Origin of the sequence: Paenibacillus xylanilyticus, from assembly GCF_009664365.1 — a bacterium.
GTDB lineage: Bacteria > Bacillota > Bacilli > Paenibacillales > Paenibacillaceae > Paenibacillus > Paenibacillus xylanilyticus_A.
Genome location: NZ_CP044310.1, coordinates 15,001 through 72,671, shown reverse-complemented (window position 1 = coordinate 72,671; position 57,671 = coordinate 15,001). Strand labels below are relative to the sequence as shown.

Genomic DNA, 57,671 nt, shown 5'->3' with positions numbered 1-57,671 from the left:
TTCCTTAAGCAATTCTTCTGCTTTTTTGACAGCACCGTTCATTCCCTCGGATCCTGGCGTGAGCACCAGCTCAGAACCATAGGCACGAAGCAAGTTACGACGCTCCAAGCTCATCGTTTCAGGCATAACAATGACAGACTTGTAGCCTTTGGCTGCAGCTACCATTGCAAGACCGATTCCTGTGTTACCGCTAGTTGCTTCAATGATGGTATCACCTGGTTTCAGCTTGCCTTCTTTTTCCGCTTCTTCTACGATGCTGATCGCAATACGGTCCTTAACGCTCGAACCTGGATTCTGATACTCAAGTTTCACGAATACTTCAGCACTGCCTTCAGGTACGATACGGTTGAGACGAACAAGCGGAGTACCTCCGATGAGTTCTGTTACGTTATTAACAACTTTAGCCATATGAATGCCCTCCTTAGTGGGATGAATAATACTTAAGTCCTGTTGCTTATATTGCGCGGCCGGAGCAGCCTCTTGATGTTATAGAAGAACTGCGGAAATCCTTTACTCCATCTGGCCCAAATGCATATCCATGGAATGGATCTGAGGTTTCCGAAGGTTTCTTAGGGTTAAACATTGCTTTTAATCCGAGTAAACGAGTAGGTATTTATTATTTTTATCTTATCAACGTTGCACGCCATTGTCAATATGAGTACTCAAAAAAATACTCTGTCCTGGGCCCTAAGCCTGTAGACAGAGTATTTTTATCACGGTGTAGCATTCCAAACAACCCATCCATTAATCAGTAAAAATCAGGAAGCAGGAATTTCGGCGATAATCACGGCTTCATATTTGTTGCGCAGCCTCTCTTCCACCTGGGGAAGTGGATCAGCCTGGCTCAGAGCCAGCTGCATCCGGATATCTTCGCGCACCTCTTCTGCGGATTGAACCTGGGCATCCTGCTTATCGTTTAATTTGATAATGGCATATCCATCTTCGACCTGTACTGGCCCAGCAATATCACCAACATCCAATTGTTCAGCCAGATCCATTACGTCTTCCGGCTGAAACGGATCATTCTGTTCAATCCAGCCAAGCCGCCCTCCAGCGTCACGGGTGAAGCTGTCTGTTGATTCAGCTTTTGCCATATCTTCGAAGTCTGCACCCTGCTCCAAATCATCCAGTAACGAATCGGCTTGCTCTTCATTTTCCACCATAATCATGGACAGATCGTATTTCTCGGGAGAGATGAAGTCCTCGCGATGCTCGTCCCAATAATGCTCAATGTCTGCATCCTTGACCTGAATGCCGCTCGTTGCGATTTTCTCCAACAAAAGTCGATAACCAGCTTCCAGCTCAAGCTCTTGTCTCGTCAGGCCAAGCTGGGACTTCATCTCGTCAAAGTATGCCTGCTCCGAATCATAGCCATCCATCGCAACAGACAGTTCCTTCGCTATTTCCTCCGGGGTGACTGTCAGATCCCGATCAACTGCCTCCGCATAAACCGCTTTGCGGTTCAGCATCTGAAGCAGCATATCGCTCCCATAACGCCGTTTCAGCGCATCGGTCCATTCCTTGTCCGTAATGACCTCTCCGTTGATTGTGGCAATGGCGCTTCCTTCCTCCTGACCTGTTTCATGAGATGCATCAGCATCATCCCGACCAGGCCTGATACCCTGAACCACCATTACCGTCCCCATCACCAGCATGCCGAGCGTCAGGACAATTACAGCCGTCCACAGCCCCTTTTCCTGTCTCGTCATTCCGCGTCCCGTCCCCGCTTATATCAGTTCTTGGCTTGCTCTAGAATGGTCTCGAGTTGTTCTTTATTGAAATCATAAGCTTCATTGCAGAACTGGCACACCACTTCTGCTTTGCCTTCTTCTTCGATTAGCTGTTCCATTTCGTGCTGACCCAGACTGATCAATGTTTTTTCGACCCTTTCCCGGGAACATTCACAGCGGAAATGAATGTCCATTCCATCCATAACCTGTACATCCGGCAGTACACGCTTCAGCAATTCTTCCAGTTCAAGCCCTTGCTCAAGCAGCGTTGTTACCGCAGGCAACGTGCTGATCGCATTTTCAATTACGGTGATTTCATCGTCGGTCAGCCCTGGCAGCAGCTGTATAATGAATCCGCCGGATACAATGACCGAATTGTCGGTATCTACAAGTACACCAACGCCTACAGCAGAAGGTGTCTGCTCTGATTTGGCAAAATAGTATGTGAAGTCTTCGCCCAGCTCTCCCGAAACAATTGGTACACTGCCACGATAAGGTTCCTTCAGGCCAAGGTCCTTCGTTACATTCACGAAGCCTTCTGTGCCCACAACTCCTCTAACATCAAGCTTACCCATACTGTTGCTTGGTAAATGCACATGCGGATTCGTCACATAGCCACGAACTTCCCCTTTGGCATTCGCATCGGCAACAATCTGTCCAATGGGACCGTCTCCCTTGACCTGAATGGTCAGCTTCTCTTCACCTTTAAGCATTGCACCCATGATGGCTGCAGTGGTTACCGTACGCCCCATGGCAGCTGTAGCCGTGGGAAACGTATCATGTCTTCTGCGCAATTCCTCAACCAACTCTGTTGTTTGGACAGCAAAGGCTCTAACCCGTCCTTCCATTGCTGTACCGCGAATCAAGCGGTCCTGTTTGTTGTTTTCCAAGTCATTCAGCCTCCTTTGGCGTATACTATAGTATCTCTGATACACGATAAATAAATTGAATGTGATATTGTTCAACTTATAAATCCGTTCAATTTACAGAAAAAACGGCACAATACGTAAGACTGTAAAATCAGCCCGCTGCATGCCGTCTCTTTCCTTACCTTTCCCGGTTCCGCTCATAAATGATACGCAGCCCTTCCAGCGTAAGCAGCGGATCAACTTCCTCGATGCTGCGTGTTTCCTCTGCAATCAGTGGTGCAAGCCCCCCGGTTGCAATAACTTTGGGCTGCACACCCATCTCTGTACGAATGCGATCAACAATTCCGTCGACCTGTCCAGCATAGCCGTATATGATACCAGCCTGCATGGCATGCACCGTATTGCGTCCTATAACCTTCTTGGGCTTCTCCAATTCGATGCGAGGCAGCTTGGATGCCCGCTCATAGAGAGCTTCAGTGGCAATATGAATGCCCGGTACGATGGCTCCCCCAAGGTAGTTGCCCTTCTCATCAATGCAGTCGAAGGTCGTCGCAGTACCAAAATCAACAACCACAAGTGGACCACCGTATTTCTCAACAGCTGCCACTGCATTCACAATGCGATCTGCGCCTACCTCACGCGGGTTCTCGTACCTTAGGTTTAGGCCTGTTTTGATCCCAGGCCCCACAATCATTGGCTTTTTGCCAACATATTTTTCACACATCGTTTCCATCACATGCACAAGCGGAGGAACCACCGATGAGATGATGACTCCTTCAATGTCGCGTGTTGATATATCCGACATATGAAATAGATTATAAATCAATACGCCGTATTCATCCACTGTGGACTGACGGGATGTGCTCAGACGAAAATGGTGGAGCAACGACCGGCCTTGGTACACGCCGAGTACAATATTACTGTTGCCCACGTCTACAACAAGAATCAAAGAGGTTCACCCCTCTTTCTTTTCGTTTAAATCTAGGCTGATATCAAGGCTCTCGAAAGAATAGGTTAACCTTCCAACCGAAATTACATCCACACCACTCTCGGCAATTCCACGGATGGTATCCAGAGAAACATTGCCTGATGCCTCCACCTTCACATGCGGAGCCTGTTTACGAATAATCGTAACCGCCTCACGCATCTGATCCGGATGCATATTGTCCAGCATAATGATATCCGCACCTGCCTGCAAGGCTTCATTCACCTGTGTCAGATTCTCAGTCTCCACCTCAATAGTCATCGTATGAGGAATGACAGTTCTTGCCCGCTTCACGGCTTCTGTGATGCCGCCTGCCCCTTTGATGTGGTTATCCTTAATCATAACCGCATCGTACAATCCAAACCGGTGATTCGCCCCTCCACCGATCCGTACTGCATATTTCTCAAGCATGCGGTGTCCAGGGGTTGTTTTGCGTGTATCCACCAATCGTGTAGAGAGGCCCTCTAATGCATCAACATATGAACGTGTGCGCGTTGCAATTCCCGACATGCGCTGCAGCAGGTTTAGCGCCAGACGCTCACCTGTAAGCAGACTGTGGGTGCTTCCTTCCACTTCTGCCAGCGTTATTCCCCGAGTAACCTCATCTCCATCTTGTACCATCGCTCTAAATACGAGCGATGGGTCTACTACCTGAAATACCAGTTCAGCTACCGATATGCCTGCGATGACCCCGTGGTCTTTGGCGTGAATAACTGCCTTGGATTGATGGCCTGCCGGAATTGTCACACTCGTAGTGACATCCCCTGCCCCCACATCCTCGCGAAGCCAGTTTTTGATGGATTCGATGAGTCCTTCATTATATCCGTTCAGTATCATGACATCAATTCCTCCACAATCGCTTGTTCTCTTTGCTGCAAACTATGCTTTTGCCAAGTCGCATCATCACGAAGCGGGAAATCCTCACGGTAATGTGCTCCCCGACTCTCCTGACGATGTAATGCTCCACTGGTGACCAGCCAGGCACACGTCAAAAGGTTGGCGTATTCCATCTCTTCCTTATGTGTCAGCAGATAATTGAAGATGTCCATTTCACTCTCCAGTTTATCTAAGGCCCCCTGTAAACCGGCACCGTTACGTCTCAGACCCACCTGACGGACCATCATCTTCTGCAAACGCAAACGCCGTTCCGAAATTGGCTGCTGCTCTTCCCATGTTCTATTCCCGACACTAAGCGGCGAAGGGGTTTCAATTTGTATTGAATTTAGCGGTGGCAGTGTTTGAATGCGTTCAACAATTCTGTGCCCAAATACAATGGCTTCAGACAATGAGTTACTCGCCAGACGATTGGCTCCGTGGACTCCCGTTGAGGAAACTTCACCACAAGCAAACAACCTTCCAATGCTGCTCTCCCCGTTCAGATCCGTTTTGACGCCACCCATCATATAGTGTGCTGCAGGAGCAACCGGAATCCAGTCTGTGGTCATATCCAGTCCGTACCGCATACATGTCTCATATATGGTAGGGAATCGGTGCTTGATTAACTCAGCCGATTCATGAGTAATATCCAGATACACAAATGTGCTGTTCGTCGTCTCCATCTCACTAACAATCGCTCGTGCAACAATATCGCGCGGAGCGAGTTCAAGCTGTGGATGATAACGTTCCATAAAACGCTCACCTTTGATATTTCGCAGAAACGCTCCTTCGCCCCGTACCGCTTCAGAAACCAAGAAACGAGGAGCACCCGGATAACATAGGGATGTAGGGTGGAATTGGATGAACTCCATGTCCCGAATGACTGCACCTGCACGATATGCCATGGCAACACCGTCAGCTGTGGCAACCTCCGGGTTGGTTGTATAGCGGTACAATTGCCCCGCCCCACCGGAGCAGAGCACCGTAGCATGCGCTTTTACAAACACCTTGGTACCGTCCGACTTCTGAACCAATGCCCCTACACATTCTCCATGATCCGTGATCAAATCAATGACAAAATGCTCATCCCAGACTTCAATACCTGAATGTGCACTTGCCTGAGCTGCAAGAGCCCTCACGATCTCGTATCCAGTCGCATCACCATTTGCATGCAAAATACGGCGGTGACTGTGCGCACCCTCCTGCGTCAACGCCAGCTCGCCGTTCTCCACATCAAACAATGTGCCCAGACGGATTAGTTCCTGTACTCCATCCGGGCCTTCGTTTACCAATGCTTCCACGGCCTCGCGGCGACACAGGCCCGCTCCAGCCACAAGTGTATCCTGCAGATGGTATGCAGGGGAATCATCTTCAGCGATTACCGCAGCGATGCCTCCTTGGGCATAGCGGGTATTGCTCTCCAGTAACGACTTCTTTGTAATCATCAATACCTGATTATGTTTGCTTGCCCTGATGGCTGTATATAATCCGGCAATGCCAGAACCAATAACTAGTACATCCGTCTCCACAATGGGCAGCTGGGACAGATCAAAATCCACTATATATTGCGGTATCATCCTATTCACCTGTCTCGGAGCAAGAGTAGCGCATGCTACTTCACCAGTAACATGCGCTCTAGCGATTCTCTGGCTTTGTCGGCAACGGCCGGTGGTACGTAAATTTCCGGCTTCATCGTTTCCAGGCATTTAACCAGTTTCTTCAGGTTGTTGACCTTCATGTTTGGACACACCAGGAACTTGGTGGCAAAATGAAACTGTTTATCCGGGCTATCCAGTCGCAGCTGGTATCCTGTACCATCTTCCGTTCCTACGATAAATTCCTTAGCAGAGGAATTTTTACAGTATTCAAGAATTGCTGTCGTGCTGCCTACAAAGTCCCCCATCTCCACGACTTCGGGACGACATTCCGGGTGTACGACAAACTCGGCATTTGGATATTTGGCTCTCATCTCGACGACATCTTTTACAGTGAGCATGTCGTGAGTGTTGCAATACCCTTCCCAGATGATCATTTTTTTGTCTGTGTGCTGCTGAACATAATGTCCGAGGTTTTTATCCGGCACCCAGATAATCTCATCAGAATCAACAGATTGAATAACCCGGACTGCATTGGCCGATGTACAACAGATGTCGGTCTCCGCCTTGATCTCAGCCGAGGAATTGATATACGTCACTACTTTTGCATTAGGATGCTGCGCTTTCAGTTTACGCAGGCCCTCAACATTGACCATGTCTGCCATGGGGCATCCAGCACGTTCATCCGGAATGATAACCGTCTTGTTCGGGGCCAAAATCTTAGCGCTTTCACCCATAAAATGAACCCCGCAGAATACAATGACATCCGCATCCGTTTGTGCGGCTTTCTGTGCCAATAAGAATGAATCCCCACGAAAATCGGCTACTTCCTGTACTTCGTCACGTTGGTAATAATGAGCAAGAATAATAGCATTACGTTCCTTCTTCAACTCCATCAGCCGCGCTCGCAGCTCCCGGTTCATCTCAGCCTTGCGCTCTAAAGCCAGAGCTTCCACCTGTGATCCTCTCCTTTGACGGACAGCGCTATGCGCCGTTTCCTGTGACTATCTGCGTCGTTATTTTCGCTTGAGAAACGAATCACAAGCGGTTTAACACCTAATGTACACAACGTTCACGACTCTGTCAATAAATGAAAAGGGCACAGAACAACACCCTAATCAACTGTTTCCTGCGTAGTTCGCGCTCTAGCTCGCAGTTATCATTATCTCTGCAATTTGAACAAAACGCACAAAAAAAGAGAGCCTCTCGGCTCTCTTTGATCTGTTCTCAGAACAGGTTCTGTTAGACATTAAGACGTTGGCTTCGTACCACCATCATCTGGATCATTGCTGTTGCCTTTATCCAGATTCGGAGCATCGTTAGGGATATCTCCGGCAGGTGGTTCAGGTGTTTCGTCTTTGCCTTGAATGCGAACACGCACATCACCGATGTTATCGACGATTGGTTCTCCGCCTTCACTTGGCGTACCTTCGTTATCATTATCGCTCTCCGGTTTTGGAGTCAAGGAACCTGTCTCGATCAATTGTTTGATCTGATCCATTTCCAGTGTCTCCACTTCAAGCAACGTTTGAGCGATCAAGTGCATTTCTTTGGAATGTTTTACGAGCAATTCCTTACATTTCTCGTAACATTCATTGATAAAGCGCTGCATTTCCTGATCGATCTCATAAGCGATGGAATCCGAGTAATTCTGTTCATGGCCGATATCCCGTCCAAGGAATACCTGTCCTTGTGAACTTCCGAATTGCATAGGTCCCAATTTCTCACTCATACCGTACTCCATAACCATGCTGCGAACAATACCCGTCGCTTGCTGGAAGTCACTGTATGCACCAGTACCAATTTCACCAATGAACAATTCTTCTGCCACACGACCCCCGAGGAGTCCTGTAACTTTGTCCAAGAGCTCTTGCTTGGTAACCAGCATACGGTCTTCTTTTGGCAACATGATTACATATCCACCCGCACGTCCGCGCGGAATGATGGTCACTTTATGTACCATATCGGCATGTTCCAGGAAGTATCCTACAATGGTATGGCCTGCTTCGTGATAAGCAACGATTCGTTTCTCGCGATCACTGATGACACGGCTTTTCTTCTCCGTACCTACGATGACACGGTCGATCGCCTCGTCTACCTCACGCATGGAAATATCTCTTCTGTTACGGCGTGCCGCAAGCAATGCCGCTTCATTCAGGAGATTCTCAAGATCCGCACCAGAGAAGCCTGTTGTACGCTTCGCAATAATGTCCAGTTTCACATCTTTTGTGAGTGGTTTGTTGCGGGAGTGTACTTTCAGTACCGCTTCACGACCTTTTACATCAGGGCGGTCAACCGTAATTTGACGGTCAAAACGTCCCGGACGCAGCAAGGCAGGGTCCAGAATGTCTGCACGGTTCGTTGCAGCCACGATGATAATACCCTCGTTGGCTCCGAATCCGTCCATTTCAACGAGCAACTGGTTGAGCGTTTGTTCACGTTCATCGTGACCACCGCCAAGGCCAGCACCACGCTGACGACCTACAGCATCAATCTCGTCAATAAAGATGATACATGGGGCGTTTTTCTTTGCATTTTCGAACAAGTCACGTACACGGGATGCACCGACACCGACAAACATTTCGACGAAGTCCGAACCCGAGATACTGAAGAACGGTACACCCGCTTCACCGGCAACGGCACGAGCAAGCAACGTTTTACCAGTACCCGGAGGCCCCACGAGCAATACGCCCTTAGGAATCCGTGCACCTACAGCTGCGAATTTGCGAGGATCTTTGAGGAAGTCAACGACCTCAACAAGCTCCTGCTTCTCTTCGTCCGCACCTGCGACGTCTTCAAATGTAACCCGCTTCTTCTCTTCGTTATAGAGACGGGCACGGCTTTTACCAAAGTTCATTACTTTACCGCCGCCGCCTTGCGCCTGATTAAACAGGAAGAAGAACAGCAGGAACATAATGATCAAAGGAATAAAGGATGTCAGAAGTGTCAGCCAGATGCTGTCACCTCTCATTGGCTCCTGATTTAACTTGAAATTATTAGCTTCACTTGCCGCTACAAGCTCACTAATCGCTTCATCCGTAGGAGGAATGTACGTTGAGAAATTTTCTGATTTGGCTTCGCTAGGCTTCTCTCTATATTGACCGGTCACAAGAAAAGACTGACCGTCGAATTGAACCGTCAATTCCGAGATGTTGTTCGCCTTAACCGCCGTGCGCAACTGATCATATCTAGGATTATCTGTGGCTTCGCCGCCATTGCTGACGAACTGCACTATGCCCACCACGACTAAAAAAAGAATCAAATAAAAACCAGAATTCCGGATGAACCGATTCATCCCCTACCTCCTCTCGAGACACTTTAATTATTTTAACATAGCCCGACATGGCTTCTCAACAGAAGGCACGAGCAGAACTGGGCTTGGAACTAGCAAGCTTATTAACTGCTGTATACTTCCGGTTTCAAAATCCCGATGTAAGGGAGATTTCGGTACTTCTCGGCATAATCCAAACCATATCCGACGATGAATGCGTCAGGAATGTCAAAGCCGGTGTAATGAGCTTCAAGCTCCACTTTACGGCCTGAAGGTTTGTCAAAAAGCGTAACCACGCGCACCGATTCGGCACCGCGATTTTGAAGCAGTTCAATCAAATAGCTAAGCGTAAGTCCACTATCGATAATATCCTCGACAATGAGAACCTCACGGCCTTCAACCGAGACGTCGAGATCCTTGATGATCTTAACAACGCCTGACGACTTGGTGGATGCACCATAACTTGATACTGCCATGAAATCCATTTCAACAGGTACCGTTATGTTTTTAACCAAATCAGCCATAAATATAAACGCACCCTTGAGCACACAAATGACCAAAGGATTGCGACCTGCATAATCGGCACTTAGTGTTGCGCCTAATTCCTTGACTTTACTTTGAATTTCTTCTTCACTGATCAATACTTCCTGAATGTCGTTCTGCAACTGTGCGAACCTCCTAAGTTATACTATGAAAGCCTTACCTGAACCATAACCACTACCCCTGAATCGCTGAATTGCCTACAGTCATGTACAGGATGGCGGAAGTATCCTCCTTCACCGGTGCAATATTCGACCGGCGAACACCCGGCAACCAAACAATGTTGCCTGCTCCGTCACAAACCACGGGAATACGCGGACGAACAGAGGGGGGGATTTTTTCATCGATGAAAATATTTTTCACCTTTTTGCTTCCGTTTAATCCCATGACTTTCATGGTATCTCCAGGTAACCGTGAACGCACAACCAGCGGCATGAGCAGTTGATCCGCATCAAATGCGGCCTGATCTGCCGTTTCCGGTACAAGATAGTCCTCGGGACTCATAGGAACGATCCGAAGATATCGGTCAATCTCCCTGAGTGAAAGCTCATAAGTTCCGTTCCATTGCACGAGACGATACTCGAAAGATTGATCCTGTACGTCTGTCCGTAAGCCAAAGGAAACCAGATCATACTCCCGGGTACAAGCGAGTGTCTGTCCTATATCTAGGCTCCAGGTCTTCGCATAAGGCTCTATCACCTTGCGGCGAATGGTTTCGATACGGGTAAAGTCGACAAAATCACTGTCCAAAGGCAGATAATTCAATATTAGTTTAATCAACCTTCGTTGTAAAGCGACATGTAACTTCAAAAAGGAAGGCACCTCAAAGGTTTGCCTTCCGCCGTTCACCTGCACTAGACACCTGTATGCGTCATATGCACCTTGCTCCATGAAATCGTCTTCATCGCCCACAATTTCGGCAAGCCGATTCAAAGACGGCGTGAGCTGTCCATTATATTGCCCCAAATAAGGAAGCACATCCAAGCGAATGGCATTGCGCCGATATTTACGCTGGGAATTGCTTGCATCATTAAAGTACAGAAATCCCTGAGTATTACAAGCTTCTACAAGGTCTGTCTTGTTTATACGAAGACATGGGCGAATAAGTTCCACATTTTTTTCATGGCGTTTAAACTTCATTCCGGACAGTCCCGTTAACCCGCTGCCACGTAATAAATGAAGCATAACGGTCTCGGCCTGATCATCCGCATGATGTGCCAGAGCGATGCTTGCTGCACCATATTTGTCAGCTACCTCATGCAGAAATGCATATCGCCTATCGCGTGCTGCTTCCTGTGATCCCTTTCCTGTAAGCTTCATATAGGAAGGAATATCGGCCTTCACCCATTCAAACGGAATGTTCAGCTGTGCTGCCATTCTCCCGACCATTTCGGCCTCTTCATCGGATTCTGCCCGGAACCCGTGATGCACATGAGCACAGACCAGTTCCAGCGGAACATGTCTTGTACTGATCTCATGCATAATATGCAAAAAAGCCACCGAGTCCGGTCCGCCCGATACTGCGACGATGATCCGATCCCCGGGAACCCATAACTGATGCTCTTCCGCTGCCTCCAGCACATGATTCACCAGCTCGTTCCAGCGTAAAGCCTCCATACCTGTTCCTCATTCCTTGCGTTATGTATATGCACCTGTAAAAATTAAAAACGCAGTGCATAGATGAGTACCCCAATAAGTAATATAACGGATACAGCAAATGCATTTTTAAGCCAGCGTGGTGTAGAGCTCGATGAACGCCGGCGAAGAGGTGTAGGCCGGGTCATCATGTCTTTCCAGGCCTTGGCTGCATGTCCGGCATCCCGGAACTGTCCCCGAAGAGCCTGAATCGTCCAGCTACGAAACGGTCGCAGCCTTTCGCTGCGCTCCACCAGAGCCGTGAGCTGATTAACACTCCGCAATTGTGGCAATCCTTCGGCAGCCAGCGACTTGAGTGCTTCCCCCTCCAATACGTGAATCAGTAACAGAGCAAAAGCAAAGACATCGTAGGTGCCATCTGCTGTTCGGCTTCCGCCATTCCAGAAGCCCCTGTCATACCATTCGGTAAACTGTTTCACACTTCGTCCAATCGACGTTACTCCACCATAATCAATGAGCTCCACTTGACCAAAATCGGACACCAGTACGTTCTGGGGCTTAAGATCACCAAACACCCAACCCGCCTGATGTAATTGTGCCAGCTTCTGCAAGAGTCTAAGCCCAACCAGCAGTGTCCAGTCCGTCCCTTGACGCCTGATGAAGTGGTGAAGAGCTTCACCCCGAACATAACGCATCACATAAAAGGGAATGTCCCGTCCCTGAATGGCATAATCGTCCACATCCTTGAGATAGGAAGGAATACCACTCTGCTTCAGGGCCTCATGATTACGCTGTAGCTGAAACGATTTGAGCACATTGATCTCTGATTGCAGATCAAACGGATCAAATCCCATCTTAAGTGCATAGTGCTTGCCATTCTCACCCCGCTGGACGAGAAAAACGATGCCGTTGGCGCCTTTGCCCAGCAGCTTGCGAATCGTATAACGGCTGCGATTCCATTTTCCCGTAATTACTGTTCCAGGCGGGAAAGAGGCATCAGACAACGTTGTCACCGAGCATCCCTTCTCTTTCAATGCGATAGTTCCCTTCTATTTCCTGCTGTCCCTCCAGTGTACCATAACGGTAAAAATCAATCACCTTCTGAATCGCAGGACCTGTCGGGGTCGCACCCTTCATCTGCAGACGTCCAAACAGCGAACGGACACTGCCCAGATCCGATGTCCAGTTGATATCCATCACAGCCTCTTCTCCACTATGGCGACCCGGGAAATGAAAGACCGAGAGCTTGCTCTGCCCCACACGTGACTGCAAGCTCAACATCAAATCCCGGATTCCTTCTTCAACCGCAGCGAGCTTCGGCTTCATGCTTGCACTTACATCGATTAACAGGATGACCTGAAGAGGGGCTGTTTCAGCCAGGTTATCTATCACTTCTACCACCTGAGCACGCTGTGCAGGTTCAAGGTCGGTTACGGTTTTGGACACCTTCTCTCCCAAAATTTGTGTTAACTCTCTATTAACCGCCTGCTGAATGGTCTGAACCACCGTTTTCCTTGTCATCATCTGCATCGTATGGGCAAGCTGCCTTGTGCCCACAATCTGGCTGATCCCCCCTCCGGCTTTTGCAATATCCTCAATCTCCCGGCTGCCCAGTTCACCAATGGTTCCATAATCGATCACACCAACCACATTGACTGTGATCCCCTCTTCACGAGCTTCTGCTGCTGCCAGTACCGGACTTGTACCTACATTAGAACAACCGTCGGTGATCAACAAGATCTGCTTCATCCGAAATCCCTCCGTTTTTCGTTACTCTCCAATTCTATGACTAGCATTGCCAGAATGAAGAGACTTCAAACAGAGAACGATGCAATTAACTTACTGTACGTGGACGCTCCATCCGGTTAATTCCCGGAACTCGCAATGTGGCCCACTCCGGACGGTAGTGCTCTACTTTGCCTACAACGACAGTCATATCATCCAAAATCTCATGCTGTTGATATCGAATTACGCTCTCAAGCAGGCAGTCCGCTACCTCCTGCGGATCGTCACTATCAATCTCCTGAATGAGACGTTTCATCCATAGCTCCTTGTTGACGGCGTACCCTGGGGCATCATAAATTCCATCCGTCATCATAATCAATATATCGCCCGGTTGAAGCTGTACAGTGACCAGATCCACTTCGATATCTTTAATAATGCCAATGGGTAGATTGCTGGCCGATACCTGAATAACCTCCTGTCCGCGTTTAATAAAGCTCGGAGTTGAGCCGATTTTCATAAATGTGGTCTCTGCCGTATATTCATCGATTAGAGCCATGTCCACTGTGGCATACATCTCTTCAGGAGAGCGCAGCATTAACACAGAATTCACGGACTTGATCGCCAGCTTCTCATCCATGCCCGATTGAAGCAGCTGTTCCAGAATATTTAACGCGGCACTGCTCTCCATGCGCGCACGTTCCCCGTTGCCCATACCATCACTGAGTGCCACCGCAAAGGTACCATTCCCCAATTCAACCGTGCTGAAGCTGTCCCCGGATAACAAATCTCCCCCTTTTGCAGCCGCAGCTACCCCTGTAGTCACTTCATAGGTTTTGGCTGATCCAAAGGTAACGGTGGCCAGACCCTGACGGGGATTCGTCATCGTCTCATGAAGAACAGCAATATGCTCGTCCAAAACATCCGAGATCAGCGGCGCAATCATCTTCCGGCATTCATCAAATCCCCTCGTATAGGCATGAACAATCTCGATTTCCACATTGCCTGCTTCCAGATTGATAATCTCAATCGAATGAATGGACAGGCCCAGCGACTCCAGCGCATCCCGAATCTGTTCCTCCTGCTGTACCATCTCCTCACTTTCCCGTTGGATTTCTCTCGCCAGGTCCTCCATCACCTGGGATACTCCGGATAATTGCTCGGCAACCAGCTGCCGGCTGTCCACAATCTGACGTTTCCACTGCATATTATGCTGGTAGAGCCCATATTGGGCACGCATAACCTCAAGCACCTCCTCCGGTTTGGCACATACCCTGTTCCACTCCACAGGAATTTGTTTGCCCGACATCTCCGGATTGGCCTCAATGGAACTCATCACATCTGTCATGTATTTATAGGTTTGAATAAACTTTGCATCCCAGCACTGTGCACGTTTGAAGCACCCTGCGCACGTTCCCTCTGCTACCGCATTCATGAAATGCTCCATGCCGCCTTCGTTCTGTACCGGTTCCCCCGTACCGGACATCTGATCGAAGCTGCGGGAAAGCTGGCGGAATACCTGCGAGAAGCGGGTCACCCGTTCTGCCGTGATATCCCGAATTCGCTTCGCATATTCATGCTGCGATTTGGTATGATCCTGTGTACCTGGCACATATTTGGATATGGCTGCCATCATGCTTTTAGGTGTAAGCATGAACAGAACAATGGCTGCACACGTCTCCCATAAGGAATTCATCACATCACCTGGACCGCCCAGATAAATGGATAGAATGGATGAGCCCAGCAGCATCCCCAGTGCAACGCCTGCACGTTTGCCCTCTCTAAGCATACCCGCCAGCATCCCGGCAAAAGCGAGCAAACTCATTTGGTATACGGCTGACATGTCAGCCAGACTCAAAATCAGCCCCGTAATGACCCCGACGGATGCCCCAAGGGGGGCTCCGCCCACCAGCGCGAAGATCAATATTAAATAACGAGAGAGCATATGCTCCACGGAAAGGGACTGAATGGTCCAGCCCACCGCGCCTGTCATAACGGAGGCCAGTAATATGATGAGGCAGAGGATCTCCTCGCTCTTTAGGTTGAATTTCTTTTTGCGGTACGTAAAAATCGGTATGGCTTGTATAAAAACCAGGGTAAGCACGAAGCTGAGTACGGAGTCCATCGTGAGCATTAACATGGCGTACCAGCTGAAAGACGGCCCAATGACGACTGCGAACAACTTGACCATAAAAGTAGTCGTAAACACCATGGTTGGTGCATAAGATAATTCAGCACGGTCATAAGACTCCAGCCCTCTGAACAAGAGATAGAAGATCGCCATCTCAGACGCAACGATAAGTGGAACCGGAAACGGAGCAAACAGGCTCCCCGCCAGCAAAGCGGCCCCAACGGGAATAATGTAATCCCTTCGCATGAAGGCAATCACCGCGAAGTACGCAATGGCAAAGGGCGATAGTTCATTCAGGATCATGGCCTTCCCCAATAAGAATCCCATAAATGTAAGGAGCAGCACCCATTTGCGTGCAGCAACGAACTGGACAGCCTTGCGGGAGGTAATCCACTGTTTGAGACGTACGGACAGCTCCTCCCGAGCTTCTGTACTCTCTTTACCAGCTTTCATTCCCGGAAATTGAATGACATTCCACTTTTCCATCATCCCAAAGGCACCCCATTCGATTATTTGTTTTCGTGTTTCGTTCTCGATGGTTCTGATTATAGATAGATTAGAAGACGTAGTTTGTCACAATAGGTGGACAGGGTTCAAAAAGTTTACGACAAAAGAAACAGGCATGGCGCGGAGGAGCGAAACCCCCGGCCTTATTGTCGTTCCATCCTTTACAGCCTGACCCACCGAGGACGGTGTTGTCTGATTTTGAATGGCATTTGTTCTGCCATCAACCTGAATTGAACGGGATACCTGCGGAAAGGCATGGAAACATGTCGGTAAAAAATGGTAGACGACAAATGTTCTTATTTCCTATGGTCCTTGTGCGAAAAAAGTGCATCTGTGGAGTATTACTTTACAAGAAAAGCCAGGAATCCAGTGGAATGCGCATAGGCGACGGTAAACCCCAAAAAATATGCGCACCCAGCAGACTAAAAGAAAAAAAGAACAAAACGCAAAAAAGCCGTTGACCCTTACGGGTTAACGGCTTTTCTTATATTTTAAATCAGGTTGATACAGATTTACACGCGCTTGGCTCCACGGCCTCCGCGTTTGCCCTCTGTGTTCTTCTTGAGCGAAGAGATCCGCTCTTCACTATCTTTCAGGAAGCGTGACATTTTATCCTCAAATGAAGGTTTGCCTGCTGCGGGCTTGAAAGAACGGCCTCCACGGTCGCGGTTAAATCCACCGCCGCCGCCACGGCCTTGGCCGCCACTTGGGCCTCCACCGCTGAATCGTTCGCGATCTCCTCCACTGCGTTCCGGTCTTGGAGCTCTTGGGGGTCTGGATTGTGTTTGTTGCTCCACCGGTTTGTCAACAGCTTGCTTAATGGAAAGTCCGATTTTGCCATCCTTGTCAACGTTGATGACCTTCACTGTAACGACGTCATTAAGTTTCAGGTGGTCGTTGACATCCTTGACATAATTGTCGGCGATTTCCGAGATGTGAACGAGACCCGTGACACCTCCTGACAGATCCACAAATGCTCCAAAATGCGTGATGCCTGTCACCTTGCCCTCTAACTTGGTGCCCACTTCAATTGCCATAGAATAAAATGATCCTCCCTTAAAAATATACAACCCGATTTTTTAGATGCCAAAATCAATGCTGTGCTAAATGTAATTATACCTTATGCCGCAAACCAAGGTCAACAGAGCTCTACCCCGCAGGAGAGCCTATTTTTTACAGTATAACGACTTCAGATATATGGATAATAATTCTTGCTCAGTCATGAGCGTAATTCCATCAGTTCCCTGACTCTTCAACCTGGATTGGCGTCTCTTCAGGCAAGTAATAGCCTTTTTTCCGCGCCAGCTGTCCTATGTATTCAGGGTCCTTCAACCGACTGACTTCATACTTCAACTGATCCAGCTTCTTCTGCGTCTCTTCCTTTGAAGCCTGCTGTGCGGCCAAGTTCGAACTCTTGTCCGAAATCTGTGCATTCTGTACAAGGAACGTATATCCTGCCCAAATAACAAATACAACGACGAATGTCATCCAGAGCATGAGGCGTCTTTTTGCGCCGGCAGATTTCCCTTGGCCTGTCGGGGCTGCAGATCTCCCCACAGGTGTTTTACCCATTTTTGGACCTCCTTAAAACCAGCGTTTCCAAATCGCTGCAATACTTGAACCCGCACGGATTATCCAACGGGGCGTTACCCAATGTTTCAGGAGCGGCCTAAACATCCAGCGGAACAACTTGCCGAAAGGTACCAAACATTGCAGTACCAGCTTGCCCAGGAATATCAGTATCGCGAGCACAAAACCCAATATCACGCGAACTAGCTTGTATAGTCCCTTCGCTGGCATAACGAACAGGATGTTAAGGACATGTCCACACCAATGAATAAGTGTTCTTGCGAGTTTAATTAACATTACCACAAAACGCTGGGTTGTAACACTTAAAAGCCAAAAATAGAAGCAAACCCCTATAATTAGCCCCAAAAAGACATAAAACCGCAGCTGTCCGTGGTTTCCGGCGTACAGCATCCGGAATACGAACAGCGCGGAAGCAACCCAGTACAACAGGTCAAGCGTGTGCATGCTCCATCTCGGGAAGCGCAGCTGACCGGACAGTACCCGGTAACTGTCGTAGGCCATACCCATTACGATTCCCGACAACAGCATCCATGTTAATGTGATCCACTGCGTGTCCAGACTCATCGGAACATCTTGCCGAACAGGCCTTTACTATTCTTGTTCTGGGAACCGGGGTCCAGATATTGCAGAGAACTGACGGTGCCTTCAATGGACAGCAGACCTTCCTCCAGGCTCAAGTTTTTGATATGTAAATTATGCCCCCGGATGGTCAGATGCCCAAGCTCAGTCTGCAGCAAAAACTCCTCACTGTCGAAGCTCTCTACATTGGAGACACCTGTCAGATCCAGCAGTTTGCGATTTTGCATGCTCAAATGATGCTGTTTCGGTTTACCGTGCTCAACCATGGCATGTACCCCTCCTTCTTACACCTAGCTTATGGAGGCAAAGGCGGGAATAGAACCAGGGATCATGAAGGAATTGCTTCTGCCTACCCAAACAAAAAAGCACCCTTCCTATCTAGGAAAGGTGCTTCTATCTCACTTACTTTCATTCATAAAAGAGCATATCGGGCAGATGATTACCAGTTCAGCCCGTTATCCTTGGCGATCGGCTCTTCCTTAACCAAGGTATAGAGGCTGCTCGCCTCGTCCTTCTTGGTACTCTCAGCAAGACGTTCCACCTTCACGGTGACCAGCTTCTGACCGAACTGAACCGTCAGCTCATCGCCCACTTTAACAGCAGCGCTTGGCTTCGCTTCACGTCCGTTAATCAGAACACGTCCCTGTTCGGAGACGTCCTTGGCCACAGTGCGGCGTTTGATCAGCCGGGAGACCTTCAGGAATTTATCAAGACGCATTATTTTACGGCTTCTTTAAGTTTGTTGCCTGCTTTGAATGCAGGAACAGTGGACTCAGGAATAACGATTTCATTCCCTGTTTGTGGGTTACGTCCGGTACGACCGGAACGTTTGCGGGTTTCAAAAGTGCCAAAGCCGATCAGTTGTACTTTGTCTCCGCTTGCGAGTGCATCTGTAATTTCTCCCAAGAAGCCGTTCAATACGGACTCAACGTCTTTTTTAGTCAAACCGCTTTTGGTGGAAATGTTGTTAATCAGATCTGTTTTGTTCATTTTTAAAAGCCTCCCAAATTAAAAAGAAAGTATCTGCGAATCCTGGCAATCTGCCTGATTGCCGCGGCTTTCGCGCAAGGTTACTACACATGTATTCTGGCTTGGATTCTGAATTCCTGCCTCGGCCGGCGACTTTTTTTGGCTTATGTTGAACCTGTGCCTATAGAAAGTCTAAGTCCAATACCCGGAATGTTGTCCGATCAATCAGGAATAACCCTAATCCAAATATGAACACATGTTCGTATAGCATATCATACCATTGAAAAACATGGAACAAGGATATTTGAACAGTTTACTTGGTCTACCCTGTTACAGTCCAGCCTTCTTCGCCGCTTGCCAGAATTGCTCCATCTCTTCGACGTTGCTATCTGCAGGTGTCCGTCCAAGTTCACGAAGCCGCTCCTCAATATATCGGAACCGCTGAGTGAACTTGCGATTGGTGGCAGCAAGGGCCTCCTCCGGGTCCGTATCAATAAAGCGAGCTACATTAGCCGTAGCAAACAGCAAATCGCCCAGTTCCAGCTTCCGCTCTTCAGCCGATTGATTGCTACGCACTGCTTCTTTCAATTCTGCCAGCTCTTCTTCAATCTTGGCAAATACGCCATTCACATCATCCCAGTCAAAACCAACCTTGGCAGCTTTCTTCTGGAGCTTGTACCCTTTCATCAAGGCAGGCAGATCGCGGGGAATACCATCCAGCACCGAAACGGTCTGTTGATTGATCCCTTTGCGTTTCTTCTCCTCTGCCTTCATCTGTTCCCAGTTCTGCAGTGCTTCATTCGCATTCTCGGCCTGATGCTCGCCAAATACATGAGGATGACGGAAAATGAGCTTGTCATTAAGCCCTTCAATGACATCATACACATTGAAGGTGCCCACTTCCTCTTCCATCTGGGAATGCAGCAGAATCTGCAGCAATAAGTCCCCAAGCTCCTCCTTCATGTGGTCAGGATCATCTTCATCGATCGTTTCAATGACCTCATACGTCTCTTCAATCAGGTTCTTGCGAATCGACTGATGGGTCTGCTCCTGATCCCATGGGCATCCGCCCGGGCTGCGAAGAATATTAACAATTTCATGCAGCCTTGCAAAAGAGCGACGTCGCAGGTTGTCATCCGTGTTTTTCGGCACGTAAATGAGGGAGAGGTTTCCATAACCTTCAATCCGGTCCAGCTCATGAAGCGGTACCTTGTGGATGATCTCCTGATCCTGTACACCGAGGGCGTGTCCAACGAATACCGGATAGTCATCTGGATATACATCCATCAGGCATAGCTTCACATCAGACGCTGTAAACACATCATAGACCTGTCCAATCAAAGTATGCAGCTGAGGCTGCACTAGCTCCGTGCTCAGGCTGCTTGCATCGAGAAGTTGGAAGCCTTCAATAGGATCAAATCCGAGACGGATAAAGGCTTCATCCAGAAAACTTTCACCCCCCATGACACGAAGTGAGATGCCCATTTGCGGGCAGCGTTCCTTCAGCAGCCGTACACTCGCCTCTGCCACCATCGGATGGCCTGGCACAGCGTAGACAATCTCGGTTCCCGGCTCTCCCTGACGGGCAGCCTCAATGAGGCGATTCGCAATCTCGTCATAGACCTCCGGGAACGATGCCTTCGCCTCGTAGATTGCATCAAATGATGTCATCTCCAGTCCTTCCTGCTTCAGATCATTCAACACAGGATGATCCAATGTGCGGACATACAGCGTAGCCGCTTGTTTCATTTTCTTGATAATACCTACTGTCAGCTGATCTGCATCTCCTGATCCGAGACCAACGACGGTCAAAGCTGCTGCGCTCATTTTCAAGCCTCCATCCGAACCATTCTGCAGAATGCCTCCCATTGTTACATTGACATGAGGAACATACGCAGAACAGCGCTCTATAATTACACGTATTATAACAGAATCCGTGGATATCCAATAATTTCACACGCAAAAGGGTGAGACAGGGCTACCGCAGGACATGCAGCCTGCGAAGCCATTTGGCCAGGCGCGGTCCAAGCTTCGGGATCGCGGCCAGATCTGTGGCGGTCAGCAGTCCGGTACGGGCTGACGCCAGCAAAAACACGGCTGCGCCTGCGGCGATGCCAAGCAGGCTTATGCCTACCGCGGCCAGCCTGCGATCGGCCGCGATGCCTATGCCGCCGAGCACCGCTCCGGCAGCCCAGGCCATGCCTGCCGCCGCCACGCTCATGGCGGCGATCACCAGCGCCGGCTTCACCAGGACGGCGCCAGGGGCAGGGCGCATCGCGGTACGCCGCGCCAGCAGGGCCACATTCAGGCCAGCCGCCAGCATATAGGCGACTGCGCCTGCCAGGGCCGCGCCGCTGATGCCCAGCGCGGGCACAAGCATGACGTTCAGCAGCGCCTTGACGCCTGCGGCGGCCAGCATGCTGAACGCGGGGGCGCGCACGGCGCCGAGGCCCTGCAGCAGCGCCGCCGCAATGATGCTGACGGTACTGCCTGCTGCCGTCAGCGCCATATACCGCAGAGCTTCGGTGCCTGCGGCATCACCGTACAGCATGCGGTTGATCGGTTCTGCCAGCACCGCCAGACCGGCGGATGCAGCCAGACCGATTAACCAGAACCAGCGCAGCGCGATGCTTGCCTGCTGCCTGACGGCTTCCGGCCCGCCCTTCAGGCGAGCTTCGGCCATCGCCGGAATGAACAGCACAGATAGCGACGTAGCAAGCATCGTCACGAGCTGTACAAGCGGCAAGCCCCGATTGTAAATACCGAACAACACCATGGATTCGACCTCATCCAGCCCTTCACTTCTTAGAAGCCGGGGCACCGTGAAGGTATCCACCAGGTTCATCAGAGGTACAGCGAGCGAACCCAGACAGACGGGAATGGCATATACCAGCAAGGTTCGTATCCATTGACCATTGGTGGTAAGCTTCTTCGCTTGAAGCCCTTCTCCTGTCCATTGCTCCGGTTGTCCCTCCCTGGTTCCCGATCTCTGCAAGCCATCCAGTTCTTCTTGGGATAAACTCGTTTTCCTGCTCTTTCGCCGCCTACCGTACACATAAGCGAGCATGGTGAGTAATCCCGCGATTCCACCGGCAGCAGAACCCAGCATGGCTCCTGCCGCAATGGTCTCCAGCGATGCATCCCGCTTCATCAGCCATAGCAGCAGCACAATCATTACCGTCACACGAATCGTCTGCTCTACGACCTGTGACACAGCGGTTGGCACCATCTGCTGTAAACCCTGAAAATATCCACGAAGTCCAGTCATTAGTGGGACAAATAGCAGTGCAAGCGCAGCAGCCCGAATCGAAGGAATGACATGTCCATTACCAATCAGATGACCTATAAGTGGTGCACCGATGTACATCAGTATAGCCAGGATTAATCCGATGCTTCCAAGAAGTATCGAAGACAGTCGGATAATCCGTTTGCCCTCTTCGGGCCTCCCCAGCGCATGTTGTTCGGCAACAAATTTGGATACGGCAACAGGCAGTCCGGCGGCAGCAATCGTAATGATAAGCATATAGAACGGATATACCGTGTTATAAATGCCAAAAACACCATCGCCCCCTAGATTCTGTAACGGAATCTTTTGAAAAGCACCGATGATTTTAGAAATAATGGCAGCAAGGCCAAGCACAAATGCACCCTGCAGCAATTTTGAGCCAGTAGTAGACGGCTGTTTCATAAGTCCCTCCTACAGTTATCCAAGCGATTATATCCAGTAAGCATACTTTGCTATTATACCTGCCTGAAGCCGCACAGACTAACCTTCTGTTGAAGTTCCTTTTGAAGTCCCCTCCATCTGCTCTTCATTCAGCCTGCGTATTATGCCTTTTTAAATGCAAAAAACTCCTGTCTGCCGGAAAGGCACCAGGAGTTGATCTGCTTATCTATTGTTCCATCTGTTTGCCAAGGAAGCCAGCAGCCGTCTCAGCCATTTTAACTTCCATCTGGGACATTTTCACGGATTCATCCTTGTTGTAGAGAATGACGGTTCCAATAGGGTCCCCACCCGAAATGATGGGTGCAATGACAAAAGAGGATAATGTTTCATCATGATCCTTGCTGATCTCATAGGAGCCACTACCTGTCTCAACGATGGTCTTGCGATTTTCCATACAGCTCTCTACCAGCTGACCTACCTGCTTGTCCAGATACTCCTTCTTGGAGCCGCCCGCTACCGTAATAATGGTGTCGCGGTCAGAGATCATGGTTACGTGACCTGTACTCTCATACAACGATTCAGCATATTCTTTGGCGAAATCGCCCAGTTCGCCGATTGGCGAATATTTTTTTAGAATGACTTCTCCATCACGATCCACAAAAATCTCAAGCGGATCTCCTTCACGAATTCGTAACGTACGACGGATTTCTTTTGGAATGACCACACGGCCGAGGTCATCAATACGGCGGACAATACCAGTAGCTTTCATTTCACATGTTGCCCCACTTTCTCGAGAAGATTTTTCAACTACTGTTCCTTAATGGGTCGAGGAAAGTCCCAGAACGTTTAGTGTGATATCTTGACCATAGTATTCATCTGTTCCCATTTCCTTATACATACTTTGAAGAATATAGTTGTGTTCTCTTCGCAGAAGGTGACCATGTACCCATTATGCTGCTGTCTGTACAAAAAGAAGCAAGGGGCAGGCCATAAGTCCTCCCCTTGCTTCTCTAAGCTTGTCCAGAAAGTAAGTGTGCTGCAGCTCGTTTCTTACTTGCTGCTTGTATCAGCGCTATCGCCTGTTGTTGCATCGGACTCTGTTTTAGTACCTTGATCTGTCTTAGCGTCAGTACCTGTGGACTCGTCCGTTTTGGTTTCTGTAGATTTGTCACCTTCGGTTCCAGTTCCAGTACCCGTTGTGCCTTCAGTACCTTCAGTGCCTTCCGTAGTACCTTCTTCAGCCTTGTCTGTCTTCGGCAGGTTTACTTCCTTCACGATCTTATCCAGTTCATTCGTCATGAACGTATCGATCTCTGCTGCTGCCAATTGGCTTTTGAGTGTTTCTTTTTGCTCATCTGTCAATTTGCTGTAGTCTGCTTCGGTACGGGATTCTACTTTCATCACGTGGTAGCCGTATTCCGTTTCAACCGGATCACTGATTTTGTTAATTGGCAATGTTTTGGCAGCTTCTTTGAACGCTTCTACCCAGTTGGATACAGGGGTATTTTCGTACAATCCGCCATTATCTGCAGAGCCTGGATCTTCGGAGTATTCTTTTGCCACTTTTGCAAAGTCTTCGCCGGCATCCAGTTTAGTCTTAACTTCTTTTGCAATTTTCAAGGCATCTTCTTTTTTACGCTCTTTTTGCGTATCTGGGTCCGTAAAGTTAATCAGGACGTGACGAACCGAAGCAGTTGTGAACTGATCCTTGTTTGTTTCAAATTCTTTTTTGATTGCATCTTCCGTAACGCCAGTCTCTTTATCCTTGATTACGGTCATGATGCGAGTCATGTAATCCTTGATGTTCTGATCTGTCAGGTTCTGAGCCTTCAACATTTCAGTCCATTGATCAGCTTGAACAGAAGCCTTCATTTTGTCGAACTGCTCGGTAGCCACTTTGGCTCCTTCTGTTTTGGCTTCTTCACTCGCCTTGCCACTCAAATATTCATAAGCAACTTCCTGGCGCACCAGGTAGTCCTTGAAATCGTCCATCTCCATCATTTGTGCATATTCCGGATAGAGGAATTTCATGACCCGCTGCTCCATATCGAATTCATTGGCTGTAATTGTACCGCCATCGTAGGTCGCTACAACAGCGCTTGTATCATTAGTTTCTGGTGCAGCTGCTTCATCCTTCTTGCCGCATGCAGCAAGCAGTGATAAGGACAGTACTGCAACCATACTCACGGAGAGTACTTTCCCTACTTTTTTATACTTTGGTAACATCCTTTGGTTCCCCCTTTGATTTAAAAGCACTCTTCATGGACTCCAGAAATTTCTCTACCAGCTCCATCAGTTGCTTGTCCCCAAGCCCTTTGCCTTTGACATGAATAAGCATATGGGGTCCTTGTTCAAATTGTACACGTCTTTCGAACTGATTTCCAATGTGGGCAATTTTCGAGAGCTCAAACGCATGCTCACGGCCTTCGTAGAATTTCACGGTAAGGTCGTCACCACGCTGCGTAATGGACTCAATTCCGTACATTTTACCATACACTTTTAATCTGGCTACAGCCATAAGATTAATGACAGCTTCCGGAAGATCGCCGAAGCGGTCAACCAACTCGTCTTCCAGCTCCATGGCATCGTCGAAAGAGGCAATAACCGCCACTTTTTTGTAAATCTCAATCTTCTGTATACTGTCATAGATATAATCACCCGGCAAGTAGGCATCGATGCTGAGATCGAGCGTGGTGTTCCATTGATCGGAAGGTACCGGCTCCTCTCCGAGCATGGTGACTTTGCGTTTATTAATTTCCTCGGCCAACATCTGAGAATACAGGTCGAATCCGACTGAGGCAATGAAGCCGTGCTGCTCTGCACCCAGCAGATTCCCTGCTCCGCGGATCGATAGATCTCGCATCGCAATTTTGAATCCCGACCCCAGCTCGGTAAACTCCTTAATAGACTGCAGACGTTTCTCTGCAACCTCGGTCAGCACTTTATCCCGTTGGTACGTAAAGTACGCATACGCAATTCGATTGGACCGTCCAACGCGCCCACGCAGCTGGTACAGCTGGGAAAGGCCCATTTTGTCTGCATCATGAACAATCAGGGTATTTACATTCGGGATATCTACCCCTGTCTCAATGATGCTTGTGCTTACGAGCACATCATATTCGCCATCCAGGAAGTCCAGGATCGTTTTCTCCAGCTCTGTCTCCGACATCTGTCCATGGCCCACGCCCACTTTGGCTCCAGGAACCAGGTCAGCAATTTCGGCAGCCATCTCCTGAATTCCTTGAACACGGTTATACAGATAATAAACCTGACCTCCACGTGCCAGTTCCCGCTCAATGGCTTCCCGAACAAGCGCCTGGCTATGTTCCACGACATAGGTCTGCACCGGGAAACGATTCTCTGGTGGTGTTTCAATAACCGAAAGATCACGGACTCCCAGCATGGACATGTGGAGGGTACGCGGAATTGGTGTAGCCGTCAGTGTGAGCACGTCCACATTTGTTTTCAGCTTCTTCAGTTTCTCCTTATGAGTTACACCGAAGCGCTGCTCTTCATCAACGATAAGCAGTCCAAGATCCTTGAATACCAGATCCTGCGATAACAACCGGTGCGTCCCGATAACAATGTCGACTGTTCCACTTTTAATGCCTTTGGCCGTCTCATTTTGTTCCTTACGGGAACGGAATCGGCTAAGGACATGAATATTGAATGGATATCCCGAGAAACGTTCACGGAATGTCTCATAATGCTGCTGTGCCAAGATCGTGGTCGGAACGAGTACCGCAACCTGTTTGCCTTCAATAGCCGCTTTGAAAGCAGCACGAATGGCAACCTCGGTTTTTCCGTAACCGACGTCTCCACATAGCAGACGGTCCATGGGACGATTTTGTTCCATGTCCTTTTTAATTTCTTCAATCGCACGGACCTGATCACGAGTCTCATCATAAGGGAACATGGCTTCGAATTCCTGCTGCTCGGCAGAGTCCTTCTCGAAGCCGAAACCTTTTGAGGTCTGACGCTCCGCATAGAGCTTGATCAAGTCGTCAGCGATGTCCTGTACAGATGAACGAACTTTATTTTTAACCCGTGTCCACTCGTTACCACCCAGCTTGTAGATCTTGGGCTCTTTCTCTTCTGACCCGACGTATTTCTGGATCAGATCGATCTGTTCGATCGGTACCGACAGTTTATCCCCACCAGCATAGAGAATATGCATATAGTCCTTATGAATACCGCCAACCTCAAGCGTACCAATCCCTAGATACTTACCAATCCCGTGGTTCTGATGGACAACATAATCGCCCACCTTCAGCTCACTATACGATTTAATCCGTTCTGCATTATCCACATTACGGCTTTGTTTGCGTGCCTTGCGCTGCTTTTGGGAGAACATCTCACCTTCGGTTACGACGGCTAAATGAATGGACGGCAGTTCGAATCCGGTCTGCAGGTTACCGATAAGCATTTCCGGTTCCGGTATATCGTAGTCCATGAGGACGCGCCGCATCCGATCGAGTCTTTCTTCCCCGCTCGCCAGCATAAGCACATGCACTCCGGCTTTCTGCCAGCGTTCCATCTCGGCCTTAAGTACATTCATCTGTCCGTGGAAATCCTGCATGCCCCGACTGATGAAGTTCAGAATGTTTTGAGGCTGTGTATGTGGGACCTGACGCAAGAAGATCGACATAAACAGCGTCTGGAATGGGCGTTCATATAACAGCTCATCCCCATCTGCCGACAAATGAAGATCAGGCAGCGTCTTTCCGTTTTGCATCAAATGCAGGTTCCACTCCGATTCATCCCGGTCGAGCTGCTTGGACGTTTCAGCCAGTCGTGCAGGTTCGTCCAGAACAAGCAGCGTGTCCTCCCGCATGTAATCGTAAATGGTTTTATGCTCCGGATAGAGCGGTGAGATATATTTATACATTTCAGAGAAATACACATGCTCCCGCAGCAGCTCAATCTCGCGGTGAATTTCTTCACGGAGACGCAGCTTGGCCTGGCGATCAGTCATTTTCTCCAGCTGTTTTTCCAGTAAAACGACAGCTTCATCCGCAGCCTTCTCCATGCGTTCGCGGTCTGCGATCAATTCCTTGCACGGGAGCACCGTAACTTCATCGATACGTTCAATGGAGCGTTGATCCGCTGGGTCGAATGTTCGTATGGAGTCAATCTCATCGTCAAACAATTCCACCCGGTAAGCAATGGACGAAGTCACTGGATAAAAGTCGATAATTCCTCCGCGCACGCTCATCTCGCCGCGAGATTCAACCCGTTCCACACGTTCATATCCAAGCTTCACCATCTCCAGAAGGAACGAGTCCAGATCGATTGTATTCCCTTGTTTAAGGGTAATCTGAGCATTGGCCATCACTTCCGGAAGAGGCACATAACGCCGCACGCCGGAAAATGGAATAACAACAACGCCCCTAAAACCTTGGGCGCAACGAACTAACACATCAATACGCTGACCCAGTGTTTCCGGACTGGAAACAGCGGCTTCAGCGGCAACAAGTTCATTCGCAGGATAGAGCAGCACTTGATCTGGTGAAAGCGCTTCCTGCAAATCTTCTGCGATTTTTTGTGCGGAAAACATATTGTGTGTAACGACGAGCAGTGGTCGGTTCATCTCTTGGTGCAGAGCTGCCAGCATGATCTGGCGCGCTGATCCGGACAATCCTGAGACCAGCTGCTCTTTCATACCGGACGTAATACCGGCAGTAATGGATCCAAAATCGGGATCTTTGGAAAAAGCCTGTATAAGTGCTTGTAACAAAAGGGGCACCTCTCTTATAACTTACTTGATTAGTTCACGCCTAAGCGCCGTATTATCATTTTGAATTGGATACAAATTCCTTTTTGTCCTGTTTCATCATATCGGATTACTCGCTTCATTACCACATCAGGTTCAACCAATAACCCAAATTTCCGTCATGAGCATTTTCATTCCTAAATTGAAAAGAAGCCTCAGCAGTCTGCCAAGGCTATAAAGGTGGAGCGGTATTCCGCAGCCCCCATCATCTGTTATCCATCTTCGCTGCGAACCAGACTTATTATTGAAGCGGGCTCGCCAGCAGGCTGAGCTCAGGATTGAGTTCAAGCGCTTCTTTGCAATAATCGCATGTAATCCGAACGGTAATATCCCCACCGGAATTATACGCTATTATATCCCTCCGCTCGTCGGGGGTCAAGAAATGAAAGCCTAACTGTGCTTCTGATATTCGGGCAGAATCGATTCGTCCAATAAAGGTACGGCAGTGCCTGCACACATAATTCACTGACATGTTTATGCCTCCTGAACATGGTTTATACGTCCAGTATGCCCATTATGACTGAATTGAACCCGGTTTTGATCATTTTTCCCAGCATGTCTTCCAACAAGTATTACCCGTTAAACTTAGCCATTGTCTGCTCGAATGTATGATTCAGGCTGTGCTCCAGAGCATCACAGGTTTGCTCAATAGTATGGTCGAGCGCTTCCTTCTCTTTTTTCATAAATGTAGACAGCACATAATCAACAATGGCATGTCCAGGTTCTGGGCGCGAAATACCCATCCGTACACGGTTGAATTGCTGTGTGCCGGTATGCTGAATAATGGACTTGATTCCATTATGGCCGCCAGCACTACCTTGATAACGCAGTCTGACTTTGCCAATCTCCGTGTCCATGTCATCATAAACGACAATCAGATCTTCCAGACTGACTTTGTAAAAGTCCATATATGCCCGTACCGATTCACCGGACAGATTCATGAATGTCATCGGTTTGATCAACACGGTTTTCACACCGCCAATATTTCCTTCTCCAATTAACGCCTTACATTTGCTCTGAGTGATGGAAATCCCATGACGACTGGCCAGTTGATCCAGTGCCATAAAACCAATATTATGTCGTGTTTTGGCATAGTTTGAGCCCGGATTACCCAGGCCTACAATCCACTTCATCGTATTCCCTCCTTCGGATCACATGAGGTGAGGCATAGACTTCGAATGTTATATTTCATATAATATCAAGAAAGTGAACTTCCTATTTACTGTAATTTTCACGATTATTATCTTATTAACCCAGGAAGGTGAGCGGGTTTTGCGCGACGATAACGGACAGCTGACTCAACATAGTGATTTTATCTATCATCTCGAATACCATGTACCCGTACAGGTATATGATCGCGACACCCATATTGAGATCGGATTGATTACACGTTTCGATAATCAATTTGTCGAAATTGCCGACACTCTTTTTCATCGGCGGCGTTTTCGCTTCATTTCACGGCCAGGATATTAATCATCCGGCCTCTCCAAGCATCGTTATAATGGCACGCCGACAGGGGTTACATTTTCCGTTCGACCGGAAAACGTAACCCCTCTACTACTTTGTGCAGACATCCTTATTCAATTTCAAACAGCTTGCTGATTGACAATTCCTCATGAACCCGGATAATGGCTTCCCCGAGCAAAGGTGCTACAGACAACACTTTAAGTTTGCTTGTCGGATTGGCATGCGTGATTGGAATCGTATCCGTTACGATAACTTCTTTCAGTGGTGCATTCTCCAAACGCTCCATCGCTGGTCCGGACAATACCGGGTGAGTACAGCATGCGTATACTTCCTTCACGCCGCCTTCCATCAGTGCGTTTGCACCCAGCACAATGGTACCTGCCGTATCGATGATGTCATCGATCAGGATTGCTGTTTTACCTTCAATGTTACCGATAATGTTCATAACTTCACTTACATTCGGCTCCGGACGACGTTTATCAATGATCGCCAGAGGTGCATTCAGGAAATCAGCCAATTTCCGTGCACGTACTACACCGCCGTGGTCAGGAGATACAACGACCGGATTTTCGATCTGTTTGGAGCGGAAATATTGAGCCAGAATCGGCACACCAAGCAGATGATCCACTGGAATATCAAAAAAGCCCTGGATTTGCATGGCATGCAAGTCCATCGCAATTACGCGGGTAGCTCCTGCTTTTTCGATCAGATTGGCTACCAGTTTCGCTGTAATTGGATCACGCGAACGTGCCTTACGATCCTGTCGTGCATAACCGTAATACGGAATTACAACGTTGATTGTCTTGGCTGATGCCCGTTTCAGTGCATCAATCATGACGAGCATCTCCATCAGGTTGTCGTTAACCGGCAAGCAAGTGGACTGCACAATGTATACGTGACAGCCCCGAACGCTCTCGGAGAGCTTCACTTGAATCTCACCATCACTGAAGCTGGTTGTGTGAGATTCACCCATAGGAATTCCGATATAATCAGCAATTTGATGGGCAAGCTTGGGGTTAGAATTGCAAGTAAATATTTTTAATTTCGAATCAAAATAAGTCATAAAATAAAAACCCTCCGTGCTGGTTCATTGGAATCTATAAGCGTCTGCGACATGTCGGCACCTCCCGAAGATCGGGAGGCAATCAGAATATCAATACCCCTTATTCGGGTTTGGCATTTTGTTTCTTGGCTTTGGCACGTCCGCGAATTTTCTCTGCGTAACCAGGTTTGTTCTCCTGGCGAGGACGAGCAATAGCCAGATCATTCTCCGGAACGGAATGTGTAACGGTTGAGCCGGCAACCACATAAGCGCCTTTTCCTACCGTGATCGGTGCAATCAGATTGACATTGCTGCCTACGAACGCATCATCTTCGATTGTCGTTACAGCTTTATTATATCCATCATAATTAACCGTTATTGCCCCGCATCCAACATTTACGTTCTTCCCTACTTTAGCATCCCCAATATAGCTGAGATGTGATACTTTGGATCCTTCATCAATTGTAGCATTTTTCACTTCGACAAAGTCACCAATTTTTACTTTCCGGCCCAGCTTGGTGCCAGGACGCAGGTAAGCAAATGGTCCTACCGTTGTCTCTTCGCCTACTTCGGCCTGGGACAACACGGAATGTTTAATCGTTACACCGTTCTGAATAACACTGTCTTCAATATCGGCCTGAGGACCAATATGGCAAGCTTCACCAATGGAAGTTGTCCCTTTCAGAATGGTTCCCGGATACAATACCGTGTCTGATCCAATCGTAACATCCGCTCCGATATATGTCGATGACGGATCAATGATCGTAACACCGTTCAACATATGTTTTACAGCCAAACGTTCACGCATATATGCTTCTGCTTGGGACAGAGCGAGCCTGTCATTAACTCCGATGGATTCCGCGATATCATCTGACATATAAGCTTCAACCACTTCACCATCGTTACGGAAAATCCCAACAACATCTGTCAGGTAGTACTCTCCTTGGGCGTTCTGGTTGGTCACTTTCTCCAGTGCAGCAAACAATTTCGCATTATCGAAACAGTAAGTGCCTGTGTTAATTTCTTTCACAGCATCTTCCTGCTCGTTGCAGTCTTTCTGTTCCACAATGCGTTGTACAGAACCGTCTTCTCCGCGAATGACGCGGCCGTAGCCTTTTGGATTGTCCAATTGAGCCGTTAGCACGGTTGCAGCAGCTCCGCGACTCTCATGAAGCTTCATCAGACCTTCCAGCGTTTCACTGGTTACCAGTGGTGTATCTCCACAGACGACTATAGTAGAGCCTTGCTCACTTCCAAGCAAAGACTTCACTTGCTTCACCGCGTGACCTGTTCCCAATTGTTCAGCCTGAAGTGCATACTCTGCTTTGGAACCCAAAAATGACTGCACCGCTTCGGCACCATGACCGACCACGACCACACTGCGCTCAACGCCTGCGCGTAGAGCTGCATCCAGCACGTGAGCTACCATAGGTTTACCGCATACGGGATGCAGTACTTTGTACAATTTAGATTTCATTCGTTTGCCTTGTCCTGCAGCAAGTACAATTGCCATTCGTTTCAAATTTCACGACCTCCTGTTCTGAAAACCCCATCCGGAAGACCCACCTTAATGGATCATCCCTGATAAGTATCGTTCAGCCGGCCTGAAGCCGGTCTTGTTCATCGCCTACTGTCTCTGTTATCACACGTAACAACGCGGACACGAGCAAATCGTGACCTATATGTATACGCCGTGTACCTGTGAGCCTTAACCGAATCCCAATGACTCTTAAGATGCCGCCCTGTCACCAAGCGCACGCTGCGCTAATGTTTCCTTCAACATTTTCCAGCAATAACGCTGTTAAATGTTCCTGTTTGAATAAACTCAATACTGAATATATCTTATTCCGGTCAAAAAGAAAAGAGAGCCATAAGACATGGCTCTCTTTTCCTTCGAACCCCAATAATGTTCTCAGGCACCTTCTTCAATGACTTCTTCCTCAGTTGCAGCGCGGTCATACTCAGTCAAAACAGCAGCCTGAATCTTCTCACGAGTACCGGAAGAGATCGGGTGGGCGATATCACGGAATTCTCCGTCAGGAGTCCGCTTGCTCGGCATAGCAACAAACATTCCGTTGTTCCCATCAATGACGCGAATGTCATGAACGACGAATTCGTTATCGATGGTAATGGATGCGATAGCCTTCATTCTCCCTTCCGAGTTAACGCGGCGGAGTCTGACATCCGTAATTTGCATGTGTGTGTTCACCACCTTTTTCCATCAGAACTTGGTGTATAATTCCACACAGCCTATACGAACTCCTTCTTTTTATAACCACAAAAATGTCCTAATTTCAGGAATTTTTTTATTTAATACACAATTCGACAACGTTAGTGCCAGGTCGATGGAAAAGAACCTTTCCCGACATGTTATTCGTCATCTTTCTACAGGTCAAAATAGTTACCAGGCTTCACCGAAATGTGTCTGCTTTTTGCATCCACGGCTGTCAGCTGCGCAAGAGATACGTAATCGGTCAGCAAACGCTCTTCCGAATCAACTGAACCAGATTCTACCAACACCCCTACACCTGCTACCGTTGCATTAAACTCGGCGAGCAAATCAATCATGCCCTGTACCGTTCCACCGGCTTTCATGAAATCATCCACGATCAGAACCCTCGAATGCTCACGCATCGCCCTGCGGGATAGGGACATGGTATGGAGACTTTTATGGGACCCCGATACATAATTGATACTTACGGCCGATCCTTCCGTAGCCTGATGGTCCCTGCGCACGAGCACTACAGGCAGGTTAAGCTGGGCTCCAGTCGCATACGCCAGAGGAATGCCCTTCGTTTCTACCGTCATGACTACATCGATATCCATGTTGCCAAAAGCAGTCGCAAATATTTTACCTGCTTCATTCATTAATGCAGGCTGTCCAAGCAGGTCAGACATATAGAGATACCCACCGGGCAAGATACGGTCAGGCTGCTCCAACTGATTGCTTAGTCGTTCGGCAAAAGCCAGAGCATGTTCTCTGGACACCTTCGGAATCCATTTAACTCCCCCAGCAGCCCCTGCCAGTGTTTGCAGTTCTCCCGACCCGCCTTCTTCGAACACTTCCTTGATAATCGCCAAATCCTCACTGATTGACGACTTCGCGGCACCATAACGTTCGGCAAAAGTGGTTAACGGAATAACCGTATGCGGTCTTGACAATAAATACTGCGTCATTTCAACCAGCCTAGCGCTTCGTTTTAATTTCTTCACAGAGATCCATCCTCACGATCACGGAAAACATCCAAATCCGAATAATTATTTAAAAATATACCACCTTTATACGTGTTTGTACATTATAAAAGCGAATTCTAAGTCAACATGCGTACTGCATACACTTCTTTGCAGAAGCCGCGCAGCCCATTATAGATCCGTGCAACCTTCGCTTCCTTGGAGACCAACCCAAATACGGTTGGGCCACTACCCGACATGAGTACCCCATCTGCACCCAGCTTTATCATGGCATCCTTCAAATGCTGGACTTCCGGATACAGCTTAAGCGTGACATCCTCAAGCACATTCCCCATCTGTCCGCATACCTCTGCAAAGGAATGATTACGAATGGCCTGCTCCATCTTGGCCGCACTCGGATGGCGAACAATCTTATCGCTGCGGAATCTTCCGTACACATCGGCTGTCGACACATTGATTGGAGGTTTCGCCAAGATGACCCAGCATTGCGGTGGGTTAGGTATTGGCTTCAGTTTTTCTCCACGGCCTGTAGCGAGCGCTGTACCTCCTGTAATACAAAAAGGTACATCCGAACCAAGCTCTGCTCCAAGCTCCTGGAGCTCATGATCTGGGATATTCAGACGCCAGAGGCGGTTCAAGCCGCGCAGCGTAGCTGCAGCATCACTGCTGCCGCCTGCCAGACCGGCAGCCACCGGAATTTTTTTGTCCAGATGAATGTGCACTCCAGTACGCACGTCGTAGCGTTCTTTGATCAATCTGGCCGCCTGGAATGCCAGATTCTTCTCATCAAGCGGAATATACCCCGCCTGACTGGAGATAAATATCGTATCGCGAGGCAGTTCTGACATTTCCAGCCGGTCTGCCAAATCGACCATGGTCATGATCATCTCGACTTCATGGAACCCGTCGCTTCGTTTATGTAAAACGTCCAGCATCAAATTAATTTTAGCAGGCGCTTTTTCGTAAATTTTCAAGGCGTTCACCCGTCCTCACCTTTTCCCTAAGACAACTTAACATATTATATCAAAATGGGGCTGTCAAGTCATTTTTATTCCGAATTCATGGGGAAAAAGCGAGGTCAACCTCGTGGAAGGCCCCGCTCTCCAAACCGTCTAGATCGAATTACGATTTGCGTGCTGCCTCTTCAGCAAGCTGAATGGCACGCTTCACCATATTGCCTGCATCCTTGGCTTTGATGCCACCCCAGCCTTCCTGCTGTACGGTATCATAAAATCCCAGGTCTTTTGCCAGCTCATACTTGAGCTCTTCTGACATCACACTTCTTCTTCTGCGGCTCATGAAACCATCCTCCTTGAAGTAGCAGTTTTGATTAGTCCATTTACACCAGGATTCTTCCTGAAAGCTTCAGAGCCACCCTTTTCGATGAACTGTTCAGCAATATCAGTATGGGCCTGTTCAAATAGTATGCCGTTTCTGGTTAAACCTCATTCCTGCAGATGCCTGTCTGGACGGTAATTCTAAACAAATAAAAAAGCAGTTCGCCCCAAGGGGCAAACTGCCTGTAAAACGATGCTTACGTCTCCATATAGGAGTTAGGCGTCTGGTCGCCTGGGTTAAATACCATGACTTCCACCGACTCCGTAAGTATATCTGCATAACTGTAAGAGACTCGCTTGAACGTTTCTTGCTCTTCATCAAGCTTGACGATAAAAACAGAAGGGTACGTTTCTTCCAATACACCCGTACGCTCGATAGTCTTACGGCGGCCACCATTAGCCCGCAACATAATTTTTTGACCTATATGAGCATCGAGATTGCGTTTGATATCCAACAGCGTATTTTTAGCCATTGTCGACGACCACCTCTTTTCTTGTCCATTATACCTGAATTTACAGTCAATGTCAAATCAAAACTAAATATTATATCAGCATGGAAAAGTTGCTGTCAATGAATTTTTTTGCAAATGAAAAAAGCCCCAAATTGGGACTTTAATTGACCTATATCAGATGACTGATGGGTTAACTTTAAGTGTAGATAAATCGTTCAAACCAGGGAGGCCAACGCGGTAACTGCCGCGTGTTTCGACACCACCTACACCCTGGCTGCCGCTAATCGTGTTATGCAGAATATCATTCATATTTACCGTTTCCCTAACGGATGTAAAGGCTGCCTTGGCGGCCACATATACAGGGTCAAGGGCATGGATCAGAATTCGGCCTGGTGAGCTGGCAAAGTTCGCACCTGCCCGCAGAAGTGCCTCAAAATGGGACTGACATGCTCCTGCAACGATCGTTAGTGCATCCAAATGGCGCTCATATTGTCTTGCAACCTGGATCGCTGCCACAAAATTTTGCGAATTCTTGTAACTTCCGAGACTGTATAAGTCGTAAGGCTGACGGGTCTTCAGAACTCCGTCATGGCCCGTAATGACTACAATGTCAGGCTGAACTTTGGGAAGAAGACGATACAGGGCATCAGCCATGGCTGACTCATGGACATATTGACCCTCTGCCGGGACACGAAGCTGCTCATAGAGAGCCATACTTTTCTTCAGGTAATTTGGATCCCCATCCAAGTGGAGCACCTTGCCTGGCATTTCAAAATAAGCCGGCTCCCGCTGTGCAGCCCAGTCCAGCGTCAGGCCTTCACGGTTGCGCTCCGCCTGTTCAATCCGGTTCTGCTGCAGCCTGGAGAGTGTCTGATGCGCTTTTACATGTGCCTGCCTGGTCTTGGCACTCTGCGGTTCATAAGGAACCTGTATCAAATCGTCCACCGGGGAGTCGGCAAGCAGCCGGAATTCGGTCCCTTTAATGACCGCGCTATCCAACTGGAGGCCTTCCACCCGAAAAGTCACATCTCCACCGTATGACTTACGAACGACCAAGTCTCCGATATTCATCAACATAATCACCTCTACCCCATCGTATGGGCAAAGACCCGGTTTGGTTCATCCGAATTTATTTACAGGCCGGCACGAATTCCTGCATCCCACATTACCGTGCTTAGCGCCGCATATTCCTGCAGAGTAAGTGTCTCACCCCGTCTGGACGGCTGAATGCCAGCCTGCTCCAGTAACTGATCCGCCTGCTCTCGATTCTCCTTGGTGAAGAAGCGAGCTTTCAGATTGTTCGAGATGGTTTTTCTGCGCTGGGCAAACGAGGCTTGTACCACTTCGAAAAAGTGCGCTTCACTCGGCACTTCGACAGGGGGCTGCTCACGAACCTTGAGCTTGATGACAGCTGATTCCACATTGGGCTGCGGAATAAATACGGTTGGCGGCACAATGCAAACCAATTCAGGCACACTGTAATATTGGACAGCAATGCTCAAGCTTCCGTAGTCCTTCGAGCCGGGTGCAGCTGCCATACGTTCTGCTACTTCCTTCTGGATCATAACAACAATGCTGTCTACCGGCAGTTTCTCTTCCAGCAGTTTCATCATAATAGGAGTCGTCACATAATACGGCAGATTGGCTACAACACTTACCTTGCCCACACTAGCAAAGTCTGTGCGGAAAAGCTCTGCCAAGTCCAGCTTCAGCACATCGCCGTGCTGTATCCGAACGTTGGGATAAGGCTCCATTACTTCTCCAAGGATCGGTAACAAACGCTGATCGATTTCCACCGCGGTTACAGGGCCGGCTGCTCGGGCCAGTCTCTCCGTAAGTGCTCCAATCCCCGGGCCGATTTCGAGTGCGCCCTTGGACTCGTCCAGATCTGCTGCATTTACAATTTTGTTCAATATATTTTGATCAATCAGAAAGTTCTGACCTAGACTTTTTTTAAAGGAGAAACCGTGTCTCTGAATTATCTCTTTCGTTCGCTTGGGTGTTGCAATTTCCAAAGTCTCATCCATGCCATTCATACGCTCACAATCCTTCACGTTCAATTTGCGATAATGCTGCAGAAAACTCTTCCCGGCTAATTTGGAATACACCCAGCCGCTTGTGGAACTGCTTTCCGTTGCAGTAACCTATGCCGAGCAGATTCCCCATCTCCATACGCCTTGCAGCTGCCTGCGGGTGCACAATCAGTCCTGCTGCAATCAAGTCATCCCAATCGATCTGGCTCGGTACACCCTCGTACGAGGTATGCACACGCTCCAGCGCATGGCGGATTGCCTCAGGTGAGGCATTCTCGACCCCGATATCCCCTTTGCGGGTTGCGTCCGCTTCCGGAATAAAAGCATGTTTGCAGCCTGGAACCTTGTTTGCAATGATTTTGCGAATGCGCTCACCGGCATGATCCGGGTCGGTAAGAACAATTACACCGCGTCTTTCCTGTGCCAGTGCAATTCGCTTCAGGATTCGCTGGTTAATGGCTGATCCGCCGGTCTCTATGGTGTCTGCCTCAACAGCCCGCCGGATGGCGACGGTATCGTCGCGTCCTTCTACCACAATGACTTCTTTTATCATGTTCCATTTCTTCCTTTCTAACGCAAAAAGAAGAGGAATATCCTCTTCTCTGCCAAACGGCGGCGAGCCTATTCAGACTCCACCGCCGCATATTCCGCATGATTCATTCATGCAACTATTTTATAGCATTCCCATTTCAAAGTAAAACGATTTTAGTTCGCTTCCGGCTTAACCGGACCGATCACATATACCGTCTTGCCTTTCTTACGTCCGAAATTCAGGGCATGCTTTACACTGTCATAATACACATCGATTTTGTTGCCTTTAATGGCGCCGCCAGTATCTTCCGCACGACGGAAGCCGAGGCCCTCAATATACACCCACCAGCCGATCGGAATCACTTTTGGATCGACCGCAATGGTCCGTCCTTCAGTTACCCGGGTACCGGAAGCTGTTTTTGTACCAATGCCAGGCTCCTCAGAAGAGTACGCGGTCATCGATACATTTTTAAGTACTTTGGAATATTTAAAAGAAGTGCCTGAGACGGTAATCACTTTGCTGCCTGATGCAGCGGTTTTCTTCGAGTTCGTTGTCGTTTCTTTCTTTGCTGTGGAGGTTTGGGCCGATACCGTCTGAATCTCCGGCTTCTTCACAACAGGTTTTGCTTTGGTTCCGACAGCAATAACTTTATCGACACGGTTGGTCGATACCGATTTGCCCACCATCTTTTTGGAGACTAACTCTCCATCCTGGAACACCTTTTCGATATGCTGTACAAGTGTACCTTCTTTGCCGTTTACGATGACGCGATTGTCACCTTTGTACAAGCTAGGGTCAGCCGTTTTGATTACTTTGTACGCAATCGGCTGTTCCACTTCCACTGTACGCTTTGTTACACGCACTACGCGAATTTTCATATCTGCCTTGATTGGTGTTGCGAGCGCAGGATAAACCTTATCCTCACTTGCAACTTCAATTCCAGATTTCTGAATTGCATCTTCTACCGATGAATCGGTTGTATACAGAGTCTTGGTGTCTCCGTCTGCCGTAATGTTGACTGGAACGGCCCGCTCAATAACGATGCGGTCTCCATCTGCGATTGCCCCGTTCAAAGGCATGGATACCTCATCATGGGGGCTGACTGTGATTGATTGCTCCTCCAGCATTTCTTGAAGCATTCCTGTACGAGTCTCTACCGCTTGAGCTTTGCCATCAATAACCAGCGAAATTTGTTTCCCGGCTTGACCGTAAACGACTAACAAGATCATGATTGTAAGCGCGATTGAGAAAATAGCGATCAGTGCCATTTGACGCATGTTCTCATGCTTCCACCGCAACGCGTAAGACTTACTGGATGATCGTGACTCATGGGTCTCTTCTGGTTGGAATGTGCCCACTTCTCCGTCCTCCTTCATAGCCTCGCCGTCTAAAGTTAATGCATGATGTCTTTGACGCGACTATACCAAATTTTCTACAGAACTGATCGATATCTCAATGACCGGTTCTGCACCATGAACCACTCTTCGCAACATGATGTCACCACCTGAATTCTTACCGTATGATGACCTTATTTCTTTTATTCAAAAACAAAAAAGCCAAAGAAAGAGTGTAAGAGGAACTCTTTCGTGGCTTCCGAATGATTTTGAATATCGGAAATTCATGCACGAGGTTGCCTCTCTTTTTCCGCTTGCGAGGTTAGCTGTCGGGTTCGGGCGAAAGAGAGCCGCCCTATCTCCGGTCACCCGCTCATGGCGGATGCCCTTGAATTCACCCCGAGACCCAAAGAAGAAATCAAATAGTGCTTCGCAAATGCATCCGCTGCTTTTGGGTCAGCGAACGATGCGCATCAGCTACTTACACTGATGTTTAAGCCCTATTGGTTCCCCCGCTCTCCGTTAACGGAGACTCAGCGAGATCGGTTCATGAAAAGTATTGTTGTGTCATCGGAAAGTGTCCCTTTGTTCATCCCCCGAACATCTGTCCAATTTTCCTCACAACAATTCACTGAAAAGATGATATCCTGTTTCGATGCATGTTGTAAAGCGTTGTTCAAGTACGTTTTTCTAAATATTTGGTTAAAATATTGTAATATTCTTCATTTATTTGGATCAAAAAGCAAATTCGCTCCGTCTACCTCTCTTTTTCACCGCATTTGCTTCGTTTTTTAACGAATCCCAAATCGTTCCATGGCATTTTTGGTCGTTATTGCAGCAATTTCCTCTACCGAAATGCCTTTAATTTCCGCAGCTGCTTCTGCAACCAGACGTACATGCGCTGTTTCGTTTCGTTTTCCACGATAAGGATGTGGTGTAAGATATGGGGAGTCGGTTTCAATGAAAAATCGGTCCATTGGCACCTTCGCCAGTACCTCTTTTGGCTGCTTGGCGTTTTTGAACGTAATTGGTCCACCGAAGGATAGATGGAACCCTAGATCCAGACAGAGTTTTGCCGTTTCCCAGCTTCCTGAGAAAGAGTGCATCACACCCCCGACTTCTCCTGCTTTCTCTTCACGCAAAATTCTGACAATATCTTCATGAGCATCGCGATTATGAATGACAATAGGCATATTGAGTTCACGAGCCAGTCCGATCTGTTGTCTTAAAACACGATGCTGCACATCCTTCGGTGAAGTGTCCCAATAATAATCCAGGCCAATTTCGCCTATGGCAACGACTTTTTCATGTTTGCACAGAGACGCAATCCACTCGAGATCGCCCTCCTGCATCGTAATGGCATCCTGAGGATGCCAGCCTACAGCAGCATATATAAAATCATACGTTTCGGCAAGCTTCATCGTGGATGGAATGGTCTCCCGGTTGAAACCAACATTGATCATACGGCCAACCCCGGCGTCAACAGCACGTTGAATCATCTCCTCGCGGTCCTCGTCGAATTGCGGTGCATCCAGGTGTGTATGTGTGTCGAATAACATCATTTGTATTTCTCCCTTCCTGTCGAATAACTGTTTTCGATCCCAATCAAAATTCTATAAAATGCACTCATTTTATCATCATCATTTGATTTTTCAGAGTACAACATGTGGAATTAACAAATTTAATTTCTACTATATATAGGAGCCCTTCTCACCTTAATTTGTTCAAAAAAAGTGTACATTACAAAATTATGTCGATCTACATATACTCTCCATTAAAGCAGATTACTGTATCATGATAATATCTCGAAATAGAAACTCTTTCTGCCATAGCTAATTTGTAATAATTTTACTCCTCACAGCTCACTTCATGATCATGAGAAGTATGGGCGAATATGAGATGGCAGCTCGTGAATGATGGCGTCCACCTTGTTTTGCGGATAGTACAGATGATGCTTACCCCGATGTATTCCGCTGATTGAACGGACGATGTCCGAAACCTCGGATAATTCATGCAACTTGTCCTGTCTATCCAGCAGCAGAATCTGTTTGTCTGTTGATTCATCCGGACGAAAAACATCATACGGAAGATCCGTCGGAAAATCAATTTCCAGGTCATATTCGGAATGAAGACCAGCTTTGGCAAAGGCATCCCGAATTTCTTCAATCGTTTCCACATCGATCTGTTCAACCTCTACATACTTATACAACCTGCGATCCATAAAACGTTCGCATAACTCGCTTAGAACAGAATCGTTCTCTTTACGCCACTGCATGAATGTGGTCTGGATTAAAGCCTCATCCAATTGCAGATATTCATCAACAGAGAGCACTCCTGCAAACAGCTGCGGCAACGGCTCCAGCATGAAACGGAATGGGAACCCCTGCTTTACCAGCTCTTTTGCACGCTTAAATATTTGTCTCAGAATAATTTCGGAGCTTCGGGTCACCGGATGGAAGTAAATTTGCCAGTACATCTGGTAACGTGACATCAAATAATCTTCTACGGCATGCATACCGGATTCCTTGACTACAATTCTTCCGTGATAAGGACGAAGCATTCGCAGAATGCGGTCAAGGTCGATGGTTCCGTAGTTTACACCTGTAAAGTAAGCATCCCGAAGCAAATAGTCCATCCGGTCTGCATCAAGCGGGCTAGTGACCAAATTCACGACGATTGGCTTTTCATATGTTTTCTGAATTACAGATGCCACCTTCTCCGGGAAATCGGGAGCATACCGTCTCAGGATCGCCCCCACCTCGGTATCGCCAAGAATAATTCGGCAGGTCCAGTCCTCATGATTCATGTCGAAGGCTTCTTCAATGGAGTGAGAGAATGGCCCGTGACCCAAGTCATGTAATAATGCAGCGCAGAGAGCAACGGCTTTTTCTTCCTTAGGCCAATCGGAGTAGTGACTTCTTTCAAATTGAGAGATAATCTTCCGTGTAATTTCATAAACGCCCAATGAGTGTGAAAACCGGCTGTGTTCAGCACCGTGAAAAGTCAGATAGGATGTTCCCAATTGACGGATCCGTCGCAAGCGCTGAAACTCTGGGGTATTGATCAACTGCCATATTATCGGATCTTGCACATGAATATAATTATGTACCGGATCTTTAAACACTTTCTCTTCGGTTAAACGCTGTTCCATGTCGCTTCGCTCCCTTGTTTTTGAGTTGTATTTGTCGCTTTCAGCCTTAATTAGCCCAATTATTCGACACATAATGACGAATTTTGTCGAATAAGGTACTTTTAATGTTTTCCAAATCGACAAACCTGACATTGAGGTTTAAATATGAAAAATCGCCCTTAACCCCTTGCCAACCGTAATCTTATCAAAAACAGCCTTAATTTTAAGCTAATTTTAAGGTTGACTGTTTTGGGAATCGTTGGTATGATGAGTATCATAAAACATAAAATAATGTCGAATAATGACAAAGATAAGTAGCTGAGAGGAGCACTGATTATAATGATGAAATCAACAGGTATTGTTAGAAAAGTAGACGAACTGGGACGGGTAGTTATTCCAATCGAATTGCGCCGTACACTGGGTATCGGTGAAAAAGATGCTCTGGAAATCTATGTTGACGGTGAGCGCATCATGTTGAAAAAATACGAGCCAGCTTGTATCTTCTGTGGTAACGCTGAGAACGTTACATACTTCAAAGGTAAAATTGTTTGTAACGAATGTATTTCCGAAATTCCTGCACCTGTGACAAAATAAGAAATTTCAGGTATAATGGACTTATTGAATTGTTAATTCTAACCTTTTTATATTCCTTACTTGCCTTCCCGGTGTGAACCCCACCGTTGGAAGGTCTTTTTTTTATTACCCCATTTGGGACAAACCCTGATGCAGCTCATCTATAACTTGGAAAGCGGCGAAAAATCCAAAAAAAATTTTTACACCGCCTTGGGCTTTTAATATTTCGCTAAGGTTTCCAATAAGAAACTTTTCAGGTTATGTTCCCCTATTTAACCGTATGTTTGGATCATGCAGAGGATTAGATCAGCGCGTTATATACATCACGTTTCGTTAACCCTCGGTCTGCTGCTGTTTTTTTCATCGCATCTTTGCGGTGAAGTCCTTCGCCTTCATAGTGGCTGACGTGCTCCTCCAGGGACAATGGCTGCCACCAGGCTTCACGCTCTGCTTTACGCTCCTGTTCCTTAATGCCTTCTACAAGCAAACAGTACTCTCCAAGCGGCGGATGCTCCTCCAGCCAGTCTATGCACTCGCGAACCGTGCCACGTGCAAATTCCTCATGTCGCTTCGTCAGCTCACGAGCCAGCACAACCGAACGATCCCCCAGAATTTCTTCCAGATTGACCAACGTTTTGCGAATACGATGCGGAGACTCATAAAACAACAAGGTACCGTTAGATTCGTCAAAACCCTCCAGCACTTTTCGCATATCCTTTTTCTCGCGCGGCAAAAAGCCGCCGAACGTAAAGCGTTCCGTCGGTAGTCCGGATACAATTAGAGCAGACAATGCTGCATTGGCACCCGGAATCGGAATAACATGAATTCCTGCCTCAATGGCTAGTTGTACCAGATCAGAACCCGGGTCTGAAATGGCTGGCAAACCAGCATCGCTGACCAGTGCCAAATTTTTTCCTTCTATTATATAGCGTATCAGTTCAGGGCCACTTGCCGCCTTATTATGTTCATGATAACTAAACAACATGGAAGGGGTGATCTCAAAATGAGTGAGCAGCTTTCGGGTTTGCCTTGTATCTTCTGCCGCAATAATATCACAACTCTGCAGTGTCTTAATTGCTCGAAATGTCATATCATCCAGATTCCCAATCGGTGTTCCAACCAAATATAATTTACCCTGACCATCATGGGTTTCCGTATAACTTTTTTGAATGTGCAGTGTCACTTACACTCCTCCTTCCGTAGTACCCGTTGGTTGTTGTGATCCGTAATAAATATCCATAATTTCATCACAGTAGGTTCCTTCTTCATTGTAGACAATGAGGGGCGGAAGCATGCGCACTTCGGGTTTGCCATCCTTCAGCGCTTCGATTAACACCATATTGGCTTCGAGGTGAGCGCGTGGATGAACCATTCGGATCCGCTTCGGCTCAAGCCTGTACTCCCTCATCAGAGAGATAATCTCCCCGAGCCGTTGAGGGCGGTGAACCATGGATACCTTTCCTCCATTACGCACGAGACGATTACATGCCTGAATTACTTCCTCCAATGTACATCCCAACTCATGACGTGCCATGGCTTGGTGTGTATTCATTTTAAGGTCACTTCCATTCAGCGGCATATATGGCGGATTCACAGTAATCGCGTCATAGACAGCATGTCCTGTCCGTTTCACCAGTTCCCGCAGGTCGCCTTCATGAATTGTGATCGATTGGTCCAGAGCATTCAGCTTCACGCTTCTCCGTGCCATATCAGCCAGCCTTGGCTGAATCTCGATTCCTTCCAGGGTAGCCTGCGTACGCGTTGTCAGCAGAATGGGAACAACCCCATTTCCTGTACATAAATCGAGTACACGGCCTCGTTTAGGAACAGAAGCAAATCGTGCTAGCAATACGGCATCCATGGAAAAACTGAATACTTCATCACTTTGGATGATTCTCAAATCATGAGAGAGCAGATCATCAATCCGTTCTGATTCATGCAAAATTACTTCTTTAGCTTCATTGGCTGTCATATGATACGTTCATCCTCCGGTACTCTATATCGCATTTTAGCTTTAGTTTAGGTCTATAACCTTGAAAAAAAACCGTAGGGGATCTTCCCTACGGTCACTTCATTTATTCAAAAAAGACAGGCAGAACAGACAATCGCCTTCCGTCCGCAAATGTCCGTAATAGACATTGCAGATATGGAATCCTTCGTGATACAGCCGGGCCAGATTATCATATCCTTCACCTACCACATCTTCACCTGTAGCTGGACCTGCCGGTCTAGCAGCTGGGGCCAGAGCAGATGAAACAGGCAGATCTACCGGAGCCTCACGCTTGAGCAGTTTGCGTAGCTGCTCATTCTCAATCGTAAGCCGCTGATTATCTTCAAGCAGCTCTTTGACAATCATTTTTAACTCTCCTAAATCACTGTGCAACTGACCCAATTGGGTTTCCATTTCATGAATGTGCGTAAACAGATTTTTCTTTTCCAAGTTTCCACCCCGAAGCAACCTTTATGGTTTACTTGATAACGACGTCATCCAGCGGAAGTTCTTTGACTTTACTGATGTCGAACAGTTGAACATGGACTGTGCGATTACCGGCATTGATGCCGACAACTTTCCCTTCACCCATAGAGGTGACGACCAACTTGCCTACAGCCGGCAGTTCTTCTCTCACACTTTCATAGTTATCATGCTCAAATTTCAGACAGCACATGAGTCTTCCGCACAACCCTGAAATTTTCGTCGGATTCAGTGACAGGCTCTGATCTTTGGCCATCTTGATGGATACCGGCTCAAAGTCTCCCAGCCAGGAAGAACAGCATAATACACGGCCGCAAGGTCCGATTCCTCCAAGCATCTTGGCCTCATCCCGTACACCAATCTGCCGCAGCTCGATCCGTGTCCTGAAAATGCTTGCCAGATCCTTAACCAGCTCCCGGAAATCCACTCTTCCTTCAGCTGTAAAATAAAAAATGATCTTGTTGCGATCAAACGTAAATTCCACATCGACCAGCTTCATCTTGAGGCCATGGTCTTTGATTTTATTTAAACAAGTACCGAATGCTTCTTTGGCTGCCCGCTTGTTCTCATCCACCACACGGGCATCTGTATCTCCCGCAACCCGAATGACCTTTTTGAGTGGCAGCACCACATCGGACTCGCTTACTTCCTTCTTGCCAACAACTACCTTACCGTACTCTACCCCCCGCGCTGTCTCCACGATAACGCAGTTTTCTTTCTCAATGGGAAGGTCCAGGGGATCGAAGTAATAAATTTTGCCCGCTTTTTTGAAACGGACACCCACTACACTATACAAAAAATTAACCCCCTTGTAAGCCAATCCCACTTCGTCTGAAGCCCTGTCTTCTTAGGAACCCTCCGAAGTAATAACCGTTTGCATATGAATGGAACAAAAACTGTCCTCTCCCCAGCCTTATGCCAAACCGATCAAAAATTGCTCCAGACAAAGCTGGCCATTGACGTTGAAACGCAATTTTTTTCTGCATGCTGCGGCCAAATCCATATAGGACACCCACTGCTCCGTGCTGCGGGTATTAGCCAACTGAGACAGCATGTCCAACTGATCTATAAAAACGATATGTTCATGCCTACCGTGCTGGACATACAGCATATCCCTAAACCATAAATGGAATAGACTTAGCATAACATCCAGATGTTCTGAGAGTCCGGTTTTAAAAAGCTTCTGCTGTGCAGAGATTAATGATGTGCTGCCTCTGCCCAGGGACTCCTTCCCTAATTGTAACATTACGTTTCTAATTTCTGCAAACCAATTCTGCTGGAGAATTTCTCTACATGATTCGAGTCCTGACGCCAAATGAACCGCTGAACGTGCAAGATTGGCCGGATGCCCCTCCGCAATCAAAGCTTGCAGCATTTCTTCAGGATTCAGTGCACTGAAAGGAACAAGCTGTGAGCGTGAGCGGATGGTCGGCAGCATGGCTTGGCCATTATCGGTAATCAGAATTCCTACCGCAGGCACCTGCGGCTCTTCCAGGAACTTCAGCAGACTATTCGCTGCCTGTACGGTCATTTTTTCTGCCTGTTCTATAATATAAACTTTGGGATGGCCAGCCTCTGAACGGTATGAGAAAATACGCTGCAGATCCCGAATCTGATCAATTTTAATATTGTTTCCATCTGGTGCAAGCATCGTTAAATCCGGATGATTACCATGCTCGACCTTACGGCACTCCAGACATTGTCCGCAGGCATCATCTTCAAGCTCTGTACAGAATATGGCTTTGGCAAACGTGACCGCTGTCTTAAGCTGCCCGCTACCTGCTGGCCCGCTGAACAAATACGCATGGCTGATTGCCTGGCGTCTCAAGCTGCTCTGCAACATCTGCTTGGCTGCCTGCTGACCCATAATTTGTTGAAAGGACATACTTCCTCCTCAGAAGCTTAAATTAATAAGCATTCCCCGAATTTCTCCTACTTGTTGTAATAACGTGATCTTACCTTCTTCTGTTTCGAGCAGTTCATCAGCCATGGATAACAGCGCAGAGTCGATTTCATCAATTAACTTGTATCTTTTGCCTCTGCCCCGTCGATCCCATCCTCTGGTCTCTTTCATGGATACACCCCGGCGAACCGTTTCTTCCAGAAATCTTTTGACAAGCTGCTTGTATGCTTTCAGTTCACGAATCGTCATGGAACGAGCCAAGCGATCGCCCTGCATCTGAATTTCACTTAGTCGGCGGTTAAGCTCGGCTTGTGAGGCTCGTTCGCCCTGGTGGTTCATCATGTCAGAGAAGCTTTTGGATTGAACCGGTTTGGAACTGGAGTCAGTAGAATTGATTCCGCTCTGCATCGGTCTAAATCCAGGATTGATTTTCATCGATATGCCCGCTTTCTATTATAGTAGACCATCGACCATCAGCACAGTGCGCGCTGCGCCTGTGCGTGGAAGATACCCTTGTATGAGTCTCTATATATAATGGTAGATAAAACTTGCCACCATTAACCTGCTTGGTAATCAACTTCCGCCCGAAAGAAAGCATTCCCTTCATAAGATGGCCTAATTTCGGACGGAAAGCGCCGATTCCTGCTATCAGGAAGGACGCATATAAGTCGCCTAAGAACACTAGCAATCATTTTGCATCATAGACACAAAACGCATGATTAGAAGTGTTCAAAACGATCCACTGGCAGAACAAACACAGTAGCTCCGCCCACTTGGACTTCAACAGGCAGCGGCAGGTAAGAGTCGGTTGTTCCGCTCATCGGTGTGACCGGAGTCACGAGCTGTTCACGAACCTTACAGCTGCTGCGAATGACATTCATTACGGACTCGACTTGACCATCATCGACACCGATCATAAACGTCGTGTTGCCTGCCTTCAAAAATCCACCGGTACTGGCCAATTTCGTTGCCCGAAAATTAGCTTTGACCAATGCGCTGGATAATCGGTTGCTGTCTTTATCCTGTATAATCGCAACAATCAGTTTCATCCTGCATAACCTCCTTCAGAATAAGCACCTTAGAAATGCCCTGTCTATATATTAGACAATTACTCGCCAAAATCCTTCAAAATCCCTGTCTCCAGCGACAAAATCAATGCTGCTGCGACTTCATCAGGCTGTCTGGAAGCATCAATAACCTGGATTCGTTCCGGGAATTGTTCCTTTAAAAGGAAGTACCCTTCCCTAACCTTACGATGGAATTCCAGACTCTCTAGATCGAGACGGTTTACCTCACGTCCATCGTGGGCATCGATCCGGGCAAGACCTGCTTCAGGCTCGATGTCCAGATATAGTGTAACATCCGGCATGAGCTCACCTATTGCGAACCGGTTAATGGCCCAGACATTCTCTATTCCGAGCCCGCGTGCATAACCTTGATATGCCAGACTGCTGTCGACAAAGCGGTCGCAGATGACCGTCTTGCCTTCCTTGAGCGCCGGTTCCACTTTCTCGGCTAAATGCTGGCTGCGTGCAGCTGCATAGAGCAGTGCTTCGGTACGCGCATCCATTGCCGTATGGAGAGGGTCAAGGATAATAGCACGTATTTTCTCCGCGATCTCGATCCCGCCAGGTTCCCGAGTAACTACGTAAGGTATACCCTGTTCCTCGAAGTAAGAACCCAATCTGCTGATCATCGTCGTTTTACCGGACCCTTCTCCCCCCTCCAACGTAATGAATTTACCTCTGCCCTGCATATGCTTCCCTGCTTTCTATGTCGATAATGGCATCTTACTCTGCTGTGAATGTTATATGGCTCTGATCTTTCTACTTCAGATTATGAAATGACACGCCCAGAGGTGTATGTTCATGATCATGGTATCGTCGCTTGGGCCATATTGTACAAGCTTCTTACTATAATACTATACATGATCAAGCGATAGCGGTCAGCTATTCCGCCAATATTTTCAATAGAGATAACCGGTCAACCATAGATAATGGATACCCATAAGGGAAGGAACAATGATCCGGCTATCGCACTGACAATCATGGAGACGGAGCTTAATGCTACAGCATTCTCGCCATATTCAAAAGATCTGGCCATACCAAGTGCATGAGAAGCTGAACCGAGTCCAATGCCATAGGCACTATTATCCTTTATTCGAATCCATTTCATCATCAGCGGCCCAAGTAAAATCCCCGAAAAACCGGCAATCATTACAAATAAGGACGTAAATGAAGCATTGCCTCCTGCCTGATCTGCCAACTGGATGGCAACAGGTGTAGTGACTGACTTTGGCAGTAAGGCGATCACGATATCTTTGGGGTAACCAAGCAGCAGAGCTACCGATGCTCCGGTAAACATCCCTACGATGCTTCCTCCAAGCGTACCACCCAGAATGGGAATGACGTTCCGTTTCAGCACATCCATGTGTTTGGATAAAGGGAAGGCTAAGGAAACGACCGCAGGCCCCAGAAGATCCTGTATCCATTTGCCACCCAGCATATAGGTATCCAGTTTAATTCCTGTAATAAGCAGAATGACTACAATGACTGCCGTTGTTGTGAGTACTGGCATGAGAATAGGCCACTTTATCCGCTTATATAAACGAGTCGCCGGGATATACAAGGCCACAGTCAGAGCAATCATAGCTATTCCGATGATGAATGCTGACATGGGATCGCCTCCTTCTTGTCTCGATGCGATCTTATCCACGTCATGAGCCACTCACCAATTTTGGCAGATAGCAAGCAAGTGATTAGGGTACTGAGGATCAATCCCAACACAAGCAGGATTGTACTTGCAGTAAAAAAATCAAAGTGATTAATGATGCCTACCGTAGGTGGGATAAACAATAACTGCAGATTGGACTGGAGCCAGGATGAACCTTCATTTCCCCAGCTGATTCTGATCCAACCCATTTGAATGACCATGAACAATAGCAGCATGCCCACAATGCTGCCTGTTAAAGGTAGATGTAATATAGACTGTATCCAGGTTCCTATCCAATAAAAGCCATACATTAACATGACTTGCAGGACTATTCCTGTATATTTCTTTATCGGAATATCCAAAATAATTCCCTTCTTTCTTATGTTCAGACCGCACATGATGTCTTAGATGTTACGAATAATAGAATGATTGAGTGATGAGTTAATGAAAGAAAGAGTTAGTGAATAAAGTTAGTGAGTACGTAATGAGTAGTAAGTATCATCCCCACACTTTTTGGTTTAACTTCACTTCTGCCCTTCCTTTATGATCTTCAATGATCGAAGAGTACCATCCGCTGCGCCATGAAACCTCGCACCTTCGTCCCTCAGAAGCTGTATACGTTTTACTGCAGCAGGACTTATTCGTTCCCCGGCATATAGAATTGGGATTCCAGGAGGATAAGGAATAATCATCTCAGCGGATCGATAGCCTGCACAGTGTTCCAGTTTAACTTCTGCTGTATCTTTTTCTGATATAGATTGCAAGGAAAACGAAATAGGCTCTGAGACGGTCTCCACGGACGTATCTTGTAAATTGTTCCACGTGGAAATATAGTGAACTGCCTTCTTCGCAGCTTGCGCTGATGACTCATTCAAGCCTTGCCTAAGCTCATTCTCATTAGCCTGACTAATGTGCTCTAACGCATGCAGCAGGTGCTCAGCGTCACTTAACGTTGAGCCAAGGCTGAAGAGCAGGACGACGTACCGTTCGTCGCTCATCTCGGGCACGCAGCCGTATGCTTCCAGCTGCTGCTGCAGCCCATAACCGCTCAGTACCCCCGCCCCGTCATATATGACGGCTTTGAACGGGTCCTGAGCGGTATAGCCCGCGGCAGATGCCATCGCCGCCGCGGTAGGTGCTGTGGGCCGCCCCGATGCATCGGCGGCCTGTTTACCGCCAGCAGCCGGCTCTGCCTCGGCTGGCGGCTCTTGCTGCAGCGCCTGCACAGGCTGCAGCAGCTTCAAGCGCGGCAGCTCTGCAAGGCCGCGCTTGAAGGCATCCACGGCGGCAAGCCCCGCCGTGAAGGTGTCTGCGCCCTGCACTTGCAGCAGCCGGCGCGCAAGATCAAGCGAAGCCATCACAGGGTATGATGGGCTTGAGCTCTGCACCATGGCCAGGCGCTGCCTCAGCAGGGACCGATTCAACAACGGTCCCTGAATGTGCAGCATGGCTCCCATGGTGAAGGCAGACAGCATCTTATGGGTCGACTGCACCACCCCGTCCGCTCCGCATGACAGGGCTGAAGCAGGCAGCTCTGGATGCTGTCCATAATGCGCGCCATGCGCTTCATCCACGAGCAGTGGCATGCCAGCAGCGTGGCATATGTCGGCTATAGGCGTCAGATCAGCGCCCATGCCGTAATAATTCGGCAAAGTAACAAGTACCCCCTTTGCCTCAGGATATGCCTGGACAGCAGCCTTAACCGTCTGTGCCGACGGCATAACGGCAAGTCCGCTGGATGGATCAACATGCGGCTCCAGAAATACAGCTCTGGCGCCAGCAAGCATCAGACCATGAATGACTGATTTATGTACATTACGTTGGACAAGCACGATACTTTGTGGCTCATCACACACTGTAAGCAGCATAGCCAAATTACCAGCCGTACTGCCGCCCACAAGAAAGAAGCTCTCCTCCGCACCAAAACAATCAGCAGCCAGCTGTTGAGCTCCCAGAATCACCCCTTCTGGATGATGCAGATCATCCGTACCGGTTATTTCCGTTACATCCAACTGCATCATGTCCAGAAAGGCCTCCGTTGGCATAACATCAGAACTTTCGTGCTGCTTCCTATTTTCTGGATTCATTAAACCTCGATAAGCTTGTCCATTCTTATGCCCAGGCACATGAAAAGAACGATTCCCCGAATCCTGGTAATGAAGCAGAGCCTCGTACAAAGGAGCATGATATGGTTTGTATTTCATAGAATTACCTTCCTATATAATCATTAAATTTGGATTCACATTTGCTCTTTAACTTCCTATTATAATAATGGCTCTTTTGCGAACTGTCCCTCTCTCAATTAGGTATTCAGTGAAAAGCACAAGATTACTCTTCTTCTGCTCCTCATTTTTATTATATCAGTCTTTTTGCCGAATCCACGGCTCTTCCTGATCCTCTGTTCTATAATCCCCTATATAAAACAGAAAAAGGCCCTATGGGCCCCTGAATACACCTACATCAATGGATATTTCGGCTTATGGTCATTATGCGTTTTTTTGCACCCAAATCTGTTTCATTTGGTGTATAAAATAATTGTATTTGGCATCCTGTGCATCAGTATGAACCATCTCTGCTTCGCAAGCATCGCATATAAATTCAGATACAATAAAAATGCCTTCTCTTTTTTTCTGTTCGCAGATAATACATGTGTGTTCGGTATGTTCTTCCATCAACCATCCCACCTTGTTTTACGTTTACTATCAGTATTGCACAGTTTCTATTATTTTAAACCTTTTCATAGTGCTTTCTTTCTGTAAAATATATATATTCGCCCACCCCCCATTGGGTGTCTGTACCGATTCAAAAGTTCAACAAATCGCATACCGCTCGTACTTTTCTGCACGGATGCTTCCCGTATGGTTATATCCTCCCTCTTATGACTAAAAACTAATATTCTATAATCTTAAAAAAACTTTGATTTTCAGCCGATATATAATACATCAGAACCTGACAGCCAGGATGTTCGTGGATATACTTGTATGAGGTCTCCTACTCCTAAACTTGTACATCATCCCTATAGCGCTTCCAAGGTTCCTATACGCATATGGATCATTTGCATGACAACAACGTAAAAGCATACGTCCACACCCGAAACGTGATCCCAGAAGGAGGATTTGTAATCGTATGACCGCTGAACCGGAGAATAAAGCTACATTTTATCAATACCGGCTTCTGAAAAAAAAGGCTATTGCCCGCAGTGTCATCTACAGCTATCTGAGCTTGCCTATCATTATGCTCTTCTTTAATTTACTGGCATTCTCCTGGACCGGCCTCTTCTTTTTTCTGCTGGCAGGGCCGATCACCCTATGGATTCATTACGTCATTGCCAGAACCGTATTGCTTCTGGTTCGTGCCTCTTATGCCAAACGCTGGCGCTGGAACTTCCACATGCCTTGGCTAGGTTATATTCCGGATCAGCACTTTAGCTACCGTATGTTTGTCAGAGTACATTTGAACATGAGCTGGATTGGACTATGTATCATTACGGTTTGCTTGATCTGGTCTCCGCTGTCCTTCACGCTATCACTGATTTTCTGGCATCTGTGGCTGCTCTTCCCTCGTCTGTACGTGGTTATGATTCTCTCACGTGAACGCAAAGACGGATTAATTAAACTAAATGAAGAGGACGTTTCGTACTATCTGCAATAACGTCTTTACCTCTTTTATGAAAAAGTAATATGCACGAGTGCTATACATAAAACATGCTCCCAACTTGACTTAGAAAATGAACTATGATCTTCGTAAGCCATCGAGCATTCTCCTACTCTTTAACAACGAACAAGGTTATCCACTGTGGATAACCTTGTTCGTTCTAGGTTACCTTCCTTTTATCCACAGCATGGGTACAAGCTATCAAGGTTATCCCCACATATTTTATTCCCGTTTCTATCCTCTACCTATTGATCAGACATTGTAGCCGTTTAAACGGTACCCCATTAAGCAGTATACCTACTTCTCTTCGCCGCAAACCTATTCTCAGTTCATGTCTTTACGCATTATCTAGTGTCTTGCTCTCCCATAACTGAGATCCGTACAAGCTCATAAATGCTGCTTTATGATCCTCCCTCTTATATAGGAGTATCGACTTCCATGGAGCCCATGGAGTACGTGCAGTAACTAGGCAGCTTATGAAGCTCAACGCATCTTATCTTAGGCCAGGTTCTAGAAAGGAATCCATTAGACTCCTACAGCAACGTACAGTATCTCCTCTTCCTGAAATAAAAAAAGCCCCCGTAGACTTACGGGAACTTGTATCGTCTGAACATTACAATGTTACAAAACAAACCGTACTCTTACTCTTCATCGTCAGCAAGGGATTTCACCGTTGTTGTCGCAGTATCATTCCGAGGTACCATTAGCGTAAAGAATCCATCATGTACAGCTAGATGCACAATATGCCCCTCTTTAGCAAACACACGAAGAGAGTTTGAGGTATTTGATGTACTCTTGGCTTGTGTCTCCGTCCAGCCCCAGCTTTTAATCTCGTCTAGATATACTTCAGGCAAGCTGGTACTTTCACTAATACCAGACAATGTATATCGAACATAGTCCATCTCCGAATTGTTTCCGGATTGGTCCGATTTATTCGCTACTTTCGGTACAGGGAAACTCTTCTCGTTGACTGCGCCTTCATATGAAGTCCAGGAAGGTCCAGCATCACCGCATCCTGTAAGCACACCCAACAAACCAATCATAAGAAATGAATAAAGCCCAAGTCTCCGCCAACTTAACACACACACCCTCCTTTTCACAGCTGCACATTTCACAGCTCTGTGGTCAGGTACTTTTAGCATATTTAACATAGTCCTATTATACTGATTTCCTACTTATATTCTGTAACAATACTGTTACCTTCTGATGACGCTTGCATTCGCTTAATACAGCTTTAAAAACAAATAAAAACCACCACCGAGTATCTTCGGCAGTGGTTCTTTGCTTGGCAGCGTCCTACTCTCCCAGGACCCTTCGGTCCAAGTACCATCGGCGCTAGAGGGCTTAACGGTCGTGTTCGGGATGGGTACGTGTGGAACCCCTCCGCCATCGCCACCAAACGATGCTGCTATACTCAGAGATCATTCTCTGAAAACTAGATCCGAAACGAAACTTGCGACTAAAACCTGCAATTTGGATAAGCCCTCGACCGATTAGTACTGGTCAGCTCCATGCATTACTGCACTTCCACCCCCAGCCTATCTACCTCGTCGTCTTCAAGGGGTCTTACATACTGGGAAATCTCATCTTGAGGGGGGCTTCACGCTTAGATGCTTTCAGCGCTTATCCCGTCCGTACATAGCTACCCAGCGGTGCTCCTGGCGGAACAACTGGTACACCAGCGGTACGTCCATCCCGGTCCTCTCGTACTAAGGACAGCTCCTCTCAAATTTCCTACGCCCACGACAGATAGGGACCGAACTGTCTCACGACGTTCTGAACCCAGCTCGCGTACCGCTTTAATGGGCGAACAGCCCAACCCTTGGGACCTACTTCAGCCCCAGGATGCGATGAGCCGACATCGAGGTGCCAAACCTCCCCGTCGATGTGGACTCTTGGGGGAGATAAGCCTGTTATCCCCAGGGTAGCTTTTATCCGTTGAGCGATGGCCCTTCCATGCGGTACCACCGGATCACTAAGCCCGACTTTCGTCCCTGCTCGACTTGTAGGTCTCGCAGTCAAGCTCCCTTATGCCTTTGCACTCTTCGAATGATTTCCAACCATTCTGAGGGAACCTTTGGGCGCCTCCGTTACTCTTTAGGAGGCGACCGCCCCAGTCAAACTGCCCACCTGACACTGTCCCCGTACCCGCTAAGGGCACCAGGTTAGAACCTAGATACGATCAGGGTGGTATCCCAACGGTGCCTCCACGCAAGCTGGCGCTCACGCTTCAAAGGCTCCCACCTATCCTGTACAGATCGTACCCAAATTCAATATCAAGCTGCAGTAAAGCTCCATGGGGTCTTTCCGTCTTGTCGCGGGTAACCTGCATCTTCACAGGTATTAAAATTTCACCGGATCTCTCGTTGAGACAGCGCCCAAGTCGTTACGCCATTCGTGCGGGTCAGAATTTACCTGACAAGGAATTTCGCTACCTTAGGACCGTTATAGTTACGGCCGCCGTTTACTGGGGCTTCGGTTCACAGCTTCGGGATTGCTCCCTAACCGCTCCCCTTAACCTTCCAGCACCGGGCAGGCGTCAGCCCGTATACTTCGCCTTACGGCTTCGCACAGACCTGTGTTTTTGCTAAACAGTCGCTTGGGCCTTTTCACTGCGGCCCCCTCGTGCTATTCACACTACCGGGGCACCCCTTCTCCCGAAGTTACGGGGTCATTTTGCCGAGTTCCTTAACGAGAGTTCTTCCGCGCGCCTTAGAATTCTCTTCTCGCCTACCTGTGTCGGTTTGCGGTACGGGCACCTTCATCTGGCTAGAGGCTTTTCTTGGCAGTGTGAGATCATGACCTTCGCTACTGTAATTTTCACTCCCCATCACAGCTCAGCCTTAGATGTGCGGATTTGCCTACACATCAGCCTTACTGCTTGGACAGACATCCATCAGTCTGCGTCACTACCCTACTGCGTCCCCCCATCGCTCGTAACGATTTACGGTGGTACAGGAATTTCGACCTGTTGTCCTTCGACTACGCCTTTCGGCCTCGCCTTAGGTCCCGACTTACCCTGAGCGGACGAGCCTTCCTCAGGAACCCTTAGGCTTTCGGCGGATCAGATTCTCACTGATCTTTTCGTTACTCATACCGGCATTCTCACTTGTATAATGTCCAGCGCTCCTTACGGTACACCTTCAACCCTTATACAACGCTCCCCTACCCCTGATCATAAGATCAAGCCATAGCTTCGGTGGTGTGTTTAGCCCCGTTACATTTTCGGCGCAGAGTCACTCGACCAGTGAGCTATTACGCACTCTTTCAATGGTGGCTGCTTCTAAGCCAACATCCTGGTTGTCTGTGCAACTCCACATCCTTTCCCACTTAACACACACTTGGGGACCTTAGCTGATGGTCTGGGCTGTTTCCCTTTTGACAATGGATCTTAGCACTCACTGTCTGACTCCCGGAAGTAAGTCTATGGCATTCGG

At 47.9% G+C, this 57,671-nt stretch carries 55 protein-coding genes, 2 rRNA genes and 1 riboswitch (2 of these 58 only partly in view); of the genes, 3 read left to right on the top strand and 54 right to left on the bottom strand.

Annotation, left to right across the window (positions count from 1 at the left end):
* The 26 genes from cysK to pth all read right to left on the bottom strand — a co-directional run.
* Positions 1-408: the 5' end (the start) of a cysteine synthase A gene (gene cysK, locus F4V51_RS00335; RefSeq protein ID WP_127540883.1), read on the bottom strand. Its footprint begins 531 nt before the window's first position; only the first 408 of its 939 coding nucleotides appear in the window; the start codon lies at positions 406-408; the stop codon falls past the left edge of the window.
* 350 nt (positions 409-758) lie between these two features.
* Entirely contained in the window at positions 759-1,709 is a 951-nt protein-coding gene (locus F4V51_RS00330; protein ID WP_153976441.1) for a peptidyl-prolyl cis-trans isomerase, read from the bottom strand.
* Positions 1,710-1,732: 23 nt separating this feature from the next.
* Positions 1,733-2,620 carry an Hsp33 family molecular chaperone HslO gene (gene hslO / locus F4V51_RS00325; protein ID WP_153976440.1) on the bottom strand — a complete coding sequence of 296 codons (888 nt, stop codon included), beginning with the start codon at positions 2,618-2,620 and terminating at the stop codon, positions 1,733-1,735.
* Positions 2,621-2,777: 157 nt separating this feature from the next.
* Positions 2,778-3,548, bottom strand: a complete 771-nt coding sequence (locus F4V51_RS00320) for a type III pantothenate kinase (protein ID WP_153976439.1) — start codon at positions 3,546-3,548, stop codon at positions 2,778-2,780.
* 6 nt (positions 3,549-3,554) lie between these two features.
* A complete protein-coding gene (gene nadC, locus F4V51_RS00315; protein WP_153976438.1) occupies positions 3,555-4,421 on the bottom strand; it encodes a carboxylating nicotinate-nucleotide diphosphorylase in 867 nt (288 codons plus the stop codon).
* Positions 4,418-6,037, bottom strand: a complete 1,620-nt coding sequence (gene nadB, locus F4V51_RS00310; RefSeq protein ID WP_153976437.1) for an L-aspartate oxidase — start codon at positions 6,035-6,037, stop codon at positions 4,418-4,420. Before nadB ends, nadC begins: the two co-directional genes overlap by 4 nt.
* Before the next feature lie 35 nt (positions 6,038-6,072).
* Positions 6,073-7,011 (bottom strand): quinolinate synthase NadA, encoded by a 939-nt coding sequence (nadA, locus tag F4V51_RS00305; RefSeq protein WP_095362242.1) that lies wholly within the window; start codon positions 7,009-7,011, stop codon positions 6,073-6,075.
* 293 nt (positions 7,012-7,304) lie between these two features.
* Entirely contained in the window at positions 7,305-9,350 is a 2,046-nt protein-coding gene (gene ftsH / locus F4V51_RS00300) for an ATP-dependent zinc metalloprotease FtsH (RefSeq protein ID WP_153976436.1), read from the bottom strand.
* A 101-nt stretch (positions 9,351-9,451) separates the two neighbouring features.
* Complete coding sequence (gene hpt, locus F4V51_RS00295) at positions 9,452-9,991, bottom strand: hypoxanthine phosphoribosyltransferase (protein WP_153976435.1); 540 nt, start codon at positions 9,989-9,991, stop codon at positions 9,452-9,454.
* Between the two features lie 52 nt (positions 9,992-10,043).
* Positions 10,044-11,483 carry a tRNA lysidine(34) synthetase TilS gene (gene tilS, locus F4V51_RS00290; protein ID WP_153976434.1) on the bottom strand — a complete coding sequence of 480 codons (1,440 nt, stop codon included), beginning with the start codon at positions 11,481-11,483 and terminating at the stop codon, positions 10,044-10,046.
* A gap of 44 nt (positions 11,484-11,527) precedes the next feature.
* Entirely contained in the window at positions 11,528-12,475 is a 948-nt protein-coding gene (locus F4V51_RS00285) for a serine/threonine protein kinase (RefSeq protein ID WP_153976433.1), read from the bottom strand.
* Positions 12,459-13,211, bottom strand: a complete 753-nt coding sequence (locus F4V51_RS00280; RefSeq protein ID WP_095293366.1) for a vWA domain-containing protein — start codon at positions 13,209-13,211, stop codon at positions 12,459-12,461. Before F4V51_RS00280 ends, F4V51_RS00285 begins: the two co-directional genes overlap by 17 nt.
* 85 nt (positions 13,212-13,296) lie before the next feature.
* Positions 13,297-15,804, bottom strand: a complete 2,508-nt coding sequence (gene spoIIE / locus F4V51_RS00275; RefSeq protein ID WP_201281177.1) for a stage II sporulation protein E — start codon at positions 15,802-15,804, stop codon at positions 13,297-13,299.
* A 530-nt stretch (positions 15,805-16,334) separates the two neighbouring features.
* Positions 16,335-16,859 carry a S1 domain-containing RNA-binding protein gene (locus tag F4V51_RS00270; RefSeq protein WP_095293365.1) on the bottom strand — a complete coding sequence of 175 codons (525 nt, stop codon included), beginning with the start codon at positions 16,857-16,859 and terminating at the stop codon, positions 16,335-16,337.
* Between the two features lie 199 nt (positions 16,860-17,058).
* Positions 17,059-17,394 (bottom strand): FtsB family cell division protein, encoded by a 336-nt coding sequence (locus F4V51_RS00265; RefSeq protein ID WP_153976432.1) that lies wholly within the window; start codon positions 17,392-17,394, stop codon positions 17,059-17,061.
* A gap of 12 nt (positions 17,395-17,406) precedes the next feature.
* Positions 17,407-17,976, bottom strand: coding sequence for a spore cortex biosynthesis protein YabQ (gene yabQ / locus F4V51_RS00260; RefSeq protein WP_095293363.1), 570 nt, complete (start codon positions 17,974-17,976; stop codon positions 17,407-17,409).
* Positions 17,973-18,257 (bottom strand): sporulation protein YabP, encoded by a 285-nt coding sequence (yabP, locus tag F4V51_RS00255; RefSeq protein WP_095293362.1) that lies wholly within the window; start codon positions 18,255-18,257, stop codon positions 17,973-17,975. Before yabP ends, yabQ begins: the two co-directional genes overlap by 4 nt.
* 173 nt (positions 18,258-18,430) lie before the next feature.
* On the bottom strand, positions 18,431-18,709 hold the full coding sequence (locus F4V51_RS00250; RefSeq protein ID WP_095293361.1) for an RNA-binding S4 domain-containing protein: 279 nt from the start codon (positions 18,707-18,709) through the stop codon (positions 18,431-18,433).
* Positions 18,709-18,981 carry an HU family DNA-binding protein gene (locus tag F4V51_RS00245; RefSeq protein ID WP_017691362.1) on the bottom strand — a complete coding sequence of 91 codons (273 nt, stop codon included), beginning with the start codon at positions 18,979-18,981 and terminating at the stop codon, positions 18,709-18,711. The genes F4V51_RS00250 and F4V51_RS00245 overlap by 1 nt, the downstream gene beginning before the upstream one ends.
* Before the next feature lie 309 nt (positions 18,982-19,290).
* Positions 19,291-20,787, bottom strand: coding sequence for a bifunctional methyltransferase/pyrophosphohydrolase YabN (gene mazG, locus F4V51_RS00240; RefSeq protein WP_153976431.1), 1,497 nt, complete (start codon positions 20,785-20,787; stop codon positions 19,291-19,293).
* A gap of 151 nt (positions 20,788-20,938) precedes the next feature.
* Positions 20,939-22,648 (bottom strand): putative polysaccharide biosynthesis protein, encoded by a 1,710-nt coding sequence (locus F4V51_RS00235; protein WP_153976430.1) that lies wholly within the window; start codon positions 22,646-22,648, stop codon positions 20,939-20,941.
* A gap of 205 nt (positions 22,649-22,853) precedes the next feature.
* Positions 22,854-23,396: a stage V sporulation protein T gene (gene spoVT / locus F4V51_RS00230; protein ID WP_095293358.1), complete on the bottom strand. Its 543-nt coding sequence runs from the start codon at positions 23,394-23,396 to the stop codon at positions 22,854-22,856.
* A 281-nt stretch (positions 23,397-23,677) separates the two neighbouring features.
* The gene (locus F4V51_RS00225; protein WP_153976429.1) at positions 23,678-24,853 is read right to left on the bottom strand and encodes a peptidylprolyl isomerase; all 1,176 of its coding nucleotides are present in this window, start codon (positions 24,851-24,853) and stop codon (positions 23,678-23,680) included.
* The gene (gene mfd / locus F4V51_RS00220; protein ID WP_153976428.1) at positions 24,837-28,364 is read right to left on the bottom strand and encodes a transcription-repair coupling factor; all 3,528 of its coding nucleotides are present in this window, start codon (positions 28,362-28,364) and stop codon (positions 24,837-24,839) included. Before mfd ends, F4V51_RS00225 begins: the two co-directional genes overlap by 17 nt.
* A 277-nt stretch (positions 28,365-28,641) precedes the next feature.
* Entirely contained in the window at positions 28,642-28,872 is a 231-nt protein-coding gene (locus F4V51_RS00215) for an anti-sigma-F factor Fin (protein ID WP_095362254.1), read from the bottom strand.
* Positions 28,873-28,972: 100 nt separating this feature from the next.
* The gene (gene pth / locus F4V51_RS00210; RefSeq protein WP_153976427.1) at positions 28,973-29,533 is read right to left on the bottom strand and encodes an aminoacyl-tRNA hydrolase; all 561 of its coding nucleotides are present in this window, start codon (positions 29,531-29,533) and stop codon (positions 28,973-28,975) included.
* A 139-nt stretch (positions 29,534-29,672) separates the two neighbouring features.
* Here pth and F4V51_RS00205 point away from each other — a divergent pair, with 139 nt between their 5' ends.
* Entirely contained in the window at positions 29,673-29,873 is a 201-nt protein-coding gene (locus F4V51_RS00205) for a hypothetical protein (RefSeq protein WP_153976426.1), read from the top strand.
* A 103-nt stretch (positions 29,874-29,976) separates the two neighbouring features.
* Here the strand turns inward: F4V51_RS00205 and F4V51_RS00200 are convergent, their stop codons facing one another.
* The 13 genes from F4V51_RS00200 to F4V51_RS00140 all read right to left on the bottom strand — a co-directional run bounded on the left by F4V51_RS00200 (position 29,977) and on the right by F4V51_RS00140 (position 42,940).
* A complete protein-coding gene (locus tag F4V51_RS00200) occupies positions 29,977-30,930 on the bottom strand; it encodes a ribose-phosphate diphosphokinase (RefSeq protein ID WP_017691370.1) in 954 nt (317 codons plus the stop codon).
* Positions 30,931-31,030: 100 nt separating this feature from the next.
* Positions 31,031-32,422 (bottom strand): bifunctional UDP-N-acetylglucosamine diphosphorylase/glucosamine-1-phosphate N-acetyltransferase GlmU, encoded by a 1,392-nt coding sequence (gene glmU, locus F4V51_RS00195; RefSeq protein ID WP_164764365.1) that lies wholly within the window; start codon positions 32,420-32,422, stop codon positions 31,031-31,033.
* 399 nt (positions 32,423-32,821) lie between these two features.
* Positions 32,822-33,106 carry a septation regulator SpoVG gene (gene spoVG, locus F4V51_RS00190; RefSeq protein WP_017691372.1) on the bottom strand — a complete coding sequence of 95 codons (285 nt, stop codon included), beginning with the start codon at positions 33,104-33,106 and terminating at the stop codon, positions 32,822-32,824.
* A 188-nt stretch (positions 33,107-33,294) separates the two neighbouring features.
* Positions 33,295-34,122 carry a pur operon repressor gene (purR, locus tag F4V51_RS00185; RefSeq protein WP_095293352.1) on the bottom strand — a complete coding sequence of 276 codons (828 nt, stop codon included), beginning with the start codon at positions 34,120-34,122 and terminating at the stop codon, positions 33,295-33,297.
* A gap of 98 nt (positions 34,123-34,220) precedes the next feature.
* A complete protein-coding gene (ispE, locus tag F4V51_RS00180; protein WP_153980510.1) occupies positions 34,221-35,075 on the bottom strand; it encodes a 4-(cytidine 5'-diphospho)-2-C-methyl-D-erythritol kinase in 855 nt (284 codons plus the stop codon).
* Positions 35,076-35,223: 148 nt separating this feature from the next.
* Positions 35,224-35,400: a small, acid-soluble spore protein, alpha/beta type gene (locus F4V51_RS00175; RefSeq protein WP_153976425.1), complete on the bottom strand. Its 177-nt coding sequence runs from the start codon at positions 35,398-35,400 to the stop codon at positions 35,224-35,226.
* Between the two features lie 235 nt (positions 35,401-35,635).
* Complete coding sequence (gene veg / locus F4V51_RS00170) at positions 35,636-35,911, bottom strand: biofilm formation stimulator Veg (protein ID WP_095293350.1); 276 nt, start codon at positions 35,909-35,911, stop codon at positions 35,636-35,638.
* Between the two features lie 153 nt (positions 35,912-36,064).
* Complete coding sequence (gene yabG, locus F4V51_RS00165) at positions 36,065-36,961, bottom strand: sporulation peptidase YabG (protein ID WP_153976424.1); 897 nt, start codon at positions 36,959-36,961, stop codon at positions 36,065-36,067.
* A gap of 62 nt (positions 36,962-37,023) precedes the next feature.
* Positions 37,024-37,917, bottom strand: coding sequence for a 16S rRNA (adenine(1518)-N(6)/adenine(1519)-N(6))-dimethyltransferase RsmA (gene rsmA, locus F4V51_RS00160; RefSeq protein ID WP_153980509.1), 894 nt, complete (start codon positions 37,915-37,917; stop codon positions 37,024-37,026).
* A gap of 13 nt (positions 37,918-37,930) precedes the next feature.
* The gene (rnmV, locus tag F4V51_RS00155) at positions 37,931-38,476 is read right to left on the bottom strand and encodes a ribonuclease M5 (RefSeq protein ID WP_153976423.1); all 546 of its coding nucleotides are present in this window, start codon (positions 38,474-38,476) and stop codon (positions 37,931-37,933) included.
* A gap of 152 nt (positions 38,477-38,628) precedes the next feature.
* A complete protein-coding gene (locus F4V51_RS00150; RefSeq protein ID WP_153976422.1) occupies positions 38,629-39,813 on the bottom strand; it encodes a resuscitation-promoting factor in 1,185 nt (394 codons plus the stop codon).
* 271 nt (positions 39,814-40,084) lie between these two features.
* Positions 40,085-40,338: riboswitch (cyclic di-AMP (ydaO/yuaA leader) on the bottom strand.
* A gap of 242 nt (positions 40,339-40,580) precedes the next feature.
* Positions 40,581-41,351, bottom strand: a complete 771-nt coding sequence (locus F4V51_RS00145; protein WP_193725063.1) for a TatD family hydrolase — start codon at positions 41,349-41,351, stop codon at positions 40,581-40,583.
* A 311-nt stretch (positions 41,352-41,662) separates the two neighbouring features.
* Positions 41,663-42,940: an HD domain-containing protein gene (locus F4V51_RS00140; protein WP_153976421.1), complete on the bottom strand. Its 1,278-nt coding sequence runs from the start codon at positions 42,938-42,940 to the stop codon at positions 41,663-41,665.
* A gap of 318 nt (positions 42,941-43,258) precedes the next feature.
* Here F4V51_RS00140 and F4V51_RS00135 point away from each other — a divergent pair, with 318 nt between their 5' ends.
* The gene (locus tag F4V51_RS00135; protein ID WP_024633700.1) at positions 43,259-43,513 is read left to right on the top strand and encodes an AbrB/MazE/SpoVT family DNA-binding domain-containing protein; all 255 of its coding nucleotides are present in this window, start codon (positions 43,259-43,261) and stop codon (positions 43,511-43,513) included.
* Positions 43,514-43,793: 280 nt separating this feature from the next.
* Here F4V51_RS00135 and rsmI read toward each other — a convergent pair whose 3' ends face one another.
* From rsmI to F4V51_RS00075, 12 genes are all read right to left on the bottom strand, one after another.
* Positions 43,794-44,675 (bottom strand): 16S rRNA (cytidine(1402)-2'-O)-methyltransferase, encoded by an 882-nt coding sequence (gene rsmI, locus F4V51_RS00130; RefSeq protein WP_153976420.1) that lies wholly within the window; start codon positions 44,673-44,675, stop codon positions 43,794-43,796.
* Positions 44,676-45,464, bottom strand: coding sequence for a tRNA1(Val) (adenine(37)-N6)-methyltransferase (locus tag F4V51_RS00125; RefSeq protein ID WP_153976419.1), 789 nt, complete (start codon positions 45,462-45,464; stop codon positions 44,676-44,678).
* Between the two features lie 99 nt (positions 45,465-45,563).
* On the bottom strand, positions 45,564-45,932 hold the full coding sequence (gene yabA, locus F4V51_RS00120; protein ID WP_095293343.1) for a DNA replication initiation control protein YabA: 369 nt from the start codon (positions 45,930-45,932) through the stop codon (positions 45,564-45,566).
* A gap of 28 nt (positions 45,933-45,960) precedes the next feature.
* Entirely contained in the window at positions 45,961-46,761 is an 801-nt protein-coding gene (locus F4V51_RS00115) for a PSP1 domain-containing protein (protein ID WP_095293342.1), read from the bottom strand.
* A gap of 117 nt (positions 46,762-46,878) precedes the next feature.
* Positions 46,879-47,850 carry a DNA polymerase III subunit delta' gene (holB, locus tag F4V51_RS00110; RefSeq protein ID WP_153976418.1) on the bottom strand — a complete coding sequence of 324 codons (972 nt, stop codon included), beginning with the start codon at positions 47,848-47,850 and terminating at the stop codon, positions 46,879-46,881.
* A 9-nt stretch (positions 47,851-47,859) separates the two neighbouring features.
* Positions 47,860-48,303: a YaaR family protein gene (locus F4V51_RS00105; RefSeq protein WP_153976417.1), complete on the bottom strand. Its 444-nt coding sequence runs from the start codon at positions 48,301-48,303 to the stop codon at positions 47,860-47,862.
* Positions 48,304-48,587: 284 nt separating this feature from the next.
* Positions 48,588-48,917, bottom strand: coding sequence for a cyclic-di-AMP receptor (locus F4V51_RS00100; RefSeq protein WP_017691391.1), 330 nt, complete (start codon positions 48,915-48,917; stop codon positions 48,588-48,590).
* Between the two features lie 59 nt (positions 48,918-48,976).
* Positions 48,977-49,624 carry a dTMP kinase gene (gene tmk / locus F4V51_RS00095; protein ID WP_153976416.1) on the bottom strand — a complete coding sequence of 216 codons (648 nt, stop codon included), beginning with the start codon at positions 49,622-49,624 and terminating at the stop codon, positions 48,977-48,979.
* A 227-nt stretch (positions 49,625-49,851) separates the two neighbouring features.
* Positions 49,852-50,544, bottom strand: coding sequence for an LrgB family protein (locus F4V51_RS00090; RefSeq protein WP_153976415.1), 693 nt, complete (start codon positions 50,542-50,544; stop codon positions 49,852-49,854).
* Entirely contained in the window at positions 50,520-50,891 is a 372-nt protein-coding gene (locus F4V51_RS29445) for a CidA/LrgA family protein (protein ID WP_227780169.1), read from the bottom strand. The genes F4V51_RS00090 and F4V51_RS29445 overlap by 25 nt, the downstream gene beginning before the upstream one ends.
* Before the next feature lie 213 nt (positions 50,892-51,104).
* Positions 51,105-52,784, bottom strand: a complete 1,680-nt coding sequence (locus tag F4V51_RS00080) for an aminotransferase class I/II-fold pyridoxal phosphate-dependent enzyme (RefSeq protein ID WP_153976413.1) — start codon at positions 52,782-52,784, stop codon at positions 51,105-51,107.
* A gap of 282 nt (positions 52,785-53,066) precedes the next feature.
* Entirely contained in the window at positions 53,067-53,252 is a 186-nt protein-coding gene (locus F4V51_RS00075) for a sigma factor G inhibitor Gin (RefSeq protein ID WP_095293335.1), read from the bottom strand.
* 454 nt (positions 53,253-53,706) lie between these two features.
* Between F4V51_RS00075 and F4V51_RS00070 the strand changes: the two genes are divergently transcribed.
* Complete coding sequence (locus F4V51_RS00070; protein WP_153976412.1) at positions 53,707-54,231, top strand: hypothetical protein; 525 nt, start codon at positions 53,707-53,709, stop codon at positions 54,229-54,231.
* A gap of 644 nt (positions 54,232-54,875) precedes the next feature.
* Here the strand turns inward: F4V51_RS00070 and F4V51_RS00065 are convergent.
* From F4V51_RS00065 to F4V51_RS00055, 3 genes are all read right to left on the bottom strand, one after another.
* Entirely contained in the window at positions 54,876-55,316 is a 441-nt protein-coding gene (locus tag F4V51_RS00065; RefSeq protein WP_236146670.1) for a hypothetical protein, read from the bottom strand.
* 201 nt (positions 55,317-55,517) lie between these two features.
* Positions 55,518-55,634 (bottom strand): 5S ribosomal RNA (rrf, locus tag F4V51_RS00060).
* Positions 55,635-55,707: 73 nt separating this feature from the next.
* Positions 55,708-57,671 (bottom strand): 23S ribosomal RNA (locus tag F4V51_RS00055); it runs 962 nt beyond the window's last position.

What these genes read in the sequence shown, in the direction of transcription:
- F4V51_RS00330 (WP_153976441.1), bottom strand. Translation starts at nt 1,709, where the DNA reads ATGACGAGACAGGAAAAGGGGCTGTGGACGGCTGTAATTGTCCTGACG.
- nadC (WP_153976438.1), bottom strand. Translation starts at nt 4,421, where the DNA reads ATGATACTGAACGGATATAATGAAGGACTCATCGAATCCATCAAAAAC.
- nadB (WP_153976437.1), bottom strand. Translation starts at nt 6,037, where the DNA reads ATGATACCGCAATATATAGTGGATTTTGATCTGTCCCAGCTGCCCATT.
- ftsH (WP_153976436.1), bottom strand. Translation starts at nt 9,350, where the DNA reads ATGAATCGGTTCATCCGGAATTCTGGTTTTTATTTGATTCTTTTTTTA.
- tilS (WP_153976434.1), bottom strand. Translation starts at nt 11,483, where the DNA reads ATGGAGGCTTTACGCTGGAACGAGCTGGTGAATCATGTGCTGGAGGCA.
- F4V51_RS00280 (WP_095293366.1), bottom strand. Translation starts at nt 13,211, where the DNA reads ATGAAGCAGATCTTGTTGATCACCGACGGTTGTTCTAATGTAGGTACA.
- spoIIE (WP_201281177.1), bottom strand. Translation starts at nt 15,804, where the DNA reads ATGATGGAAAAGTGGAATGTCATTCAATTTCCGGGAATGAAAGCTGGT.
- F4V51_RS00270 (WP_095293365.1), bottom strand. Translation starts at nt 16,859, where the DNA reads ATGGCAATTGAAGTGGGCACCAAGTTAGAGGGCAAGGTGACAGGCATC.
- F4V51_RS00265 (WP_153976432.1), bottom strand. Translation starts at nt 17,394, where the DNA reads ATGGGTAAAACACCTGTGGGGAGATCTGCAGCCCCGACAGGCCAAGGG.
- yabQ (WP_095293363.1), bottom strand. Translation starts at nt 17,976, where the DNA reads ATGAGTCTGGACACGCAGTGGATCACATTAACATGGATGCTGTTGTCG.
- yabP (WP_095293362.1), bottom strand. Translation starts at nt 18,257, where the DNA reads ATGGTTGAGCACGGTAAACCGAAACAGCATCATTTGAGCATGCAAAAT.
- F4V51_RS00250 (WP_095293361.1), bottom strand. Translation starts at nt 18,709, where the DNA reads ATGCGTCTTGATAAATTCCTGAAGGTCTCCCGGCTGATCAAACGCCGC.
- F4V51_RS00245 (WP_017691362.1), bottom strand. Translation starts at nt 18,981, where the DNA reads ATGAACAAAACAGATCTGATTAACAACATTTCCACCAAAAGCGGTTTG.
- mazG (WP_153976431.1), bottom strand. Translation starts at nt 20,787, where the DNA reads ATGAGCGCAGCAGCTTTGACCGTCGTTGGTCTCGGATCAGGAGATGCA.
- F4V51_RS00235 (WP_153976430.1), bottom strand. Translation starts at nt 22,648, where the DNA reads ATGAAACAGCCGTCTACTACTGGCTCAAAATTGCTGCAGGGTGCATTT.
- spoVT (WP_095293358.1), bottom strand. Translation starts at nt 23,396, where the DNA reads ATGAAAGCTACTGGTATTGTCCGCCGTATTGATGACCTCGGCCGTGTG.
- F4V51_RS00225 (WP_153976429.1), bottom strand. Translation starts at nt 24,853, where the DNA reads ATGTTACCAAAGTATAAAAAAGTAGGGAAAGTACTCTCCGTGAGTATG.
- F4V51_RS00215 (WP_095362254.1), bottom strand. Translation starts at nt 28,872, where the DNA reads ATGTCAGTGAATTATGTGTGCAGGCACTGCCGTACCTTTATTGGACGA.
- pth (WP_153976427.1), bottom strand. Translation starts at nt 29,533, where the DNA reads ATGAAGTGGATTGTAGGCCTGGGTAATCCGGGCTCAAACTATGCCAAA.
- F4V51_RS00200 (WP_017691370.1), bottom strand. Translation starts at nt 30,930, where the DNA reads ATGACTTATTTTGATTCGAAATTAAAAATATTTACTTGCAATTCTAAC.
- glmU (WP_164764365.1), bottom strand. Translation starts at nt 32,422, where the DNA reads ATGGCAATTGTACTTGCTGCAGGACAAGGCAAACGAATGAAATCTAAA.
- spoVG (WP_017691372.1), bottom strand. Translation starts at nt 33,106, where the DNA reads ATGCAAATTACGGATGTCAGACTCCGCCGCGTTAACTCGGAAGGGAGA.
- F4V51_RS00175 (WP_153976425.1), bottom strand. Translation starts at nt 35,400, where the DNA reads ATGAGCCGCAGAAGAAGAAGTGTGATGTCAGAAGAGCTCAAGTATGAG.
- veg (WP_095293350.1), bottom strand. Translation starts at nt 35,911, where the DNA reads ATGGCTAAAAATACGCTGTTGGATATCAAACGCAATCTCGATGCTCAT.
- yabG (WP_153976424.1), bottom strand. Translation starts at nt 36,961, where the DNA reads ATGAATATCGGAGACTTGGTCGTTCGTAAGTCATACGGTGGAGATGTG.
- rsmA (WP_153980509.1), bottom strand. Translation starts at nt 37,917, where the DNA reads ATGGATGAGACTTTGGAAATTGCAACACCCAAGCGAACGAAAGAGATA.
- rnmV (WP_153976423.1), bottom strand. Translation starts at nt 38,476, where the DNA reads ATGATAAAAGAAGTCATTGTGGTAGAAGGACGCGACGATACCGTCGCC.
- F4V51_RS00145 (WP_193725063.1), bottom strand. Translation starts at nt 41,351, where the DNA reads ATGATGTTATTCGACACACATACACACCTGGATGCACCGCAATTCGAC.
- F4V51_RS00140 (WP_153976421.1), bottom strand. Translation starts at nt 42,940, where the DNA reads ATGGAACAGCGTTTAACCGAAGAGAAAGTGTTTAAAGATCCGGTACAT.
- F4V51_RS00135 (WP_024633700.1), top strand. Translation starts at nt 43,259, where the DNA reads ATGATGAAATCAACAGGTATTGTTAGAAAAGTAGACGAACTGGGACGG.
- F4V51_RS00125 (WP_153976419.1), bottom strand. Translation starts at nt 45,464, where the DNA reads ATGACAGCCAATGAAGCTAAAGAAGTAATTTTGCATGAATCAGAACGG.
- holB (WP_153976418.1), bottom strand. Translation starts at nt 47,850, where the DNA reads ATGTCCTTTCAACAAATTATGGGTCAGCAGGCAGCCAAGCAGATGTTG.
- F4V51_RS00105 (WP_153976417.1), bottom strand. Translation starts at nt 48,303, where the DNA reads ATGAAAATCAATCCTGGATTTAGACCGATGCAGAGCGGAATCAATTCT.
- F4V51_RS00100 (WP_017691391.1), bottom strand. Translation starts at nt 48,917, where the DNA reads ATGAAACTGATTGTTGCGATTATACAGGATAAAGACAGCAACCGATTA.
- tmk (WP_153976416.1), bottom strand. Translation starts at nt 49,624, where the DNA reads ATGCAGGGCAGAGGTAAATTCATTACGTTGGAGGGGGGAGAAGGGTCC.
- F4V51_RS00090 (WP_153976415.1), bottom strand. Translation starts at nt 50,544, where the DNA reads ATGTCAGCATTCATCATCGGAATAGCTATGATTGCTCTGACTGTGGCC.
- F4V51_RS29445 (WP_227780169.1), bottom strand. Translation starts at nt 50,891, where the DNA reads ATGTATGGCTTTTATTGGATAGGAACCTGGATACAGTCTATATTACAT.
- F4V51_RS00080 (WP_153976413.1), bottom strand. Translation starts at nt 52,784, where the DNA reads ATGAAATACAAACCATATCATGCTCCTTTGTACGAGGCTCTGCTTCAT.
- F4V51_RS00075 (WP_095293335.1), bottom strand. Translation starts at nt 53,252, where the DNA reads ATGGAAGAACATACCGAACACACATGTATTATCTGCGAACAGAAAAAA.
- F4V51_RS00070 (WP_153976412.1), top strand. Translation starts at nt 53,707, where the DNA reads ATGACCGCTGAACCGGAGAATAAAGCTACATTTTATCAATACCGGCTT.